We start from the raw sequence: 55871 nt of genomic DNA on the forward strand, positions 1-55871 counted from the left end.
CCGCTGAGGCAGCCCGCGCACCCCGGTGCCGAGGTCGTCGGCGATGTCCGGCAGCACGTTGGCGGCGTGCGCGCCGGTCCCCAGCAGCGCCCCGGCGGCCAGCGCCCAGGCCGCAGGCCAGGGCCGCCCGGGCAGCCCCAGGGTGACGAAGGCGGGCAGCAGCCCGAAGGCGAGGGCGTACGGCAGCCAGGAGAGCACCGTTCGCTTGACGCCCAGGTTGTACGCCCAGGCCGCGGCCACCCCCGCCAGGTGGGCGCCGCCCGCGAGCAGCCCGTTCGCCAGCGAGAGCGGCACGCAGAGCGCCAGCGCGCCGCCCGCCGCCAGGGCCACCGCGCGCGGGCGGGCGGCGCCGGTCACCAGCGGTTTGTCCGTCCGTCCGGTGGCCAGGTCGCGCCCGAGGTCGACCCGGTCGTTGCACCAGCCGACCGACAGCTGCCCGGTCAGCACGCTCAGCGCCACCAGCAGGCTGCCCGCCGCACCGCGCCCGCCTGCCGCGGCCAGCGCGGTCGCCACAGCGGTGACCGCGAAGGACGGCGCCGGGTGCGCGGCCGCCAGCAGCCCACTCGCCGGCCGGCCTCTCAGTTGCGCTTCGAAGCTGTGCACCCGACGATCCTAGGGCGCGTGAAATGCCGTACGCGCCCTCATTCCTGACGTTTCGTCCGATCCCCCCTACGCTGACCCGATGACGCGAATCGCCGCTGTGCACGGAGTGCTGCCGCCCCACCGGTACGCGCAGAGCGAGATCACCGACGCACTCGCGACCGTCTGCCTGCCGAGCGGCGGCGACGGCGGCGCCGACCGTACCGACCGCGCCGTGCTGGACCGGCTGCACCGCAGTGCCGCGGTCGGCACCCGCCACCTGGCGCTGCCGCTGGAGCGCTACGTCGAGCTGGGCGGCTTCGGCCAGGCCAACGACCTGTTCATCGAGCACGGGCTGCGCCTGGGCGAGCAGGCGGTGCGCGGCGCACTCGACCGGGCCGGGATCGCCCCGCACGAGGTGGACCTGGTGATCTCCACCTCCGTGACGGGCATTGCCGCGCCCTCGCTGGAGGCCCGGTTGGCCGGGCGGATCGGCCTGCGGCCCGACGTGAAGCGGGTGCCGGTCTTCGGCCTGGGCTGCGTGGCCGGCGCGGCGGGCCTGGCCCGGCTGCACGACTACCTGGAGGGCCACCCCGGGCAGGTCGCGGTGCTGCTCTCGGTCGAGCTGTGCTCGCTGACCCTGCAACGCGGCGACGCGCGTGCGGCGAACCTGGTGGCCGGCGCGCTGTTCGGGGACGGCGCCGGCGCGCTGGTCGCCGTCGGCCGCGACCACCCGCGCCACGGCGAGAACAGCGGGTACGCCGGGCCGACCGTCTCGGCCACCCGCAGCCGCCTCTACGCCGGCACCGAGCGCGCGCTCGGCTGGGACATCGGCGACACCGGCTTCCGGATCGTGCTCGGCGCCGAACTGCCGGAGCTGGTCCGGCTGCACGTCGGCGAGGAGGTGCGCTCCTTCCTCGCCGAACACGACCTGAAGCCGCCGGACGTCACCGGCTGGGTCTGCCACCCCGGGGGCCCCAAGGTGCTGGACGCGTTGCAGGAGACGCTCGGCCTGGACGCCGGGGCGCTGGGGCCGACCCGGAGCTCGCTGGCGCGGGTCGGCAACCTGTCCTCCGCCTCGGTCCTGCACATCCTGTCCGACATCCTCACGCCGGGCCCACCGCCGCCCGGAACACCCGGCCTGATGCTGGCGATGGGCCCGGGCTTCTGCTCCGAGCTCGTCCTGCTGCGCTGGTAGGCCGCCGCGATGACCGCGTACCTGCTGCTGATCGTCCTGGTCGCCCTCGAACGCCTGGCCGAACTGGTCGTCGCCCGCCGCAACGCCGCCTGGAGCCGTCGGCGCGGCGGTGTCGAGTACGGCCGCGGGCACTACCCCGTGATGGTCCTGCTGCACACCGCCCTGCTAGCGGGCTGCCTGGCCGAGGTCCGGCTCGCCGGCCGCCCGTTCCTGCCCGCGCTCGGCTGGCCGATGCTGGCCCTGGCGCTGGCCGCCCAGGCGCTGCGCTGGTGGTGCATCTCCGCGCTGGGACCGCGCTGGAACACCCGGGTCATCGTGGTGCCCGCGCTGCCGCTGGTGACGGCCGGTCCGTACCGGCTGCTCAGCCACCCCAACTACCTCGCCGTCCTGGTCGAGGGCGCGGCGCTGCCGCTGGTCCACACGGCCTGGCTCACCGCGACCTGCTTCACGCTGCTCAACCTGCCGCTGCTGGCCGTCCGGCTGCGCTGCGAGAACGCGGCCCTGCTGCACTGCGTGGCCGCGTGATCGACCTGCTGATCGTCGGGGGCGGCCCCGCCGGTCTCGCCACTGCGATCCACGCCGCCCGGGCCGGCCTGGCGGCGGTGGTGCTCGAACCGCGCCCCGCCCCGATCGACAAGGCCTGCGGCGAGGCGCTGATGCCCGCCGCGGTGCTCACCCTGGCCGAGCTCGGGGTCGCCGTCGAGGGCCACCCGCTGCGCGGCATCCGCTACCTGGACGGGCGCCGGTGCGCCGAGGCGCTGTTCCGGCGCGGGCCCGGCCTGGGCGTGCGGCGCACCGCGCTGCACCGGGCGCTGTCCGAGCGCGCGGCCTCGCTCGGCGTGCCCGTGCTGCCGGTCAAGGCCGGGCCGGTCCGGCAGGACGGCCGCAGCGTCAGCGCCGCCGGCCTGACCGCCCGCTACCTGGTGGCCGCCGACGGCCTGCACTCGCCGATCCGCCGCGCGCTGGCCCTGGACCGCCCCGACCCGCGCCCGCCCCGGTACGGCCTGCGCCGCCACTTCGCGCTGGCGCCCTGGACGGACCGCGTCGAGGTGCACTGGTCCGCCCGGTCCGAGGCCTACGTCACCCCGGTCGCCCCCGGGCTCACCGGCGTGGCCGTCCTCACCGGCGACCGCGCGCCCTTCCCCGAGCAGCTGGCCGCCTTCCCCGCCCTGGCCGAGCGCCTGCGCGCGGCCCCGGCCGGCCCGGTCCGCGGCGCCGGGCCGCTGCGCCAACCGGTCAGCGCCCGCGTCGCCGGGCGCGTCCTGCTGGTCGGCGACGCTGCCGGCTACCTCGACGCGCTCACCGGCGAGGGCATCTCGCTCGCCCTCACCACCGCCGGCCAGCTGGTGCGCTGCGTCCTCGCCGACCGTCCGAACGCATACGAACGAGCCTGGCGCCAGGCCTCCCGCCGCCACCGGCTGCTCACCGGCACCCTGCTCGCGATCCGCTCCCACCCGCAGGCGGCCCGCCAGATCGTCCCCACCGCCGCCCTGCTCCCGCCGCTCTTCGCCGCCCTGGTCAACCGCCTCGGCTGAGAGCCCGAGTGGGCGCCATCCCACCGGGTAGGCGAACAGAATGAGACCCGTGGACCCACCCCCCGCGGCCGGCCGCACCACCCTCTGGGTGCTGGCCCTGCTCACCGCGGCGGCACTCGCCATCGACGCGTACGTGCACGCCGACCTGGCCGCACGCTATGACCCGATCAGCTCCAACATCAGCCAGGGCGACCTCTTCCGGATCGAGGCCGGAGCCGCCTCACTGGGCGCCCTGCTACTCCTGCTGCGCCCCGCCTCCCGCCTCACCTGGGCCTTCGCCGTCCTCGTCCTCACCAGCGCACTGGGCGCGATCATGCTCTACCGCTACGTGAACGTCGGCACCCTGGGCCCGCTCCCCAACATGTACGAGCCCATCTGGTACCGCGAGAAGACCTTCGCCGCCGTAGTCGAAGCCATCGGCACCGCCACCGCCCTGACCGGCCTCACCCTCTCCGTCCTGCACCGCCACCGCCCCGCACTTCACCGCACCTGAGGGCCCCTGGGGGGAGCAGTCCGCCCGGCCCCAGCGCTCAGCTGTTCGGCGTCAGCGTGTAGCGGACGGTCATCGCCTGGATGAGCCCGTCGCGGAAGACGAAGGTGTCGACCCCGTCCTCGGCCCGGTTGGCGTCGGAGTCGGCGGCCCACTCCAGATAGAGGATGTCGCCCCCGAAGTTCTGGGTCTTCAGCTCCCACCGAGCCCTGGGGAGGTCCGCGAACAGCTGCGCGAACGCCTCCCGCACACCCTCCCGCCCGTGCTTCACCCCGGCTGCCGTGATGAAGACCGCGTCCTCGGCGAAGTTCTCCAGGATCCTGTCGAGATCCTCGGTGCGAAGCGCCTTCCCGTGGTCCTGGAAGGTCTCCTGCGGGGTGCGGGACGCGAGGTTCTCCATCGATGCTGCCCTTCCTGACCCGGGACCGGCCTCACACCGGCGCTGCGGCAACGATATCTGAGGCGATGTCAGCATGGGTGCGACGAAGTTCCGCACGCTCAGCTGCACCGCACGCATATCCAGAGGAGCCCCGCATGGACCATCAGGACGTCGACACGGCTGTCGCAGAGTTGCTGAAGGTGCTCGGCCCGCATACTGCCGAGGATTGGTCGGTACCGGCAGGTCCACTGGAGTGGAGTTGCCGGGAGACAGCGGCGCACATCGGGCACGACCTGCTGGCCTACGCAGGGCAAGTGGCCGCCCGTCCCGCTGACTCCTATCTCCCGTTCGACCTGAACGTCCGCCCCACTGCCTCGCCGGCTGAGGTACTGCAGACGGTCACCGCCTGCGGCCGGCTCCTCAGCTGCGTATTGGCCACAGCCGCGCCGACTTTGCGTGCCTGGCACTGGGGTCCCTGCGATCCCGAGGGTTTCGCAGCAATGGGGGTTGCCGAAACCTTGCTGCACACCTACGACATCACGAGGGGACTGGCCGTGGACTGGCTGCCGCCGGCTTCGCTGAGCGCGGCCGTACTCGACCGGCTGTTCCCCGACGCCCCGCCTGGAGACCCCGTCCAGGTCCTTCTCTGGTGCACCGGCCGCGGGGAGCTGGACGGTTTTCCCCGCCGAACCTCGTGGATGTGGAAAGCAGCGCGATCCGACTGATCGCACTCACTCGGCGAGACCGAGAAGTCGGCAGGGTCGACTTCTCCTGCGTGCGACGAGGTGCCCACGGAAGCCCGCTGCCCGCCGCGTCCCGGGGTGGCGGGCGGGGCGGGCAGCGGGTGGGGGAGCGGGGTCAGCTGATCGGCTTGTCCAGGACGGCCTTGGTGTGGCTGAAGGTGTCCATCGAGTACTCGCCGTGGTAGCGGCCCATGCCGCTCTCGCCGACGCCGCCGAAGGGGAGGTCGGGGATGGCGAGGTGGGAGACGGGGAGGCCGAAGGCGAGGGCGCCGGAGGAGGTCTCCTCGGTGAGGCGGTGCTTGGTGTGCTCGGACTCGGTGAAGGCGTAGAGCGCGAGCGGCTTGTCGCGGTCGTTGACGAAGGCGATGGCGGCGTCGAGGTCGGGGACCGCGATGATCGGCAGGATCGGGCCGAAGATCTCCGCCTTCATCACCGGGGCGTCGGGGGAGACGTCGGCGAGCACGGTCGGGGCGAGGTAGCGCGTCGCGCGGTCGTGGGCGCCGCCGGTGACGGTGCGGCCGTCGTCCAGCAGGGCGGCGAGGCGGTCGAAGTGCCGCTCGTTGACGATCCGGCCGTACGCCGGGCTGGCGGCCGGGTCGTCGCCGTACAGCGCGTGCACGGCGGCGGCCAGGTGCGGCTCCAGCGCGGTGGCGGTGTCGCCGATGGCGAGGACGTAGTCGGGGGCCACGCAGGTCTGGCCGGCGTTGAGGAACTTCCCGCGGACGATCCGCTGGGCGGTGGCGGCCAGGTCCACGCCGGGTTCGACCACCACCGGGCTCTTGCCGCCGAGTTCCAGGGTGACGGGGGTGAGGTGCTGCGCGGCGGCGGTCATCACGATCCGGCCGACCGTGCCGTTGCCGGTGTAGAAGATGTGGTCGAAGCGCTCGGCGAGCAGCGCGGTGGTCTCCGGGACCGCGCCCTCGACCACGCTGACGACCTCCGGGGCCAGGTAGCGCGGGAGCAGCTCGGCCATCGCGGCCGAGGTGGCCGGGGCCAGCTCGCTGGGCTTGACGACGGCGGTGTTTCCGGCCGCCAGCGCCCCCACCAGCGGGGCGAGGGCCAGCTGCAGCGGGTAGTTCCACGGCGCGATGACCAGCACCACGCCGAGCGGGTCGCGCACCACCCTGGCGGCGGCCGGCAGGAAGGCGTCCGGGACGGGGGCGGGCTTGGGGCGCAGCCACTCCTGGAGGTGCTGCACGGTGTGGTCGAGCTCGTTGAGGGTGAAGCCGATCTCGGTGCGGTACGCCTCGGCCGGGCTCTTGCCCAGGTCGGCGTGGAGGGCCTGCTGGAAGGTCTCGGCCTGCTCGGTGAGCAGCGACCGCAGGGCGGCCAGCTGCTGGAGCCGCCAGGCGAGCGGCTTGGTGCGGCCGGAGTCGAAGGTGGCGCGCAGATCAGCGACGGTGGTGGCGATGGGGGTGGTCATCAGGTGCTCCAGGAGGGTCGGTCGGTCAGACCTGCGCGGGGACGGCGTCGTCGGCGGGCGTGCTCGCCGCGACCGGGGCGGAGGCGCCGAGCGGGCGGTGGTGCTTGCTCAGACCCGCCAGGGCGACCACGACGGCGAGCAGCAGCGCTCCGGCGGCGATCACAAAGCTCAGCGTGAACTGGCTCTCCGCGGGCAGCGCCACGCCGAGCTTGGGGTAGCTGATCATCTTGGAGGCGAGCAGCGAGGTGACGACGGCGCTGGCGATCGAGCTGCCGACCGAGCGGGAGATGGAGTTGATGCCGTTGGCGATGCCGGTCTGGTGCAGCGGGACGCTGGCCGCGATGAGGGCGGGCATCGCCGCGTAGCCGAAGGAGATGGCGATGCCGGTGAGCATGCCCGCGATGATCACCGCGGGGCTGGAGCCGTGGCCCCACGCCAGCCAGGCGAAGCCGGCCACGCCGATCAGGGCGCCGATCGCCAGGACGAACCGGGCGCCGATCCGGTGCACCAGCCTGCCGCCGAGCGGGGCCGCGGCGAGCGAGATCAGCGCGCTGGGCAGCAGGTACTCGACCGAGGCGCGCAGCACGGAGGCGGTGAAGCCGTATCCGGCGAGCCGCTCCGGCACCTGGACCAGGTAGGAGATGCCGATGAACTGGGCGAACGAGGCGAAGCCGACGAAGAGTCCGGCCAGGTTGGTGAAGAGCACCTGGCGGTGGACGAACATCCGCATGTCCACCAGCGGGTTGGCGACGCGCAGTTCCACCAGCACCCAGACCGCGGCCGTCACGACCGCGCCGACCAGGCAGCCGATGATCCGGCCCGAGCTCCAGCCCCACTCGTGGCCCTGCGAGATGCCGAGCAGCAGCAGGACCAGGAAGACGGCCAGGGTGAGGGCGCCGAGCACGTCGATCCGTCCACCGGTGGGCGAGCCGCCGTGCGGGACCAGGACGGCGACGGCGGCCAGCGCGAGCAGGGTCAGCGCGGTGGAGAACCAGAAGACCAGGTGGTAGTTGGGGTTGCTGCCCTGGGTGAGCAGACCGGTGGCCACCAGCGAGAGGCCGCTGCCGAACGCGAGGGTGCCGCTGACCAGGGCCATCGCCCCGTGCAGCTTCTCGTGCGGGACCTCGTCGCGGATCACCGAGAGGGCGAGCGGGAAGATCGCGGTCGCGGAGCCCTGGAGCACCCGGGCGATGATCAGCAGGGTCAGTGAGGTGGTGGTGGCCGCGAGCACCGAGCCGACGACCATGACCCCCAGCACCGCGACGAGCGTGCGCTTCTTGCCGAACTGGTCGCCGACCCGGCCGAGCAGCGGGGTGAAGACGGCGGCGGAGAGCAGGGCCGCGGTGGTCACCCAGCTGACGCCGGCAGCGCCGGTGTGCAGTTCGCGCTGGAGCAGCGCGAGGATCGGGACGACCTGGGTCTGCGCCATGGCCACGACCATCGCGGCGAGTCCGAGCGCGAGGATCAGAGGGGTGCTGCCGCCTTCCTTGGTGCTGGATCTCGGCGCTGCGTGGGTCGGGGAGTGGCTCATGGCGGTCCTGCGGTCCTTCCGGGAGGGCCCTGCCGGGTGCGGCGTGGGCCTGAGGCTTGAGAGGGTAGAAGGTTGATGTCCTCAAGCAATGAAATGAAGGTAGTCCTCGATAGTTGATGATGTCAAGCAGTCGCCTACACTGGGGGCATGACCCCGACCACACCCGCCCCCGTCACTCCGTCGCCCGTCCAGCTGATGGACCAGCTCGCCCAGGCCGCGGCCGGCTACTACCGCGCCTTCGCCACCGTTGCCGCCGAGCGCGGGCTGACCCTCATGCAGGGCAAGATGCTCAGCCTGCTGCGCCGGCCGATGCCGATGCGGACCCTGGCCGACCTGCTGGCCTGCGACGCCTCCAACGTGACCGGCATCGTCGACCGGCTGGAGGCGCGCGGGCTGGCCCGCCGCGAGGTCGACCCCGCCGACCGGCGGATCAAGAACGTGGTGCTGACCGAGCAGGGCGAGGAGACCGTCCGGGCGATCCGCGCGGAGCTGATGTCCAGCCTCACCGGCCTGGAGCAGCTGGACGACGAGGAGCGGCGGACCTTCCAGGAACTGCTGGTGCGGGTCTTCCCCCTGGTCGGCTAAAAGCGTGGGGGCCCTGTCGCGGCGGCCGCCCGGCGGCTACCCTCGCTGCCATGACCGGGCTACTCACCAGTACCGCCAGCGTCACCCACCGCACCTGCCCGCTCTGCGAGGCGACCTGCGGTCTGACCGTCACGGCCACCCCGGCCGCGGACGGCGGCCCGCCCGCGATCGCGGTCCGCGGCGACAGCCAGGACCCGTTCAGTCGCGGCTACCTCTGCCCCAAGGGCGTCGCGCTCGGCCAACTGCACGACGACCCCGACCGGTTGCGCACCCCGCTGATCCGGCGCGGCAGCAGCTGGACCGAGGTCGGCTGGGACGAGGCCTTCGCCGAGGCGGGCCGGCTGCTGGCGCCGCTGGTCCGCGAGCACGGCCGGGACGCCGTCGCCGTCTACCTCGGCAACCCGACCGTCCACAACCACGCGGCCTCGCTCTACACCCGGGTGCTGGTCCAGGCGCTCGGCACCGGCTACCGGTTCAGTGCCAGCACGGTCGACCAGATGCCCAAGCAGGTCGCCTCCGGCCTGATGTACGGGACCGATCTGTCGATCGCCATCCCGGACGTCGACCGGACCGACTACCTGCTGATCCTGGGCGCCAACCCGCTGGTCTCCAACGGGAGTCTGCTCACCGCCCCCGACCTGCCCGGACGGCTGCGCGCGCTGCGCCGGCGTGGCGGACGGCTGGTGGTGGTCGACCCGCGCCGCACCCGGACCGCCGAGGCCGCCGACGAGCACCTCGCGATCCGCCCCGGCACCGATGCGCTGCTGCTGGCCGGCCTGGCCCACACCCTGCTGGCGGAGGGCCTCGCCGACCTCGGCCAGGCCGCCCCGCACGTCACCGGTCTGGCCGAACTGCGCGCCGCCCTGGAGCCGTTCACCCCCGAGGCGATCGCCGCGGCGACCCGGATCGAGGCCGCGACGGTCCGCCGGCTGGCCCGCGAGCTCGCCGCTGCCCCCAGCGCCGCCGTCTACGGCCGGATCGGCACCACCACCACGGCCTTCGGCACCGCCGCCAGCTGGCTGGTGGACGTCGTCAACACGCTGACCGGCAACCTGGACCGCCCCGGCGGGGTGCTGTGGCCCGAACCCGCCACCGGCTCGCCCAACACCACCGGCGAACCCGGCCGCGGCCGAGGTGTCCGGGTGCCCGGCTCGCGACGCACCCGGGTGCGCCAACTGGCCAGCGTCTTCGGTGAGTTCCCGGTCGGCGCGCTCGCCGAGGAGATCGACGTACCGGGCCCTGGCCGGCTGCGCGGCCTGATCACCTTCGCCGGGAACCCCGTCCTCTCCACCCCCAACAGCGCCCGACTCGGCGCCGCGCTGGCCTCGTTGGACGCGATGGTCAGCATCGACGCCTACCTCAACGAGACCACCCGGCACGCCCATGTGCTGCTGCCCGCCGCCTCACCGCTCGCCCGCAGCCACTACGACCTGGTCTTCACCGGCTTCGCGATCCGCAACACCGCCAAGTACTCGCCGCCCAGCCTCCCGCTCGGGGAGGGCGAGTTGGACGAGTCCGAGGTGCTGCTCCGGCTGGCCTGCACCGCGCTGGGCGGCGGCCTGAGCCCGGACGAGCTGGACGATCTCACGGCGGCCGAAACCGCCCGCCGGCTGGCCGCCGACCCCTCCTCGCCCGCGTACGGCGCCGACCCGGTCGAGCTGCTGGCCGCCGTCGCCCACCGTCGCCGCCAGGACCGGTTGCTCGACCTGCTGCTGCGCGGCGGCCCGTACGGCGACGGCTTCGGCGCCAAGCCGGAGGGCCTCAGCCTGGACGCGCTGCTGGCCGCCCCGCACGGCCTGGACCTCGGCCCACTGCGCCCCCGGCTGCCCGGCGTGCTGCGCACCCCGAGCGGCAGGGTGGAACTCGCCCCGCCCCAACTGCTCGCCGAGGCACGGCGGTTGGCCGACCACCTGGCCGAGCTCACGGCCACGCCGGCGGGTGGGCTGCTGCTGGTCGGCCGACGTCAGCTGCGCTCCAACAACTCCTGGATGCACAACGTCCAGTTGCTCGCGGGCGGCAGCAACCGCTGCACGCTCCAGCTCCACCCGGCCGACGCCGAGCGGCTCGGCATCACCGACGGCGCCCCGGTCACCGTGCGCTCCCGGGTCGGCGAGCTGCTCGCGAACGCCGAGGTCACCGACACCCTCGCCCCCGGGGTGGTCAGCCTGCCGCACGGCTGGGGCCACGACGGCCCCGGCACGCGTGCCGCGGTGGCCGCCCGCGAACCCGGCGTCAACAGCAACCTGCTGACCGACGAGCAGCCGCTGGACCCGCTGTCGGGCACCGCGGTGCTCAACGGCATCCCAGTAGAGGTGCTGCCCGCTCAGCGGGCCTAGCTTAGCTAGTACGCGCTGTCGTAGGTGTAGAAGCGGGTGTGGTCGAGCAGGGCGGCCGGTGCGATGTCGTTCCAGGGCTTCATGGTGTCGTTGAGGCCCACCACGTCCTGGGTGTGGTCGGCGGGAAGGTAGCCCTGGTCGGGGTGGCGGGTCTGCCAGGCGGCCCAGAGGCGGTCGATGAAGCAGTGGTGCAGCCAGAAGGCCGGGTCGTTGGGGGACATGCCGCTGCTCATGTTCCCGCCGATCCAGACGTGCACCCGGTTGTGCAGGTTGACGCCCCGCCAGCCCTCCAGGTTGTTGCGGAAGCCGTCGGAGGAGCTGTTCCACGGCGGCGTGTCGTAGTCGGACAGGGCCAGCACGCTGTCCACGTCCGCCCTGGTCGGCAGGTCGGCGACGCCGGCGCCGAGCGAGCGCAGCAGGTAGTTGCGGTTGTCCGGGCTGACGGTGATCGTCCACTTGCCCGCGCCGAAGGCGAACGGACCGGTGGTCACCTGGCCGTCGCTGCTGCGCCCGTCGCCGCCGAGGAAGTCCGCTCCCCAGATCGAGGCGTCCGCGGTGCGGTCCGTGGTCCAGTCCCAGTAGGGCAGCGTCACGGTGGGGTCGATCGCCTGCAGCGCCTGTTCGAACTGGAGCAGGAACCGGCGGTGCCAGGGGAGGAAGGACGGCGACCGGTGGCCGGTCCGCTCGCCGTCGTCGGTGTCGCTCATGATGAAGGAGTTGTGCGTGGAGACGAAGGTGTCGTAACCGCCCTGGCGCTTGAGTTCGAGCACGGCGTTGACGAACGCGCGCTTCTCCTGGGCCGTCAGGGTCGCCTGGTTCTTGCGCACTGCCATGGGTCCTCCGGTGAATGGTTGGTAAGGGTGAGAGGTCAGACGGAGATCGGGACGAGCGCGGCGCCGCGCAGCTCGTTGACGGCCGAACGGGCCAGTGCGCGCGGCGTGCTGAAGGTCCGGTAGTGGTCGATCACGCTGATCCAGGTGCCGTCGGCGTTGCGCATCATGTGCAGCTCCTGGCCGTCGATCAGCACCTGGTAGCCCGTCCCGGCGCCGCCGCCGTGGTGGTGGCCGCCGGCGGCCATCGGCATGCCCTGGATGCGGCGCTGCTGGAAGACCTCGTCGAAGCTGTCGTCGGCCTCCAGGCCTGCGGCCGCGGTGGGCGCGGCGCCGGGGCCGGTGAGGCCGAGGACGGCGGTCGCGGTGGCGGCGGTCAGGGCCACCGCGGCGCCCTGGAGCATCCGGCGACGGGTGAGATCGGTGCTGGTGGTGGTCCGTTCGGACATGGCTGTGCCCCCTGGTGTGTTGTGCGGAACCTGCTCCCCCGGTCGACCGATCGCCAACAGACGCTCCTGGCATGCGAGTTGGAGAACTCAGCGGCCGTGCGTGTTCGATCGGTCGTTCGGGTCCATTCCTATCAGGTGTGGTGAAGAAGTGAACGTGAGTGATCGGATGTGAGCGAAGTGACGGATGTTTCTGGCCAGCGACGGTTGAGAGCTGCATTGTTTGCCAACGTGAGAACTTCTGTGAAAGGGCTGCTCCAGGCCAAGAGGCGGTAAATGTTGTGCCATGGGCGCTCCGCAACCGCAAAGTCTGCGGTCTTGACGGGTTCCTTGTGACCGCCCTTACGCCCCGAGGATGGCGCGATGCGTGCGCGACAGCGGCTCTGACCGGCGCAGGCCGTTCGGCTCGCGCGCCAGGTACACGCCCCCTGAGCCGTTGTCAGTCCTGCCTGGTACTTATGAGGTGCCCGAACCGAGGGGAGAGCCGCCATGACGTACGGAGCACCGACCACCCATGTGGTCGACCTGACCGACCGCCAGGCGCTGCGGCAGTGGCGCCCGGCCGCCCCCGAGGTGCTGGCCGAGGCGCACCGCCTGAAGGAGGCCGCGCTGCTGGACTTCGGCCTGACCGAGTCCGCCGTCGCCTCCTGGCTCTACACCAAGTGCCACCACCAGCTGGCCACCACCGCCGTCGACACCGCCGCGGTGGTCGCCTCGGGGGACGGCAGCTGCCTGCTGCTCTACAACCCCGACTTCTTCCTCGCGATCGGCCTGGCCGGGGTCAAGTTCGTGCTCTTCCACGAGGCCCGGCACCTGATCCAGCGCCACCTGCTGGCCGATCCCGAGCTGCGCGCCGACCCGGTGTTCAAGCTGGCCGCCGAGGTGACCATCAACCACGTCGCGCTGACCAGGCTCGGCCAAGGCACTGAACTGCCGCAGCGCGAGGGCGAGCCGGTCGGCATCGATCCGCGCGAGATCCACCTGCTGTACCAGGCCGACCTGGCCGAGCAGGGCCTGGCGCCCGTCGACTACGCCGCCTTCGTGGACACCGACCAGAGCGTCTACGGCGAGCTGAAACGGATGAAGAACCCGCCGGTGCCGGCCGAGCGCTGCCTGCACCTGCACGGCGACGGTCTGCCCGCGGACCAGGAGACGATCGACCAGGTCGGCTCGTCCGTGCTGCTCAACGCCCTGCTCGCGGCCCGCCGGGGCCATCGCGGTGCCGAACAGGAGCTGCTCGACCTGATGCACCGCACCGAGGGCGCCTCCGACCGGACGGCCGCGCTCTGGGGCAGGCTCGGGGCCGGGCTGCTGCGCGGGCAGACCACCCGCACCGGGCGGGTCGACTGGTGGCAGCGCTGGCTGGTGGACGTGCTGGCGAGCAAGCTGAGCGAGGGCGAGCGGCTGGTCTACCCGAAGAAGCGCGGAGCGCTGCTCGCGGCTCTCGGCCATCCGCCGATGCTCTCGCGGCGCGGTCCGGTGCGGCAGAAGGTGCTGGTCATCGCCTACGACACCTCGGGGTCGATGCCGGACACGGTCATCGACTGGCTGACCGAACTGGTCGGCCGGATCGACGGTGTCGAAGCGCACTGGCTCTCCTTCGACGCCGTCGTGATGCCGTTCCGCCCCGGCGAGCGGGTCTACGGCGGGGGCGGTACCAGCTTCCAGGCGGTGGTCGACTACGTCGAGGGCCGTTCCGCGAGCGGCGAGGGCAAACGGTTCGAGGAGAGCCCGGACGCCGTCATCATGCTCACCGACGGCTACGCACCGCCCGTCACCCCGGCCGACCCGGATCGGTGGATCTGGCTGATCACCGACGGCGGCACCGACTGGCCCGACCACCACCACCCGCAGATGGCCTGCCACCGCGTCACCACAGGAGCAGCAGCATGACCAGCACCGCAGCCCCGGCCGCAGCCCCGGCCCGGCCCTGGCGGGCCACCGCGACCTACCCGGTCCCGCCCGAGGGCTGGACGGGTGGCTCGCGCCTGGAGTCGTTCATCGACGCGATGATCGCGCTGGGCCAGACCGGGCAGATCTTCGGCGAGCACGGCATCGGGAAGACCTCCACCTTCCACACGCACCTGGCCGCCGCCCACCCGGGCGTCCAGCTGGTCGTGGTCCCGGCCGCCAACCTCACCCCCGACGACCTGCTCGCCAACGCCCCCGTCCGGGACGAGGCGACCGGCGCGCTGGTGCTGCGCCAGCTGGTGATGAGCCAGTTGAAGCCCGGGCGCCCGTTCGTGCTGCTGATCGACGACTCGCTGCAGGCAGGCGACACCATCCAGTCCCAGCTGATGCAGATCGCCTGCAACTGGACGCTGGGCGAGTACGACCTGCGGGCGCTGGGCTGCGTCGGGGTCTTTCTCACCGACAACGAGTCGCTGGCCGAAACCAGCGCGCGGCGCAGCGACCTCGCCATCCTGGACCGGATGGTGACCATCAGGATCACCGCCAACGACACCGGCTGGCGCAAGGCGCTCGCCGCCCGCCACCCGGACTGGGACCTCAAGCCGGTCTTCGCGCTCTGGGCCGCGCTCACCCCGACCGTCCGCGAGCTGCTCTCCCCGCGCACCCTGGAGCACGTGCTCGCCAACGCGCGCGAGGAGTTCCCGCTGGTCTGGGGCCTGCCGCTGGTCAACGGCGAACGGCTGCGGCTGGCCGAGCCCGGTGCCTCCGGCGCCCCCGGACCGGACCGGACGCACGAGATCCTGGACCGGATCGCCGCCGCGATCGGCGTCCGCAACCCCACCCGGATCGCCGACCCGGTGCGCCGGGTGCTGCGGGCGGCGCTGGCCAACCGCTGGGCCGTCCTGCTCCAGGGCCCGCCCGGCTGCGGCAAGACCGAGCTGGTACGCCAGCTGACCCGGGAGGGCCTGGGCCGCGAGCCGCTCTACTTCTCGATGCCGGTCACCAACGTCGAGGACCTCTGCGCGCCGATCCCCACCCCCGACGGCGCCCTGGAGAACCTGCTCGCCGTCAACTTCACCGGCTCCGAGCCGAAGGCGATCATCTGGGACGAGTACAACCGCCCCAAGGACAGGGCGGCCTTCGCCAAGCTGATGGAGATCACCCAGGAGTGGTCGATCGCCGGACACCGGATCGAGGGTCTGCGCGCGCAGGTCGCGTTGCAGAACCCGCCCTACCACCTGGGCCGCAAGCTGCTGGTGTCCCGCAACAACATCGCCCAGGCCACCCGCTTCACCGCCTCGCTGGACGTCGACCCGGCCGACATCCCGGCCAACGAGTGGCTGATAGCCCGCTACGGACCGGTCGCCGAGACGGTCCTGGAGTGGTGGAAGAACGACCTGGACGAGGAGGGGCGCGGCTGGATCACCAAGCGCACCATGGAACGGCTGATCAAGCTGCACCAGCACGGCCTACCGTTGCAGATGGGCACCGTCTACCTGGGGGACGGCGAGTACGCCCCGGTCTCGCTCACCGCGCTGACCGACCGGCTGGCCGACCGCCCGGTGACCGGGCTACAGGAGATCGCCGCCGCCGTCGACGTCTGGGAGAGCAGGCTCCAGCGGGCCGCCGAGCTCTCCAGCGAGGGCGGGAACGACACCGACCTGGTCCACCAGGCCATCGCCAACGCCGAGTTGTCGCAGCTGCGCAAGCACCGCGAGGAGGTGAGCAGGCTGGTCCACCGGCTGCCGGCGAAGCTGCGCTCGACCTACCTGGTCGGCGCGACCGCGGAGCAGCAGCGCTTCTGGATCGAGCTCTTCGCCACGCTGCCGAAGGCGAAACGTGCCGCTGCGCGTCAGTGAGTGGGTCGCGGCGCCACCGGCGGCACCTCTGGTCCGCTTACCATGCCGCCTCGCGGTAGTCCTTGAGGAAGACCCCGGCCACCGGATCCCCCGCCTCGCCGCGGACGATCGGGTCGTAGACGCGGGCGGCGCCGTCGACGATGTCCAGCGGCGTGCGCACGCCGCGCGCGGCGATCCGCGCCTTCTTCGGCGCCGGGTTCTCGTCGGTGATCCAGCCGGTGTCGACGGCGCACATGTGCACGCCCTGCGCAGCGAGTTCGGCCGCGCTGGTGCGGGTGAGCATGTTGAGCGCGGCCTTGGCCATGTTGGTGTGCGGGTGCCCGGCCGTCTTGTTGCGCACGGCGAACCGGCCCTCGACGGCGGTGACGTTGACGATGTAGCGGTTCGGATGCGGGGCGGCCAGCAGCAGCGGCAGCAGCCGGTCGCAGAGCAGGGCCGGGGCCAGCGCGTTGACCAGCTGGGTCTCCAGCACCTCGGCCGGGTCCAGCGCGCCGAGCCGGACGGACCAGGAGTTTTCGGCGGCGGTGTCCGGCAGCAGCCCGGCCTCGTCCGGCTCCTCCGGTGCGTCCGCCACTGCGCTGAGCCGGCCGGACGGCCCACCGGGGGCCAGCTCGGCGGCCGGCCAGGCGGTCGTCAGCGCGGGCATCGGCCGGAAGCCGGGCGCGTGCGAGACGGCGCGGCTTCCGGCCGGGAGCGCGGCGTGCTCGCCGGCGGCCAGCAGGGCGTAGGAGCCGGGCGGTCGGCGCAGCGTCTGGGCGGCGTTGTTGACCAGGATGTCGAGCGGGCGCCCCTCGGCGCGCAGGCGCTCGCAGAGCCCGAGCACCTGGCGCGGATCACGCAGGTCGATGCCGACCACGGTGAGCCGGTCCAGCCACTTCTCGCTGCCGGGTGCGGCCTGGAAGCGGCGCACGGTGTCGTGCGGGAAGCGGCTGGTGACGATCAGTTCGACGCCGTCCCGGAGCATCATCAGCGCCAGCTGGAAGCCGATCTTGACCCGTCCGCCGGTGAGCAGTGCGCGGCGGCCCCGCAGGTCGGTGGAGAGCGCCCGGCGCGCGGTGTTGTCGCGCGCGCAGGGCGGGCAGAGCGCGTGGTAGAAGCCGTCGACCTGCCGGTAGAACGACTTGCAGACGTAGCAGCGGCGCGGGCGCAGGAACTCGCCCACCGGCTCCGGCGCCGAGGGCAGCGCCAGCGGCGCGTCCTCCCGACGGTCCGAGCCGCCGGTGGCGGTCGCCGCTATCAGCGCCGCGTCCGCGTCGGCGGCCGCGGCGCGGCGGTCCCTGCGGCGCTGGTGGCGGCCCTCGCGGACCAGCGCCTCGGCGACCCGCTCGGCCCGCAGCCGCACCGGATGGTCGGCCGGCAGCTCGCGCAGCCGGCCTACGGTACGTGAGTAGGCGGCGAGTTCCTCGTCCGTCACCTCGGCGTGCTGCACTGCCTCTCCCCGCGTCCGCCCTGCCTGGTGGTCCCGGCCGGATTCGAACCGGCGTACCCGACTTGCAAAGCCGGCGCGCCTGCCTCTGCGCTACGGGACCCTGGAAACCACGGATGCTAGCGGGTACCCCGGACCCCCACGGCGGCGGGTGCCTCGTCAGCTGATCGCGTGGATGGCCGTGCCGTCCGGGGCCAAGTCCTCGGCGAAGCGCCGCAGTACGGCGAAGTCCTCCGGCAGCAGGCCCAGTTTGGGGTCGACCCGGTGGAGGAGGGCGGGGCCCGGGTGGTGGTCGCGGACCCAGGCGCGGTCGGGCTCGCCGATCTCGTCGTCGACCCAGGCGAACGGCCGGCCTGCCGCCCACGCGACGATCTCGGGGGTCTTCCAGAACACCCCGCCCTCCGGCGTCGGGCGCGGTACGGACCAGGCGATGAACGGGAGTTCGGGCAGGCCGAGGACCGGGGACACGTACGCGTTGGCCTCCTCCTCCCAGGTGGTCGCCCACACCAGGTCGAAGGGCAGCGCCGCGAGGGCCGGCCCGTGGTCGGGGTTGAGCCACACGCGCAGCGGTCTCGGCCGGCTCTCGGGTATGTCCCAGGCGGCGAGGCGTCGTTGCTCGGCGGCCACCCAGCGCGGCGTCAGCAGGCGGTGGGTGCGGTATCCGGCGGGGCGGCGCTGCGGCTTCGCGGCATACGGGTTCAGCGGGCCGTCCACGTCCAGCAGGAGGAGGGGGCGCTGCGGCGGAGAGGGGGCGGTCATGTTCTGAAAGTACCGCGCATGATCCAGCTCTGGACGGCTCGCACCGGCACCCAGTATCCTGCACCAGTGACAGCAATTGCAAGCCATAGCCCACCAGTTGGAACGTTATCAGGTAACGACCCCTTTGCGCAAGCCCGTTGCGGCCATCTCTTCGAACCCCTGACGAAAGGCTCTCCCATGACGACCTCGCAGACGACCACCACCGCTGCTGCCGCGGGCACTTGGCGACTCGGTGACCTGACCGTCAACCGGATCGGCTTCGGGGCGATGCGGCTGACCGGCAGTGGCGCCTTCGACCGGGGCGTGCCGAGTGACCGCGACCGGGTGATCGGTGTGCTGCGCCGTGCCGTCGAACTGGGCGTCAACCACATCGACACGGCGGCCTTCTACTTCTCCTCGCTGCGCTCCGCCAACGAGTTGATCAACCGCGCGCTGGCGCCCTACCCGGACGACCTGGTCATCACCACCAAGGTCGGGCCCGGCCGCGACCCGTCCGGTGAGTGGCTCTGGGCCGCACCCGAGCAGCTGCGCGGCCAGGTCGAGGAGAACCTGCGCCAGCTGGGCCGCGACCACCTGGACGTGGTGAACCTGCGCCGGATCGGGGTCGAGCCGATCGCTGAGCACTTCGGCGCGCTGGCCGAGCTGCGCGAGGCCGGGCTGATCCGCCATCTGGGCCTGTCCAACGTCGGGCCCGAGCACCTGGCCGAGGCCCAGGCCATCGCGCCCGTGGTCTGCGTGCAGAACCGCTACAGCCTCGAGTCGCGCACGGCGGGCTCCGAGGAGCTGCTGCGGATCTGCGCGGAGCAGGGCATCGCGTTCGTCCCGTTCTTCGCCATCGCCGGAGACGGCCGCGAGGGCGGCGCGTCCGCCGCCCAGGCCGACGCGGTCCTCGCTGTCGCCCGCGCGCACGGCGCGACGCCCGCGCAGGTCCGGCTGGCGTGGACGTTGCACCGCGGCCCGCACGTGCTGGCCATCCCGGGCACCGGCAACCCCGACCACCTGGTCGACAACGTGGCGGCCGGCGCGCTGCGGCTCTCGGCGCAGGACCTGGCCCTCCTCGAACCACTCGGTGAGCCGGCCGCGCAGTAGTCGAGAGGGCAGCCCGGTCGGGAGCCAGTCAGGTGACGGCACCGTCCCAGCTCTGGCAGAACCGACCGGGTGCGCGGAAAATGGGCGCGAAGGGCCTGCCGGTGAGGTCTTCCGCCCGGACGGCCGGGGTGTCGTGCGAGTGAGGTGGGTCCCTGTGTCGAATCCCTCCGGTGATCGCGGGTCAGCCACGGGGATGCTCGCCCCTGGATCGGGCGCGGGGGAGAAGGGGCTCAAGACCGGTGCGCTGGGCCTGTTCTCCTCGGTGGCGATCGGGCTGGCCTCCACCGCACCGGCGTACAGCCTGGCGGCCACGCTCGGTCTGATCGTGGTGGGCGTGGGCCTGCAGGCCCCGATCATCACGATCCTGGCGTTCATCCCGATGCTGCTGATCGCCTTCGCCTACAAGGAGCTCAACGCCGCCGACCCCGACTGCGGGACCACCTTCACCTGGGCGGCGCGGGCGTTCGGCCCGCGCACCGGCTGGATGGGCGGCTGGGGCATCGTCATCGCCGACATCATCGTGATGGCGAACCTGGCGCAGATCGCCGGTATCTACGGCTTCCGGCTGATCGGCCTCGACTCGCTGGCCGGCAACAAGACCTGGACCACCCTGGCCGGGGTGGTGTGGATCATCGTGATGACGGCGATCTGCTACGTCGGCATCGAGATCTCGGCGGCCCTGCAGCGCTGGCTGCTCTGCGTCGAGGTTCTGATGCTGCTGCTGCTCTCCGTCACCGCCCTGGCCAAGGTCTACGGCGGCTCGCCGCCCGCCACCGCGATGCACATCTCGGGGTCCTGGTTCAACCCGTTCAACGTCGGCTCGGCCAGCGCGCTGACCAGTGGCATCCTGGCGGCCGTCTTCATCTACTGGGGCTGGGACACGGCGGTCTCCGTCAACGAGGAGACCGCCGACAGCGCGCGGACGCCGGGCCGGGCCGCGGTCATCTCCACCGTCCTGCTGCTGGTCATCTACGCCCTGGTCGCCACCTCGGCGCAGGCCTTCGCCGGTGTCGGCACCAAGGGGATCGGGTTGGCCAACGCCGACAACTCCGGCGACGTGCTCTCGGGCCTGGGCAGCGCGGTCTTCGGCGACAAGGGCCTGGGATGGTTCCTCACCAAGCTGCTGATCTTCATGGTGCTGACCTCGTCCGCCGCCTCCACCCAGACCACCATCCTGCCGACCGCCCGCACCACCTTCTCGATGGCCGCGCACAAGGCGATCCCCGAGCAGTTCGCCCGGGTGCACCGCCGCTTCCTCACCCCGACCTGGTCGACCGTGGTGATGGGTCTGGCCTCGATCGCGTTCTACGTGCTGCTGACGGTGATCAGCGGAAACGTGCTGGCCGACTCGATCGCCTCGGTGGGCCTCGGCATCGCCTTCTACTACGGCCTGACCGGCTTCGCCTGCGTCTGGTACTTCCGCCGCCAGCTCACCCGCAGCTTCCGGGACTTCATGATCAAGGGGCTGCTGCCGCTGCTCGGCGGGCTGATCCTGCTGTACTTCTTCTGCTACGCCGCCTTCGACGTGTACGCGAAGCCCGACTACGGCACGACCTCGGTGGACCTGCCGATCTTCGGGAGGACCGGCGGGGTGACGGTCATCGGTCTGGGCGCCCTGCTGCTCGGTGTGGTGCTGATGCTGGTCCAGTGGGCGGTGCAGGGCTCCTGGTTCCGCGACCCGGACGTCCCGGTCAGCGCCGCGGCCCGCGACGAGCCCTGACCCCTCCTCGCCGTGTCAGCGCTGTGTCAGTCGGATATCAGCGGCGACCGGCAGGATAGGTCCTGTGAACGGGACGGGAAACCGGACCGGGAACAGGGAGAGGTGCCCGGAGCGGTTTATCGGGGATCGGAGCCTTGGCTCTGATCGGGTCCCAGTGGCCCACGCAGGTTCGAATCCTGCCTTCTCCGCAAAAGATATTACCGTCGTATTCTGTGTGAAATAGTGCGTGCCGTATTTCTGTCGTGCGTATAGAGAAGTTCTAGTACGCTGGCCCAATGGACGCCGAGTCGGTTCTGCTTTCGATTTTCACCGCGGAGGGCAGGGAGAATCCCTATCCTCCGTTGGCCGAACTCCGACGGATCAATCCGGTATATGACAATCCGATGGTCGGGACGTCCTTTCTGACGAGATTCGCCGACTGTCAGGCGGTCCTGGCGAGCTCCGACTTCCTGGTGCCCGATCTGGAGTGGTGTGAGCGGGAGCTGCCGGAATGGCGGGAGCATCCGGCGGCGGATTTCTTCTACACGTCGATGCTCGGCAGCAACGGCGCGCGGCACGAGCGCTTGCGGCGGCTGGTCGCCGCGGCGTTCACCCCGCGCCGGGTGGCCGGGTTGCGGGCGACGGTGGAGAAGATCAGTGCGGAGCTGCTCGACGGGTTCGCCGACGCACTCGCGGGCGGGGGGACGGCCGACTTCCAGGATCTGGTCGGGTATCCGCTGCCGGTGGCGGTGGTCGGCGAGCTGATCGGGGTGCCGCGCGGGGACCAGGCGCAGTTCCGGGCGCTGGGTCAGGGGGCCAGCCGGCTGCTGGAGCCGGTGCGGACGGTGGAGGACTGGGCGCGGGCGGACCGGGCGGTGGCGGCGCTGCGCGAGTACTTCGCCGGGCTGCTGCGCGAGCGGCGGGTCTCTCCGGCCGACGATCTCGCCTCGGCCCTGCTGCTGATGCGCGACACCGACCAGGGCCGGCTGAGCGAGCGTGAGCTCGTGGACACGCTGATCCTGGTCTTCGTCGCCGGGTTCGAGACCGCGACCGGCATGCTCGGGCTGACGGTCTTCGCGCTGCTGACCCATCCCGACCAGGCCGCGCTGGTGCGGGAGGATCCCGGGCTCGCGCCCGCCGCCGTCGAGGAGTCGCTGCGCTGGGACGCCCCGGTGCTGATGACCGAGCGGATCGCCGCCCGGCCGGTGGAGGTCGGGGGCGTGGCGATCCCCGCCGGGGGGAGTGTGACCACCGTGCTCGGCGCGGCGAACCGCGACCCCGCGCGGCACCCCGAGCCGGATGCGTTCACCGTGCGGCGGCCGGACGTCAGGGTGCTGAGCTTCAGCGCGGGGGCGCACTACTGCCTCGGCGCGGCACTGGCCCGGGTGGAGGGCGCCGTCCTGATCGGCCAACTGCTGTCCCGCTTCCCGGGTCTCGGGCAGGCCGGGCAGCCGGTGCGGCGCGCCAGCATCGGCCTGCGCTCCTTCGACGTGCTTCCGCTGGCCCGCGCCGGGTGAGCGGGCGAGCCCCGACCGGCCCGCACCACCGTTCTTCGAAGGGATTGCCCGTGAACTTCCTGCACTGCGAACGGTCCGCGCTGGAGACCTTCATGCCCGGGCTGGACGCCGCGCTCGCCCGGTACCCGCTGGAGGAGTTGGAGCGGGCGCCCAGCCCGGCGATCCGCGAGTTCCGCGCGGCCGGCGGCCCCAAGCTGCTGGTGCCGGCGCAGAACGCCGGATCGGGTGCGACGGCGCTGCAGGCCGTCCGGGTGCAGCGCGCCGTCGGGGCGCGCTGCCCCTCGCTGGCGGTCGCCACCACCATGCACCACTTCTCGATCGCGGGTCTGGTGCAGGCCGCGACGTACGGCAGCGGCCTGGAGGGGCTGCTGCTGGAGGCGATCGCCAGGGACGGGATGCTGCTGGCCTCCGGCTTCGCCGAGGGCAACACCGGCCAGAACATCCTGCGTCCGCACATCACCGCCCAACGCCGCGGCGACCGCATCGTGTTGAACGGCAGCAAGATGCCCTGCAGCCTCTCGCGCTCGATGGACCTGCTGACCGCGTCCGTCGTGCTGAAGGACGAGGACGGGGTCGACCGCCTCGCCGTGGCCCTCGTCCCGGCTCGGACACCGGGCATCGAAGTGCGCCCGTTCTGGGGGACGCCGATCCTGGCCGGCGCGGAGAGCGACGAGGTGGTGCTGACCGAGGTCGAGATCGATCCGCAGATGCTGGTGCTCACCGACGTCACCGCCGACGGCGTGCCCGATGCGCTGAACGTGGCCGGGTTCCTCTGGTTCGAGCTGCTGTTGACGGCGGGCTACCTGGGGGTGGCCAGCGCGCTCGTCGAGCGGGTGCTCGCCCGGCCGGGCGGCGGGGGCGTCGATCCGACGCCGTTCACGGTGGACGTCGAGGCGGCAATGCTCGCCGTGGAGGGGGTCGCCCGCGCCATGGAGGGGGAGGAGTGGAGCGACAGGCTGCTGGTGGCCGCGCTGATGGCGAGGTACGCGGCGCAGGACGCCATCGCGCGCACCACCCGGACCTGCCTCGCGGCGCTCGGCGGCATGGCGTTCATCGGCTCGCCCGAGGGCAGCTACCTGGCCGCGGCCGCCGCCGGGCTCACCTTCCACCCGCCGTCCCGCAACCGGATGGCCGGTCCGCTGCGGGACTTCCTGGACGGCCGTCCGCTGCGGATCGGCTGAGCGGAGTGGAGCGTGAGGAGGTGAGCACCGTGATTCCCGGGTACCGCGTCGAGGTGCTGCCCAGCGTCGAGCTGCTGCCGGCCGGGCTGTGGGAGCGGCTGGCGCCCGGCGACGACCCCATGTGGTCCCGCGCGGTCTTCGTCGCGATGGAGCGCGGCCGGATCGGCCCGGACGGCTTCGCCTGTCTGGTGCTGTGGCGCGGCGCCGAGGCGCTGGCGGTGCTGCCGCTGTGCCTGTTCCGGCAGTTGCGGCTGGACGAGGTCGTCGGCCCGCGCGAGCGGCGGCTGCTGGCGCCGGTGCGCCGGCTGTTCCCGCGGCTGCTGCGGGTGCCGATGCTGTTCTGCGGGAACCTGCTGGGCCAGGGCCATCTGCCGACCGCGGAGCGGTTGTCGGAGCAGGAGTGCCGCGCGCTGGTGGCGGCGGTCCTCGACTTCGCGCGCCGCGAACGGCTGGGGACGGTGGTGTTCAAGGACTTCGCCCCGGCCGACCTCGACCCGCTGCGGGCGGCCCTGGCAGGCGCCGACTTCTTCTTCCTGCCGAGCCTGCCGGACACCGAACTCCGGCTGGGGCAGGCCTCGTTCGAGGAGTACCTGGCCGCGCTCCCGGCGAAGCCGCGGCGCAACGCCAGGAGCAAGATCCGCAGGTTCCAGGCACGGCCCGAGCTGCGGACGGAGGTGCTCGACGACTTCGGGCACCTGCTGCCGCAGATCCTCGGGCTGTACCGGCAGGTGATGGACCGCGCCGACCAGCGGCTGGACGTGCTCGACGCGACGTTCCTGGCCGCCGTGCACGGCGAGGTCGGCGCGCACCGGCGGCTCGTCGGGTGCTTCGAGAACGACCGGCTGGTCGCGTTCCTGCTCTGCTTCTTCGCCGGGCAGGGCGCCACCGGGGCGCGGATCGGCCTGGACTACCGGATCGCCCACGAGGCCCGGCTCTACCACAACGTGCACTACGCGGCGATCCGGCTCGCCATCGACTCGGGGTGCCGGCACATCCGCTTCGCCCAGACCGCGTACCAGCCCAAGCTCGAACTCGGCTGCGAGCTGGTCGAGCAGTGGCACGCGATGACGCATCTGCGCCCGCTGCCCCGCGCGCTGCTGCGGCGACTGCTCCCGTCGGCCCTGGCGGCGGCGCTGTCCGCCGCCCTGGGCCCGCATGCCGCGGGCTCACGATCTGCTGAGAAAGGGAACACTCGTGCCACGCGTTGAAGTGGATCTGCCCATCGCTGTCCCGCCCGACGCCGCCTGGGAGGCGGTGGTGGACGTCGAGAGCTACCAGCGGTGCATGGAGAGCGTCGACTCGGTCGTGATCACCGACCAGGCCGACGACCTGCACCGCACCACCGCGTGGTCGGTGCGCCTGAAGGGGTCGGTGCTGCGCTGGACCGAGGACGAGGTGATCGATCCGGTGGCCCGGCGCTTCGACTTCTGCCAGACCAGCGGCGACCTCGGCGAGTTCCTCGGCCACTGGGCGGTGGTGCCGGCGCCGGGCGGAGGCTGCGTCGTGTCGCTGCACGTCGACTTCGACATCGGCATCCCGCTGCTCGCGGAGATGCTCAACTCGGTCGCCGCGGACGCCCTGCGGGAGAACGCCGAGCAGATGCTGGCGGCGCTGGAGGAGCGGCTGACGGCCGTGCCGCAGGGGGTCGGCTCGTGAGCGCCGGCCTGCCGACGGCGGTGGACGACGCCGCCGAGGTCTTCGACCGGCTGCGCCGCCACCTCTCGCCGAAGCTCGCGCTGACCGGCAGCTTCGCCGGGCGCGGCGCGGTGGAGGTGTCCGGCGAGGGCTGCCGGGTGACGCTGTCCGACGGCCGTTCGGTGCTGGACTTCGGCTCGTACGCGGTCACGCTGCTCGGCCACCGCCACCCGGACGTGGTGGCAGCGGTCCACCGCCAGCTCGACACCATGCCCACCTCCACCCGCAGCCTGGCGAACCCGGTGGCCGCGCGGGCCGCCGCCTGCCTGGCCGGGTACCTGGGCGACGTGCTGCCGAAGGTCTACTTCGGACTCAACGGCGCCGACGTGGTGGAGGTGGCGGTCAAGCTGGCCCGGGTCGCCAGCGGGCGGTCCAGGGTGATCGCCGTCAGCGGCGGTTTCCACGGCAAGTCGCTCGGGGCCCTGGCCCTGACGCACAGTCCGCTGTACCGGGTGGGGCTGCGGGGCTGCGCCGTGGACGTGGTCCATGTGGACCCGCAGGACCCGGACGCCGTGCTGCGCGAGCTGGGGGCCGGTGATGTGGCCGCCCTCGTCTTCGAGCCGGTGCAGGGGGAGAACGGCGCCGTCGCGCTGCCGCTGGGCGTGCTGCGGCGCTGGAGCGAGGACGCCGCGCGGCACGGCGCGTTCGTGATCGCCGACGAGATCCAGTGCGGGCTGCGCCGGTGCGGGGAGCGCTCGGTCGCGCTGGCCGAGGGCCTGCCGGTCGACGCGGTGCTGCTCGGCAAACCGCTGGGCGGCGGGGTGGTGCCGCTGTCGGCGCTGGTCTGCTCCGAGCGCCTGTACGCCCCGCTGGACGCCGACCCGTTCCTGCACTCCGCCACCTTCGGCGGCCATCCGCTGAGCTGTGCGGCGCTGCCGGCCGCCCTCGGCGCGATCGAGGAACTGGCCGGGCAGGGAGGCGAGTTGAGTGATCAGCTGGGTGCCGGCCTGGAGCGGATCCGGCAGCGGCACCCCGGTGTGGTCAGCGAGCTGCGCGGCCGGGGGCTGCTGCGCGGGATCGACTTCGCCACACCGCGGGCGGCCGGCTCGGTCGTCCTCGAACTCGCCACCGCAGGGCTGCTGGTGTCGCCCTGCCTGGGTCGGCCGACCACCGTGCGGCTGCTGCCGCCGCTGGTTGCCACGGCGGCGGACGTCACGGAGGCGGTGGAGATCCTCGACGGCGCGATCGCGGTGGCCGAGCGGTCCGCCGGCGGCTCCCTACCCGGAAGGAACGGACATGCCCACACGTGAGGAACTGGCCCTGGTGGTCAGGACGGCCATCTCGGACGTGCTCGGCACCGAGGTCGACGAGGTCCACGAGCAGACCAGCCTGCTGGTCGACTACGGGATCGACAGCCTGGAACTGATGGAGATCGGCGCCCGGTTGGAGCGGGCCCTGGCGCTGCGGATCGCGGTGGAGGACCTGACCGGTGCCCGCAGTGTCGGCCACGCCATCGACCTGCTCGAAGCCCGTACGGCCGGGCAGTCGTGACCGGGCCGCAGGCCCGCGGACGCCATCCGTCCGGTGGTCGGCGCGTCGCGGTGACCGGCATCGGTGTGAAGGTGCCGGCGGGCCACGGGATCGAGGAGGCCTTCGAGACGGTGCTGAAGGCCAGGTCCACCGCCGGCCTCGTCGGCCGGCTGGTCGAGCAGGATCTGCCGGTTCATTTCGCCTGCCTGGTACCGCCGTTCGACCTCGACGCCTACCTCACCCGCCGCGAGGCGCGCCAGATCGACCGGACCACCGCCCTGCTGCTCTGCGCCGCCGCCGACGCGGTGGCCGAGGCGGCGCTGCCGCTCGATCTGGCGGCGGAGCGCGTGGGCGTGCAGATCGGCACGGGCATCGGCGGCCTGCCGAGCATGGAGGCGGTCACCCTGAGCCACGGCGATCGGCCCAGGGACATGCCCGTGCACACCGTGCCCCGGACCATGGCCAACTCGGCCGCCTGCCGACTGGCGATGCGCTACGGGTTCCAGGGCTCCTGCACGACGTACTCCGCGGCCTGCGCCAGCGGGACCACCGCGGTCGGCGAGGCAGCCCGCCGGATCAGGTACGGGGAGCTCGACGCGGCGGTGGCCGGCGGCGTCGACTCGGCCGTCACCACGGTGGTGATGGGCGCGTTCGCGCGGATGCGGGCGATGTCCGCCAGGAACGCCGAACCCGAGCTGGCCAGCCGCCCGTTCGACGCCGACCGGGACGGCTTCGTGATGGGCGAGGGAGCGGCCGCCCTGGTCCTGGAGCGCTGGGACCTGGCGCAGGCCCGCGGCGCCAGGATCTACGGCGAGGTGGCCGGCTACGCCGACACCTGCGACGCCTTCCACATCGTGGCCCCGCACGAGGACGGCGCGGTGGCCGCCCGCTGCATGCGCGGCGCCATCGCCGACGCCGGGCTCACCCCCGCCGACATCGGCCACATCAACGCCCACGGGACGTCGACGGTGCTCAACGACCGCGCCGAGGCCCGCGCGATCGACCGCTGCTTCGGCGGCCAGTCGCCGCCCGTCACCGCTGTCAAGGGGGTGACCGGCCACCTCATCGGCGGTTCCGGCGCCCTGGAGGCCGCGCTCGCCCTGCTCTGCGCCGCGCGGGGCGTGGTGCCGCCGATCGCCAACCTGGTCGCCAGCCCGGAGGCCGGCCTGGCGGACGTGGTGATCGGCACGGCGCGCAGCATCCCACCCGCCCACGTGCTCTCCAACTCCTTCGGGTTCGGCGGCCAGAACGCCTGCCTGGTGCTCACGCCGGAGCAGTGATCAGACCCGGGCAGTGAGCAGCAACGACTTCGAGCAGAAACGACGATGTCCATGCGAATCCTTCTCACCGGTGCGACCGGCGTGGTCGGGACCGAGGTCGCGCACCGGCTGCGGGCGGTCGGCCGGGAACGCCCGCACACCCTGACCCGGGTCGCCCGGCGGGCCGGTGACGACGCGCCGGTGTGCTGGAGGATCGGCGCCGAGCCCGCGCCGGCCGAGCTGGCCGGGCACTGGGACGTGATCGTGCACGCCGCCGCCACCACGCGCTGGACCCTGGGCCGCGCGGAGGCGGTGGAGGCGAACGTCGAGCCGCTGCGGGCCGTCCTGGCGCTGGCGGACCAGGACACCCACCTGGTCCAGGTCTCCACCGCCTACGTCGGCGGCCGGCGCAACCCCGAGGACCTGAAGGGCGCCGAGTTCGAGGGCTACCGCAACGGCTACGAGTGGTCCAAGGCCGTCTGCGAGGAGCTCGCGCGCGCCGAGCACCGCGGCCCGCTGACCGTGGTCCGGCCGCCGCTGATCGTCGGACGCCGGTACAGCGGCGAGATCCGCCGGTTCTCCGGCCCGTACACGCTGCTGCAGGCACTGGTCTCCGGGCTGGCCGCCGTGGTGGTCGGCGATCCGGGCGGCTACGCCGAGATCGGCCCCGTCGACGAGGTCGCCGCGCTGATCGCCGACGCCGCGCTGTCGCCGCCCCCCGACGCGCCGCGTACCGAGGTGCTCGCGGGCGGGCGGGGGAGCCTGACCCTGGGCACGCTGCTCGACGTCGTCTGCGAGACGCTCAACGAGTGCCGCGCGGCGCACGGCGTGGCGCCCATCCAGCGGCCGCCGATTGTGCCGGGGGAGAGCTGGGACCGCTTCTTCCTGCCGCTCGCCGACCAGTACCTCTCGCCCTTCCAGAGCCAGGCCGTGAAGCTGCTGGCGATGTTCCAGAGCTACACCAGCATGAGCGAGCCGTTCGAGCCGACCCGGACGGTCGAGGATCCCGCCGCGGTGATGGCGGCCTCCGTCCGGTACTGGGCCGCGGCCAAGCCGCGGCTGGCCCTGGCGCGCCCCGAGCCGTGGACGCTGCTGGCCAGGGCCGCCTGACGGGACGGCGAGACCCGGCCGGATGGCCTACCCCTGATCCGGGGCCGCGTCTCCGTGCAGGGCGAGAAGGGCCTCGTAGCGGCGCAGCACGTCCCGCCGGTCGGTCTCCTCGGGGACGGAGGCGTCGCACGAGCGCTGGATCATCGCCGCCTGGTCCAGCAGGACCTGGCGGCGGTCCGGGATCGAGGTCTGCTCCAGGATCTTGTAGAGCCCCTCCAGCTGGCGGATCATCACGGCCGGTTCGCCGAGCGAGGACTGGCGGATCTTCTCGAACGAGCGCTGGACCAGCCGGTCGTAGTCGGGCTGGTAGGCGATCACCCGGATGTGGCCGCGCGGATCGCGGTACACGCGCTGCGGGTGCCAGCCGGTGGTGATCCGGCACAGGCAGTCGCTCAGCCAGTCGATGCAGGTCAGGGCGGTGAAGGTGTCGTTGACCGCGGCGGACAGCGCGCGCAGGGCGATCTCCACCAGCTGGTCGACGCCGAAGGAGATGTCCTGGGCCAGCGTCCGGTACGGTCCGGTGACCTGGCCGTGGGCCAGCTGCTGCGCCACCGCGGAGGCCGCCGCGGCCGGCCAGACGACCGCCAGCGGCTGCCCCTGGACCAGGAAGTGCCCCGGCCGGTACGGGAGATGGAGCACGGCGTCGGACTCCGCGGCGATCCGGACCAGCCGTTCGTGGCGGATGTACTGGAGGTAGCCGCTGGCGGCGGTCGGGATCGCCGCCCCGGACTCGCCGATCCGGGCGAGCAGTTCGTCGCGGGTGGGACCGCTGTCCAGGCCCGGCGGCGCCGCGGGATCGGCGCCGCCCTGGTCCTCGATGGCCTGGGCGAGGTCGCCGGCGATGCTCGCGATGACCTGGGGGAGCTGGATCATCGTGGCGATGTGGTTGATGAAGTAGATCAGCATGGCCAGGTCGACCAGGGTCAGGCCCAGTGACGCGGTGATCGACAGGTGCGGGACGAAGTCGCCGTGCGGGCCGGGACTAATCGCCACCAGCACCAGCACGATGTAGAAGAAGGAGCCCACGAAGGTGCCCAGGGTCAGCTGGGTGCCGCGGTCGCGGATGAAGTTGCGCAGCATCCGGGGGCCGAACTGCGTGGAGGCCAGGGTCAGGGCGACGATGGTGATCGAGAAGACCAGACCGACCACCGTGATGATCGCCGCGGCCATCGTGGTCAGGATCTGCCGGGCCGCGTCGGCGGTCCCGCTCAGCACCCAGGTGGGCAGCGCGAACAGGCCGTCGTAGGCGTCCCGGTCCACCATCAGGGTCAGTGCGAACAGCCCGATGGCGGCCAGTGTTTCGAGCGCCGGCACCAGCCAGAGGTTGGTGCGCAGCGTCTCGCGCCGCCAGTCGGCCTCCAGGAACGCCCCGCCGCGCATCATCGCCGCCGCCCGGGCGCGGCGAGGTCGGGCGGGGCGGGGCTGAGTGCTCTGGTGTCCATATCGACCAGAATGTCGCAGGAGACAACCCTCAGCGCAGGGGCTCACCGGAGAGGCGTTGGGCCAGGTAGACCGGCAGGATCGCCAGCACGATGAGGACGGCGGCCACCACGTCCACCACCGGGCCCTGGTTGGGGCGGGAGAGGTTGTCGAAGATCCACAGGGGGAGGGTCTGGGTGCCGGGACCCGCGGTGAAGGTGGTCACCACGATCTCGTCGAAGGAGAGCGCGAAGGCCAGCAGCGCGCCGGCGAGCAGCGCGCTGCGCACGGCGGGCAGTGTGACGTACCAGAAGGTCTGGAAGGTGTGCGCCCCCAGGTCCGCTGACGCCTCCTCGGCCGACGGGGCGATCCGCCGCAGCCGGGCCGAGACGTTGTTGAAGACCACCACGATGCAGAAGGTGGCGTGTCCGACGACCACGGTGAACAGGCCGAAGCCCACGCCGAGCGGGGTCAGCACGGTGCGGAACGCGGCGTTGAGCGCGATGCCGGTGACGATGCCGGGCAGGGCGATCGGCAGGATCAGCAGGAAGGAGACCGACTGCCGGCCGAAGAACCGGTAGCGGGTCGCGGCGAAGGCCGCCATCGAGCCGAGGACCAGCGCCACCGCGGTCGCTCCGAGGCCGGCCTTCAGCGAGGTGGCGAGAGCCGCGCGCAGCCCGGTCTCCTGCCAGGCCGCCGACCACCAGCGGGTGCTGAAACCGGACGGGGGCCAGGCGAAGGAGCGCGAGGCGTTGAAGGAGTTCACCAGGACCAGCAGCAGCGGGGTGTAGATCGCGGTCAGTCCCAGCGCCGTCGCCAGGCGCAGCAGGACCCGGGCGCTGCGGGAGAGGTACATCGGGGCCTCACAGATTGTCCAGCGCGCCGGTGCGGCGCACGGCGAGCAGGTAGCCGACGATCAGCAGCACCGGCACGCAGGACACCGCCGCCGCCAGGGGCAGGTTGAGCGTCACGTTGGACGCGATGACGTTGCCGAGCATGGAGGTGGTGCCGCCGACGATCTGCACGGTCAGGTAGTCGCCCAGGCTCAGCGAGAAGGTGAAGACCGACCCGGCGATGAGCGCGGGCCTGGCCAGCGGCAGCACCACGCTGCGGAAGGTCCGCCACGGTCCGGCGCCGAGGTCCGCCGAGGCGTCGAGCAGGCTGTCGGGCAGCTGCCCGAACGCGGTGCAGAGCGGCAGCACCATGTAGGGCAGCCACAGGTAGGCGAGCACCATGACCACCGCCGGCACGCCGAAACCGGGGGAGTGCCCGCCGAAGGGCGCGGTGATCCAGTCCAGGATTCCGCCGTGGCTGAGCATCACCCACCAGGCGTACGCCTTCACCAGGTAGCCGGCCCACAGCGGGGTCAGCACCGCCACCAGCAGCAGCCGCCGGCTGCTGGGCCCTGCCACCCGCGCGATGTGGAAGGCCATCGGGAGGGCGATCACCGCGTCGATCAGGGTCACCGACACGGCGATGCCCAGGGTGCGCAGGGCGACCGTGCGGTACTGGGGATCGGTCAGCACCGCAAGGAAGTTGGCCGTGGTCCAGCGGTACTCGATGCTCGAGGTGAACTCGTTGGTGGTCCAGAACGCCGACAGCAGCAGGACGGCGAGCGATCCCAGGTAGGCCAGCGCCAGCCAGGTCATCGGCGCCGACAGCAGCGCCGCCAGCCGCAGGCCGGGGTGCCGGTGCAGCACCCCGGCCAGCCTGCGGACGGGAGTTCGGGCCGCAGCGGGGGCGGACATCAGCTCTTGATCTCGTTCCAGGCGGTGACCCACTGGGCGTACGTGGTGCAGTCGCCCCGGCCGCTGCCGTCGGCGCACTGCGCGGTGGGCGTGGTCCAGTAGTAGACGTTCTTCCACCAACTCTCGTCGGTGGCGTGGTAGTCGGTGCAGAAGTTCGGGTTGTCGGTGATCTGTCCGCAGGCCTTGGAGTTGGCCGGGGCCTCGCCGAAGTACTCGGCCACCTGGGCGTTGACGGCGGGCGAGACGATGTAGTTCATCCACTGGTACGCGCAGTCGGGGTGCTGGGCGTGGGCCGAGATCATCCAGGTGTCGGACCAGCCGGTGGAGCCCTCGGTGGGCAGGATCGCCTGCGTCTTCACCTTGCCGTCGCCGGCGACGGCCTGCTGGATCACCTCCCAGGTGGTGCCGATCAGGTCGTCGCCGGAGTCGAACGCGGCCTGCTCCTTGGTGTAGTCGCTCCAGTAGGAGCCGATCTGCTTCTTCTGGACCTTCAACAGTGCTACTGCGGCGTCGAGTTGGGGCTTGGTGAGAGCGTAGGGATTCTTGATGCCGAGGTCGGGCTCTGTCCGCATCAGGTAGAGCGCGGCGTCGGCGATGTAGATCGGGCTGTCGTAGGCGGTGACGTGCCCTGCGTAGGGGGAGTCGGCCGCGAAGACCGAGCCCCAGGAGGTCGGGGCGGGGGTGACCTTGTCGGTGTTGTACATCAGCAGGTTGGCGCCGCGCCCGTGCGGGATGCCGTAGGGCACGCCGTTGACCGAGTTCCAGGGCTGGTTCTTCAGACCCGGGTAGATGTCGGCGTAGTTGGGAACCAGCGCGGTGTTGACCGGTGCGACGTCGCCGCCGGCGATCAGGCGCAGGGTCGCGTCGCCGGAGGCCGAGACGGTGTCGTACTGGCCGGTCTTCATCAGCGCGACCATCTCGTCGGAGGTGCCCGCCACCTTGAGGTTCACCTTGCAGCCGGTCTGCTGGGTGAACGGGGTGACCCAGTCGACGGTCTTGCTGTCCTGCCCGTACTCGACGTAGCCGGCCCAGGCGACGATGTTGACGGTGCCCTCGCCCGCGCCCAGCGACTTCTGCGCGCTGATCTTCGGCGGGGCGAAGCCGCCGCTCGCGCTGCTGCCACCGGCGTTCGAGCTGCACGCGGCGGCCAGCAGCAGGGCGGTGGCGGCCGTCAGGGCGCGCAGGGGGTGACGGATGCTCATGAACGTCCTTAACTAAGCTCAGGTGTCGATCCGGACGGTGTGTTCTCGCTGCCAGGCCAGCAGGACCGCCGAGCCCCGGTGCCGCGCGAGGTCGGCGCCGGACTCCGCCAGGTTCTGCCGCGCGGCCACCAGGTGGCCGCCCGCCTCCAGGTCCACCAGGAACCGGGTCTGCGCACCGGCGTAGACGACCTCGCGGATCGTGCCGGTGACGATGTACTCGCCCGGCCCGGCCGGGTCGTCGGGGTGCGCGATGCGGATCTTCTCCGGCCGCACGGAGTAGGTGCCGGCCTCGCCGAACACCTGGGCGGCGGGCTCGCCCTGGAGCAGGTTGGAGGTGCCGACGAAGCTCGCCACGAACGCGGTGGCCGGGTGCTCGTAGACCTCGGCGGGGGTGCCGATCTGCTCGATCCGCCCGGCGTTGAAGACCGCGATCCGGTCGCTCAGGGTGAGCGCCTCGTCCTGGTCGTGGGTGACCAGCAGGAAGGTGATGCCGGCCTCGCGCTGGATCTGCTTGAGCTCGATCTGCATCTCCTGGCGGAGCTTCAGGTCGAGGGCGCCGAGCGGCTCGTCGAGCAGCAGCACCGACGGGCGGTTGACCAGTGCGCGGGCCAGCGCCACGCGTTGGCGCTGCCCGCCGGACAGCTGGGCGGGCCGCCGGTCACCGAAGGAGTGCAGTCGCACCGTCGCCAGTGCCTCGGCGGCCCGCTCGGCCCGCTCCGCCCTGGGCACCCGCTTCACCTTCAGGCCGTACTCGATGTTCTGGCGCACCGACAGATGCGGAAAGAGGGCGTAATCCTGGAACACCGTGTTGACGTCGCGGTCGAACGGCGCCAGACGGGTGACATCGACGCCGCCGAGCAGTACCCGGCCGCTGCTCGGCGACTCGAAGCCGGCGATCATGCGCAGCACGGTGGTCTTGCCCGAACCGGAGGGTCCGAGCATCGAGAAGAACTCGCCGGGCCTGACCTCCAGATCGACGCCATCCACCGCGCGCACCGGCCCGAACGCCTTGCTGACCCCGGCCAGCGCGACGGCGCCGGGGGCGGGCGGGCCGGCGCCGCGGGCGCGCGGATCGCGGGGCGGAGCACTCTGCGGGGACGGGCTCGGGCCGGTCCCGGGGGAGGGGCTGGGCGTCACAGAGACGACTCTGGCACGGCACGCTGCCAGCCGAAGCCCTCCTCGTCACCCGAGTTGAGCGTGTTCGAGTTCGTGTTCGTGTCCATGGGGATGCCTCCGGGGTAGCCGTGCGGTGTGGTGGTGACCTGTATACCGCCGGGGTCGGGGACGGGGTCAGCACCTGCCGCTGGCAGGTGGCGGACATGGCAGGGACAGTCCGTCGCGGCGCCGGGAGGCCGGTTCAGGCCAGCGGCGGGGGAGTGCAGGAACTGACCACTTCTCACCCGCTCGGGCCCGCCGCAGAGTTGGAGCCGTCAGCAGCCCGCTGGCACCGGCCACCACCCGAAGGAGACTGGAACATGTCTGCATTCGAGGAGCTCGAGAACCTGGTCACGACGATGGCTGCGGCCGAGCCGGAGGACATCGACGGCGACGACGGCGTCGGCGACGTGGCGTGGAAGGTCTCCTACTCGACCTACTACAACTCCTAGCAGTCCGGGCAGGGGCACTCGTCGCACTGTGCGGGGAGTGCCCCTGCGTCGTCCCCAGCCACTGCCGTCGTCCCCGTCGTCCCCGTCGTCCCGAGGAGCTCGACCATGAACTTCGTCATTCCGGACGAGAAGGTCCAGCAGGGAATCAAGGTCCTGCTGGACGACTACGTCCTGATCGAGAGCACCGACACCTTCGTCATCACCTACACCCCGGACAGCCGCGACCCGGCGGCCTGGCTGGCGATCGCGCTCAGGCACCGGGGCTTCGAGGCCCCGATCGTCCCGATGCGCAAGCTCCAGGACCCGGAGTTCGCCGGGCGTTTCGAGGCCGTGCTCCCCGATCCGGAAACGCTGCCGGGCCGCCTGGTCGTCCTCACGCTGGAGCGCGACACCATGTCGCACTTCAACGTCTTCGAGGCCGCGATGAAGAGGTACGGCGGCGAGCGCACGATGATCCTGCGGATCATCAGCGCCTCCACCGCGTTCTTCACCAAGTCCCTCAACCTCGCGCCCGCGGAGCTGACCCGGTTCAACGCGACGCTGCTGGAACGGGTGAAGCCGGCCCGCAAGGTGCGGATCACCAGCCGCGGCGGCACCGACCTGACGATCGAGCTCGATGCGCAGAAGTACCACTGGATCAGCAACCGGGGGGTGTGGCGTCCTGGCGGCTTCACGATCCTGCCGGCCGGCGAGATCGCGACCTTCCCGGTCACGGTGGACGGCGTGCTGGTCGCGGACGGGGCGTTCAACGCCAACATCATCACGCCGCTCAACGCCAGCCTGGCCGCCAACCCGGTCCGGGTGGAGATCGAGAACGGAAGTGCGGTCAGCCTCAGTTGCGCCGACCCGAAGCTCAACGAGATGTTCCAGCTCTGCATGAACAGCCCCTACGGGCGCAACGTCGGAGAGTTCGGCCTCGGCACCAACCGCGGGATCGACGAGTTCATCACCGCCAACTCGCACATCAACGAACGGCGTTGCGGCGTCCACCTGGGCTTCGGGCAGCACAACCAGCGGCTGAGCCGGGTCCCGTACGTCGCCGACGTGCACCTGGACCTGATCACCGCCGGCGCGCTGGTGTGGGTGGACGACGACCCGGAGCCGATCGACCTGGAGAGCTTCGCCGCCACCGACGTGGAGCACCCCGCCGACGCGCTGGACGAGGACATCACCGGCGACTGCTGCGGCCTGGGCTACGGACAACTCGAGGGCCTGGCCTGCGAGACCGTCGCCCCGGAGAGGATCAGGCGATGACGGCCGACCCCTCGGCATCGGCCGAGGAGCTCGCCCGGCGCGGCTACGTGATCCTGCGCGGCATCCTCGACGCCGGCGAGGTGGCCCGGGCCCGGGACCTGTGCGCCGGCTACCTCGCGGGGTCCGGCTCGCAGGAGATGCTGACCAGCGCCTTCCTGGCGGACGAGTTCCTGGCCGGCATCGTGCTGCGCGAGCGCGTGGTGAGCGCCGTCAGGGAACTCCTGGGCGAGGAGCACCCCGTGCTCTACCCGAACTGCACCGCGCGCAAGAACGTCTACGTCCCCTGGCACGTGGACGCGACCTTCGTCGGACCGACCGCCGGGTACGTGTGGGAGCCCGGGTTCGCGCACGTCCAGTGCGGGCTCTACTTGCAGGACAACGACCCGGTGGCCGGGGGCGGCATCGACGCGGTGCGCGCCTCGCACCTGATGTCCTTCGACGGATACGGCACCACCGAACCGGAGTTCGACATCGCGGCGCGGACGGTCGGCGAGTCCGACCTGCGCGAACGGGTCGACACCCGGGCCGGCGACGTGGTGGTGTGGAACGCCCGCCTGATGCACACCAGCACGCCGGTCCTGCGGGAAGCGGGCCGGGAGAAGTTCGGTGTCTTCTTCAGCTACGCCCGCCCGCACGTGCGCGACAACCACCGGTTCCTGAGCCAGATCGCGGTGGACTCGATGCGCACGATGAACGGTGTCTCCCGGCTCATCCCGCGGCTGGCCGAGATCGCCCGGATGCGCTACCCGGAGAGCTTCCCGGCCTGGTTCGCCAAGGAGGCCGCCGACGCGGCCGTCCAGATCGCCACCTTGTAAAGGACGGACGAGTTGACATCGACGACTCTGGTCGGCGGGGACGAGCAGGCCGCGCAGTCCCCGACGTTCCCCGACCGCAGGTTCCGGGCGCTGTGGGTCGCGACCGGGCTGTCCCAGGCGGGTTCGGCGGTCAGCAACGTCACGATCCCGGTGTGCGCGGCGGTCACGCTGGGCGCCTCGGCCCTGGAGATGACCTGGCTGGCGATGATCGAGCTGCTCCCGTCGCTGCTGATCAGGATCCCCGCGGCGGCGTGGTCCGACGGGCTGCGCCGCCCGCGTGCGCCGATGATGGCGGCCTGCAACCTGGTGCAGGCGGTGATCATGGGGCTGATCCCGCTGCTGTGGTGGTCGGGGGTGCTGACCATCGGGCTGCTGCTGGTGCTGGCCGCCGCGGCCTCGTTCGCGCTCGGCGTGTACTCCGCGCTGGCCGGTCCGCTGATGGTGCAGATCGTTCCCAAGGCGCACCTGGTGGAGGCCAACGGGAAGATGTCCGCGACCCGCAGCGTCGCGGACATCAGCGGACCCGCGCTCGGCGGGGCGCTGCTCGCCCGGATCGCGGCGCCCTCGGTGGTGCTGGTCGACTCGCTCTCCTTCCTGGCCTCCGCCGCCCTGCTCGTCAGGGTCCGGGCCGGGAAGGCGCCGGAGAGCTCGGAAAAGCCCGAGCGTCCCGAGAAGCGGGAGAAGCAGAGACTCGGCTTCGCCGCGAACCTGCGGCTGGCCGTCGCGATGGCGCGGCAGTCCGGCGTCCGGGCCATGGTCGCGGTCGCGTTCGTCAACGGGCTCACGCAGCCGGTGCTGGTGCTCTTCCTCGTGCGGTCGGTCCACATGCGGCCGCCGCTGATCGGTACCCTGCTGGCCTTCGGCGCCGTCGGCGGCGTGGCGGGGGGCATGCTGGTCGGCCGGGCGCAGAAGGCGCTCGGGCCGGGCCGGACGCTCGCGGTGGGGACCGCCGCCAGCCTGCTGTCGCTCGCGCTGCTCCCGTTCGCGTCCGCCGGGCCGAGTGCGATGGCCGGGCTGGTGCTGCTGGAACTCGCGGGGAGCTTCGGTGGGACGCTGCTGATCGCCACGGTCTTCGGCGGGCTCCAGGCCGCGGCGCCGCGCGAGCGGATCGCGCAGGTGATGGCCATGGCCTGGGTGCAGTTGCAGGCGGCCGGCCTGATCGGGGTGCCGGTCGGCGGGGCGCTGGCCATCGCCTTCGGGACGCGGTGGGCGATGGTCGCCGCGTTCGCCGTCCTGGCCGCCGCCCTCGGTCCGCAGCTGGTCCGCTGGGCCCTGACCCGGTGGGCCCCGGACCCGCCGATCGCAGTGTGACCGGGGCCCACCGCGATCCGCGGGTCCGTGGACGGGTCGTCCCATGTATCTGACCAAGACCACGGTGGACACGGGCGGTGTCGGCGCCGCGCCGCACTCCGCGGAGCAGCTGCACCGGCAGCTGCTGCGCAGCACGGCGGGCACCGACAGCCTCCAGCACGCGCGCATCGTGGTCCACGAGGACTGCGTGGTGTTCTGCCTCTACGTGCAGGCCCGCGATCTGCTGGAGGCGGCGCGGGTGGCCGAGCAGTTGTGCTGCCGGACGATGGCCAGCGCCTGCCGCGGTTGGGCCGTCCGCTCCACCGAGGTGGGCCCCTGAGCGCGCCGGGGGCGTTGCTTACTCCAGGTCGTCCGGCGTGATCCAGGCGCGCGAGACGGCCTGGGCTCCGGCCTGGAACCGGCTGCGCGCGCCGAGCCTGGTGTGCAGGTCCGCCGCGACCCGGCGGGCCGTGCGGACCGAGACGCCCAGGTGGCGGGCGATGGCCTCGTCGGTCAGACCCGCCGCCAGCAGCCTGAGCACCTGCCGCTCCTGGCTCGACAGCCCGTCGTCGTCGCGCCGGCGGGACGCGCCGAGCGCCGTCGCGGACCGCCAGACCGAGTTGAACAGGGCGGTCAGTGCCGTGATGACGCCGACGCTGGAGATCACGATCGCCGCGCTGCCGCCCTCGGCCGCCTCGAGCGGCACGACGGCCACCCGGCGGTCCACGATGAGCATCCGCAGCGGCAGCGACGCGGTGGTGCGCACCTCGCTGCCGAGCCCGCCGAGCCACTGGGCGTACTCCAGGGTCGGCCGGTGGTTGCGCACGCTGTCCTGGTAGACCGTGCGCACCCGCACCCCGCGTTCGATCGCCTCGGCGTCCAGCAGCCGGCTGGCCTTGAGGTTCTCCTCGGACTGGGCGCCGCCGGGCATGAAGGAGCTGGCCTCCCACTCGCAGCTGCGCGCGAGTTCGCCCAGCCGGTCGCGGATCGCGTCGATGCCGGACAGCCGCTCGATGTCCGGGTCCGCTTCCGGCTCCGCGCCGGTGTCGGTCGTCCGGCTCTCGGCGCGTTCGGCCAGCAGGATGGACAGCGCGGCCGTGCCCTCCTCGATCTGCTGGTGCCGACGGGCCATCTCGGCCTGCTGGCGGGCCACCAGCGCCGAGAGGCCGACCTCGGGACGCACGGCCTTCGGCGCGGGCCGGCCCGGGAACACCTGGAGCAGGGAGATGCCGGTGAGCTCGTCGAGCGCGACCCGGATCTGGTCGTGGTCGACGTCGAGCCTGCGGGCGAGGATGTCGAGGTCCTCGTCCGGGTGTTGGAGCATCGCCAGATAGACAGACTCGGCGAGGCTGCTCAGCCCAAGCCCTTCGAACATTGACCACTCCCTCTGTCGCGGTCGGGTGACTGACTTCGGCGCACGTCTTCTCCCGCTCGCCACCACGCAGGAGTCACATCCGGCAACTGTCGTTCACAGAGTGGCACTTGATGCGCTACCCCACAAGACGTCGGCACCCCGGCGTCGCCGGGGTGCGGCCGGCCACCGCCTGCCGCTGCTGGGAACCGGAACTACCGCGCAGTGTAGTGGAGTTGCGACAGGGCGCTACTCCCTGAGCGGCTACGGCAGTTCGGCCTCGCGGCGGGCGACGAGGTGGAAGAGGCGCGCGAACTGCCGGTAGGGGTCCCGCAGTCCGGCCTGCCACTCCAGTTCGCAGAGGTCCGCGAACTCCTCCGGCGACGGCTCACCGGACCGGTGGTCGGAGAAGACCCGCACGCCGTGCCACTCCACCGGCGGGACCCCGAGCGCGGCCAGCCGCCGGCCCAGGTCCAGCGGGGTGTCGGGGCGGGTGGGCAGGTAGCGGCCGCCCTGCTCCCGGGACTCCAGCAGCGTCGCCAGCGCGCCGCGCCAGTCGCCCTGCAGTCCGTCGCGCAGCGCCAGCGAGTCGCGGTTGACGGTGAGCACCGAGACCAGGCCGCCGGGGGCGACCAGGCGCGCCAGCACGTCCAGCAGGGGGTCCGGATCGTCCAGGTAGAGCAGGACGCTGTGGCAGCAGACGAGGTCGAACCCCGTCCCGACCAGCTCCACGGCCTGTTCCCCCAGCCCCTGGACCAGGCTGACCCGGCGGCCGACCTCGGGCTCCTCCGCCGCGAGCAGGTCCGCGGCGGCCCCGAGCAGCGTCTCGTCACCGTCCACCACGGTCACCGAGTGCCCGGCCCGCGCCAGCAGGACCGCCTGGCGTCCGAAGCCGCCGCCGATGTCCACGACCCGGCACGGACGCCCGGGCAGGCGCCGGACCAGCGCGCGGGTGACGAGCTGGAACCGGACCTCGCCGCGGATGCTCCGGGCGTGGTCGAGGTAGGCGCCGGCTCGCGCGTCGGCGCCGTGCCTCCAGGAGTTCTCGCCCGGCTGTGCGGCGGCGTTCGTCATCGGCGTCGGTCCCTTCCCGGATCCCGTCGGGCTTCGGCTGCTGCCGAGCCCCCCTTTCTAACGCGGCGCCGGTCTCCCGTCCCAGGGCGCCGCGGTGGCCGAAAGCTGCACCGGCCCGAACCGGCCGCCTCGCGCCCATCCGGCCGGTTCCGCCCGCCCGGGCGGGTGACCGCAAGTGACCACTTCCGAGCGGGCCCTCCCGTCGCGTATCCCTGGGACATGGCACTGTTGGCGCACTCCGCTTCCTCGGGCCCGACCCGCCGCGTCGAGCGCGCAACGCTCGGCAACGGGCTGCGACTGGTGCTCAGCCCCGACCGGCACGCCCTTGTCGCGGCCGTCGCGGTCGTCTACGGCGTGGGCACGCGCACCGAGCCCGAGGGCCGCTCGGGCTTCGCCCACCTCTTCGAACACCTGATGTTCCAGGGGTCGGTGAGCCTGCGCAAGGCCGCCTACACCCGGCACGTGGAGCGCTCCGGCGGCACCTTCCGCGGCTCCACGCACCTCGACTTCACGCTGTACGGCGAGGTCGCCCCCGCCAACGCCCTGCACCGGATGCTCTACCTGGAGTCCGACCGGATGCACGGCCTGCGGCTCACCGAGGCGAACCTGGCCAACCAGGTCTCGGTGGTCGAGGAGGAGATCCGGGCCACCGTGCTCAGCCGGCCGTACGGCGGTCTGCCCTGGCCGCGCCTGCCGTCGCTGATGTTCGAGACCTTCCCCAACACCCATGACGGCCGGGGCTCGTTCGCCGACCTGGAGCGGGCGACCCTGGCGGAGGCCGCGGGGTTCTTCGACCGCTACTACGCCGCCGGCAACGCCGTCCTGTGCGTCTGCGGCGACTTCGAGCCCGATCGCGCGCTACGGGCGATCGAGCGCTGCTTCGGCGACATCCCGCCCCGCCCGGCGCCTGCCCCCGCCGACCTCGGCGAACCCGAGCGCGCCGGTGAACGCCGCGCCTGCTACCGCGATCCGGTGGCGCCGCTGCCGGCGCTCGCCTGGGGCTGGCGGGTGCCGGACCCGATCGGCGACCTCGCCGGGTTCCTGCCCTATCTGCTGGTGGCCGGCCTGCTGGCCGGTACGGACGGCTCCCGCCTGGTCCGCCGCCTGGTGTTCGAGGACCGGACGGCGACCTCGGTGACCGGGCGCGTCGGCTTCCTCGCCGACCCGTTCACCGTGCGCGACCCGTCGGCCCTGGTGTTCCAGGCCCGGCTGCCGGCCGGCGCGGACGCCTGGCGGATCCTGGACGCCGTCGGCGAGGAGATCGAGCGCCTCGCCGCGGTCGGCCCCGAACCGGCCGAACTCGACGGCGTCGCAGCCCGCCTGATCGTCGAGCAGCTGGACCGGACGGACTCGGTGCTGGGCCGCGCCGAGCGGCTGGCCGTCTTCGAGCTGCAACGCGGCGACCCGTTCCTGCTCGGCGAGCTGCCCCGCCTGCTGGGCTCGGTCAGCGCCGGCGACGTACGCGAGGCCGCCGCCCGGCTCACCCCGGACCGGCGCTCGGGCATCGAGGTCGTGCCAAGGGCCGAGCGCCGGTGACCCGGCGACCCGCGCGGCGGATGCCCGCGCTCGGCCCCTTCCGGCCCGTGCTCGTCCCCGAACACGTCGAGCTGACGCTGCCCAGCGGTCTCACCGTCCTGGCCGTCCGCCGGCACGGCGAGCCGCTGGCCGAGCTCAGGCTGCGGATACCGCTCGCGGGCGCGGACCCCGCGCCCGCCCGACTGCTGGCGCGCACCCTGTTCGCGGGCACCGCGTCCGTTCAGCAGCTGGGTGGCAGTCTCGGCGCCGACGTGAACCGGGACCGGCTGCGGATCAGCGGCCGAGCGCCGGTCGGCGCCCTCGACCGGCTGCTGGCGACGCTGGCCCGGCTGCTCGCGGCGGGCGCCTACCCGCCGTCCGAAGTCCGCGTTGCCCGCGCCGGGTTGGCCGACCAGCTGCGCGTCGCCCGGTCGCTCCCGGCCCAGCTGGCCGCAGCGGCGCTGGCCCGGCGGATCTATCCAGGCCACCCCTACGGCCGGCCGTCGCCGGAGCCCGAGGAGGTCGCCGCGGTGGCCTCGGAGGATCTGCGAGCCCTGCACGCACGGCTGGTGCGGCCCGCCGGCTGCACGCTGGTCCTGGTCGGCGACCTCGATCCGCAGGCCGCCGCCGGGACCGCGGCCCGCTGCCTGGCGGGCTGGACCGGGACGGCCCCCGAGCACGTGCTGCCCCCGGTCCCGCCGCTGCGCCCCGGCGCGCTGCTGCTGGTCGACCGGCCCGGGAGCGCGCAGTCCTCGCTGCGCATCGCCCTCCCGGCCGTCCCGCGCGGCCATCGGGACAACGCGGCGCTGCGGCTGGCCAACCTCGTCTTCGGCGGCTACTTCTGCTCGCGCTGGACCGCCAACCTGCGCGAGGACAAGGGCTACAGCTACGGCCCCCTCTCGGTCATCGAGGACCGGCCGGCCGGTGCGCGACTGATCGCCTCGGCCGACGTGGCCACCGAGCACACGGCGCCGGCGCTCGTCGAGACCCTGCACGAACTCGGCAGGATCGCCTGCCTGCCACCGGACCGGGCCGAGGTCCAGCGCGCACGCGACTACACGCTCGGCTCGCTCGTGGTCCTCGGCATGTCCACCCACCGCGACCTCGCCGACCTCGCCGCCGGCCTGGTCGACGGCGGACTGCCCCTCACCTACCTGGCCGACTACGCCCGACAACTCGCCGCAGCGACCGTGGACGACGTCCACCGCGCCGCCGCCGACTACCTCGCCCCCTCTGGAGCCGTCCCCGTCCTGCTCGCCGACGCGGCACGGGTGTCCCGCGCCGTCGCCGCACTGGCACCGGTCACGGTCCAACCGGCCTGAGCGGGATCAGCGCAGCAGGTCCGCCTCCCGCACGCGGTGGAGGTGGATGAGGACGTCGTAGGACCGGCCGATCGCGAGGGTGTCGAGCGGGCAGGGGTACTCAGTGCCGATCTGGCGGGTCGGGCGGGCGGTGTCCAGCCAGGCGCGGGCCGCTGCCGGGGCGTTGCGGGTGTCCAGGACGTAGTCGGGGTGGCGGAGTTGGCCGAGGGTGTACTCGTTGGTGCCGGGAGCGGGCGCGTCGACCGTGAACTTCTTCCACGGGCCGTCGAGGCTCTTGTCCTGCGACAGGAAGGAGCCCTGGCCGAAGGTGGTTCCGATCGCGAGGTAGCCCTTGCCGAGCGTCTCGCGCAGGAACGCGCCCTGCACCTTCGGGTACATCTCGGGCTCGGCGGTCACATAGGCCACATGCCCGTCGTGGGCGGACAGCAGCATCCGGTCACCGGTGTGTCGCTGCCACCAGGTGATGTTGTCGGCCATCAGCTGGTCGCGGTAGAGCTCCGCAGCCGTCACCGCCCTGGGGTCGCCGAAGTCGAAGGCGAGGAACGCGGCGGTCTGGGCGATGGACCGGGCGTGCTGCACCGTCCACTCGAACTCCTCGCCGCCCGCACCCCGTTGGGATTCCAGAAGCTCCAGGGCCTGCTGGGCGCGGGCTGCCAGCTGCCGGCGCTGCGTCAGCGGTCCGCCCATGTAGGCGATGGCGTCGTCGAGGGGGCGCAGGCCGGTGTAGAGCTCGGTGAAGCGCGCCAGCAGCTGCGGGTGGAGCCGGCCGACGTAGCCCGTCACCCGCTCGAAGAAGTCGTCGCCCACCCTGGGAGCACCGACGTCGTCGCCCATGAAGTGGACCCGGTGGCCGGGACGGCTGCGGTTGTGGTCGCGCATCCACTCGATCAGATGCAGGAACTCCTCGCGTCCGAACGGCGATCCGCCCAGGGCCTGCTGGACGACCTGGCGGGCGTCCCCTCGGCCGCTCTGGACGTACTCGTCGAGCAGCAGTCCCGACGGCCAGCCGATCTCCAGGGCGAAGGTGGTGAAGCCCTTCTCCTCGACGAGATACCGGAAGACCCGCTCCTTCAGGGTGAACAGCTCGTGCGACCCGTGCGTGGCCTCGCCCAGGCCCACCACCGCGGCGTCGCCGATCATCGCCCCCAGCGGGCGCAGGTCGGCCGGGTCCGGGCCCGGTTCCGTCGACCGCAGCGGGTGGGCGGCCTGTTCGAGGGCGCGGACCGGGTCCTTCCCGGCTGCGTAGGCCGGCGTGGGAACCAGCAGCGCCCCCACGGCGGCCGCGGCCGCTGCCAGCAGCGGGCGCCGCCCCATCGTCGTCTTCTCGGTCATGCGGGCCACAAGCCCCTCCTGGGTCGGGGAAGTTGCCGGAGATCCCGGCCTGCTCCCAGCCCATCACCCGGCCGACGCCGATCCGTGCGAGCGCAGGACGAGATCGCACAGGGGACCGGGGTCCCCCACGGCACGGAGACCAGGACCCTGGTCCCTGGTCCCCGCTTCCGGGTCGCCGGCCGAAAACGGTGCAGGGCCCGGCGGGGAACGCCGGGCCCTGCACCGTCGGGGGACTGCCGGGGGATCAGTCCGCGACGGAGATACGGGTCTTGTGGTTCTTCGGGGTCTCGGCCTCGTCCAGCAGGGCGATGGCGAGGTCGGCGTAGGAGAGGTGGCTGGTGCCGTCCTCCTTCGTCAGCAGCTGGTCGCCGCCGACGCGGTAGGTGCCGGTGCGCGGGCCCTCGTCGAGAACCATCGGCGGGGTGACCACGAGCCAGTCGAGGTCGGTGGTCGCCGAGCGGAAGACGTCGAGGCCGGCGGCGTGGCCCTTCGAGAACTCCAGGAAGCCCTCGGGGAACTCCGGGCCGTCCATGATCCGCTGGCCCGGCGCGAACTCCAGGTTGGAGACCAGGCCGATGATCAGGGCGCGGGTGACGCCGGCGGCCGGCAGGCTCTCCAGCAGGGCGTGCGCGGCACCGACGAAGAACGGCTCGGGCGCCGAGGCCATGTCGTAGACCGCGCTGATCGCGATGTCGTGGCCCGCGGCCACGGCGGCGACGCTGTGCACGTTGGTGACGTCGCCGGCGACGAGCTGGACCCGCTCGCCCGCCAGGTCGTCGTACTTGGCAGGGTCGCGGACGACGGCGGTGACCTCGTGGCCCCGGGAAATCGCCTCCTGGATCACCGCACGGCCGGCCTTGCCACCCGCACCAAAAACAACAACCTTGCTCATCGGATGCCTTCCTTCGTGGACGAGGTGCAGATAATCACCCCGAAAAGGAAGGTATCCAGGGGGGCGCGGGGGAGCAATGGCGAATGACCCCAGACATTTCTAGGGGGCGGGCTCCGGACGGCCTCAGACGGCGTCGGAGCCGGTCTTGCCGGCCAGGCCCGGATCCCCCGGAGGCGGGATCAGGGCCAGCTGGCGCACCAGGTAGCCGGCCTGCAGGCGGGTCCGGGCGTCGATGTCCTGCATGAGCTCGGAGATCCGGCGTTGGCAGGTGCGCGGTGAGATGCCGAGCTGCCGGGCGATCGACTTGTCGTCGTGACCGCTGACCAGCATGCGCAGCAGCGTCTGGGTGAGCGAATCCGATATGGAGCGGATTTCCTCGCGGTCGAATCGCGGCTTGAACGGTTCCGCAGTCATCCAGGCCCATTCGAAAGCCTGCACGATGAAGTGGGTGATATCCGGATCGCGGATCAGGACGGCACCCTTCGGGTTGTCCGGCAGCGAGATCACCGCCGTTCTCCGGTCGTAGATGATCGCGCGCATGAAGCCGTTTCCGGTGGTGCGGACCTCGGCGCCGTTGCCGGTGATCTGCTCCACGTACGTGCGGGTGGGCTGGTCGAACCGGGCGGTGTGCTGGTAGAGCGTGCGCATCCGCACCCCGCGCCCGAGCACCTCGCTGTCGCGCCGGGCGGCCTCCTCCAGGATCGTCGCGTTCCGGGCGCCGCCGGGCTGCGAGGTGATCACCTCCTGCTGGCACTCCTGCGCCAGGCGGCCCAGGATGCCGCGCACCGCGTCCAGATCCTCCACCCGCTCGTAGCCGGCCTCACTGCGCTCATCAGCGCCGTTGGCCTGGTAGAGGGGCACCAGGCTCTGCAGGTGCTGGCGGACCTGCTCCACCTCGTGCTGGCGGGCGCGCAGTTCCTCGTCGTAGGGAGCCAGCAGCTGGAGGGAGGCGGACTGCGGGCTGACGGCCACGTAGTGCCCGGCCGAGCCCTGGGCCGGAAGCAGCAGTCGCAGGCTGACCAGATCGAGTATCGCGTCAGCGACCAGGTTTGGAGTCAGTTCGAGGTCGTTTGCGCAGGTCGCGCCGTCGATCCAGGAGCGGCGGATGGCGTATGCGTAGACGCGATGGCCGATCGAGCCCTCCTGAAGCACCCCCGAGATGTCCGCTATCTCCCTGTTGAACATACTTGCAGCCCCCTCAGCTTTCAGCCAGTCGCGATCTGGATCCTATGGCAGCCGCGGAATCCCTCCGAATGCTTGCGATCATTCTCAACGACGGCAATTCCGCACCGAGCGGAGTCGCCGGGAACAATGAGTGTTCACTTTCGGGACATATACGGGGGAACGTATGAAGAGTGTCCGTCTTGCGACAAACGCCGTCTTGGCTGCTTTCGTCCTCAGTGTCGCGGTGCTCAGCGCCGTCGGCGCAGGACCCGCCACCACCGGCCACTCCGCGCTGGCCGACGGCCTGGCGCCCGTCGCCACCGTCGCGGCCGCGGTCTCCCCGCTGGGGAGTGACCAGGGTTGGGGCTGATGGCACCTCAGATGCGCTCGACCTTCGAGGGGAAGATCCTGCGCGACGTGCTCGCCGACGCCGACGCGGGGTCGGGTCGGACCGTCCTGCTGAGCGGTCCACTGGCCGCCGGCAAGACCCGACTGCTCGACGAGTTCGCCGAGTTCGCCGCCGGGCAGGGGGCGCGCGTACTGCGCGCCAGCTGCCCGCCGGCCGGGCTCACCCTGGCCGGTGTCCGACGCCAGCTGCTCGGCCCGCTCGACACCGCGGGTGACGAGAACGGCGGGAACGGCGTCGAGCAGGAGATCACGCGGACCGCGCAGGCGATCGTGCGGCTGTCGGCCGCCGCAACCGTCGTGGTCTGCGTGGACGACCTGCGGCACGCCGACCTGGCGACCGCCCGCCTGCTCACCGAGCTGGCGACCACCGGCGCCGCCTCACCGGTGCTGGTGGTCGCCACCGACCGGGTCAGCTCGCCCTCCCGGACGCACCTGCTGCTGAACGAACTCGGCGGCCGGTCCTCCTTCCGGAAGGTCTCACTGACCGGTCTGTCGATCGATCAGCTCCAGGAGTCGGCCGTCGCCGAGTTCGGCATCCGGCCGACCGACGACACCGCCAGCTGGATGCTCCGGCTCTCCAACGGCAACCCGCTGATCACCACTGCCCTGCTGCGCGACCTGACCGCGCAGCAGGGCAGTGGCCCGGCCGGTTGGAGCGCCTCGACCACCGTGGGCCCGGCCTACGCGCAGGCCGTCCTGGACTGCCTGCGCCGGCTCGACCCGGAGGTCCGCGAGATCGCCGAGGCCATCGCCGTGGTCGGGGACTGCGACCAGCCGCGGCTGATCGCCGAACTCACCCGCGAGGAGTCCGCGGCCGTCGAGGAGGCACGCTACGAGCTGGTGGCCGCAGGCCTGTTGGCCGACAGCGGCTTCCGCCACCCGGTGGTGCGGGAGGCGGTGCTCGGCGACATACCGCGCCGGCGCCGGGCGCTGCTGAGCCGGCGGACCGCCTCCGCCCTGCACAAGGACGGGGTACCGGCCGAGCAGGCCGCGCAGTGGCTGGAGTCCTTCCAGCACGGCGAGGTGCCGGCCCAACTGCCCCAGCGGTTCTCCGGCGAGGAGTTCCGGGTCTCCGGCCGCCGGTTGGAGACCCTGTGGGACGCCCGCGACCTGCTGGGCACCATCGAGGAGGACATCCGCGACCTCGCCTCCCGCGAGAACCTGCGGATGACCGACCTGGAGTCCGGGAAGCTGCTGGTCGCCTGCGAGTTCCCGGGTCTGCTGCGGCAGGCGGTGGACCAGCGCGTCCCGCGGCCAAGGATCGACACCGGCTCGGTGCCGGGCGCGCGCTACGCCGCGGCCTGGTCGCTGGCCGGAATCCTGACCGGCCGCACCGAGGCCGCGCAGAGCCTGCGGCTGGCCGAACAGGCCCTGGAACGCAGCATCTTCACGGACGAGACGGCCCCCGCCGTCCTCGCCGCGATCACCGCGCACCTGCTCAGCGAGGAGCCGGCCAAGGCCCGCGCCTGGTGCGACCGCTTCCTGCTGGAGGCCCGGGACCGCTACGCCGTGCCGTGGCAGGCCCTGCTGACAGCGCTGCGCGCGGAGAGCGCGCTGCGCGAGGGCGACCACGCGGGCGCGATCGCCGACGCCAACCGGGCGTTGCGGCTGCTGCCCGCGCAGCTCTGGGGCGTGCGGATCGGCGGCCCGCTGGGCACCCTGCTGCTCGCGCACACGCTGGCCGGCAGCTCGGCGAAGGCGGCCGTACTGCTGCGCCGCCGGGTGCCCGAGTCGATGTTCGAGACCCGCTACGGGCTCGGCTACCTCTACGCACGCGGTCACCACCACCTCGCGGCCGGGGACCACCTGCCGGCGCTGGCCGATTTCCTGCGCTGCGGACGGGTGCTGGCCGACTGGGGGCTGGACGACGACCGGCGCACGCCCTGGCAGCTGTCGGTCGCGGCGACGTACATGGCGACCGGCGACTACAGCAAGGCGGTGGAGCGCATCGTCCAGGTGCTGGACCACGGCCGCCACGCCGTCGCCGGAACCACCGACGCCGACAGCCGGTTCGACCGGCACGAGGCGGTGTTCGAGCAGCTGCGGGCGGCCACCGGCAGCGCCGGGCTGCCCACCGTGCTCGCCACCCTGCTCCGCGAGGGTCCGGCGCGCGGCGGCGAGCCCGCCGATGTGCCGCGCTACAAGATCTACGACCGCAACACCGTCTGCCTCCAGCAGCTCAGCCCCTCGGAACGGCGGGTCGCCCTGCTGGCGGCCAAGGGCGAGTCCAACCAGAAGATCGCCCGGGAGCTGTCGGTGACGGTGAGCACCGTCGAGCAGCACCTGACCCGGACCTACCGGAAGCTGCAGCTGGCGGACCGTCAAGAGCTGCGCACACGCCTGGGCTGAGCCCGGCCCCGGACAACCACTGACCCGCGCAGAGCAGCGCACAAAGGATGGGGAGCACGATGGATTTCGGACTGAAGGACAAGGTCGTCGTCGTCACCGGCGCCACCGGCGGCATCGGCCGCGCGGCGGCGGTGGCCTTCGCGGCGGAGGGCGCGCGGGTGGTGGCCACCTACCACGCCAACCCCAAGGGGGCGCAGGAGACCGTCCGCCGTGCCGCGGGCGGCGAGGTGATCGCCGAGCAGCTCGACCAGGCCGACCCGGCCTCCGTCACCCGCCTGGTGAAGGCCGTCAAGGAGCGCTGGGGCGGCATCGACGTCCTGGTCAACAACGCGGTCGCGATGCCCGCCTTCCCCGCCCCCGGCCAGCTCTTCGAGACCGAGCCGCCGGAGAACTTCGCGCACTCCCTGCAGGCCAACCTGCTGGGCCCCTACCTGCTCAGCCAGGCCGTGGTGGGCTCGATGCGCGCCAAGAAGTGGGGCCGCATCGTCCACGTCTCCTCCACCTTCGCCGAGGACGGCTTCCCCGGCCGGGTCGCCTACGCCAGCGCCAAGGCCGGCCTGCACGGGCTGACCCGGGTGATGTCCCGCGAGCTCGGCCGGGCCGGCATCCTCACCAACGCGGTGCTGCCCGGCTTCACCCCGGGCGAGAAGCCGATGTCGCCGGGCCTGCTCAACTACGCCGCCGAGGCGGCGGCCACCAAGCGGGTCACCACCCCCGAGGACGTCGCCAACACGATCGTCTTCCTCGGCTCGCAGGCCAACACCAACGTCACCGGTGAACTCGTGCGGGTCGACGGCCACTTCCTCACGCCGGCGCCCTGACACCGGCGCTGACCCGGTACACCCCAGAACGGAGACCTCCCATGGCGGAGACGAACGAGAGCGGCGCGCCCGGCGCCGAGGACGCACTGCCCGAACTGCCGATGACCCGCACCTGCCCCTACCAGCCGCCGGCCGAGTACGAGGACCTGCGGGCCCGCGGACCGGTCACCCGGGTACGCCAGTTCGACGGCCGCCCGGTCTGGGCGGTGACCGGGCACGCCGAGACCCGCGAACTCATGTCGAACCCGGCGATGTCGGTCAACCGGTTCCACCCGAACTTCCCGATGCCGATCCCGGCCCTCACCCAGCTGCAGACCCCGCGCTCGGCCGCCATCGGCGCGCTGATCAGGACCGACCCGCCGGAGCACACCAAGCAGCGGCGCGACATCCTGCCCAGCTTCACGCTCAAGAAGATCGCCGGCATCAAGCCGGAGATCGAGCAGACCGCCGCGAGCCTGCTCACCGACATGATCGCCAACGGCGACAGCGCCGAGCTGCTGGACGCCTACGTCAAGCCGCTGGTCGCCACCGTGCTCTCGCAGCTGCTCGGCATCCCCTACGAGGACCGCAACTACTTCGAGGACCTCACCTACCGCCGCTTCGACCCCGCGCAGGTCGTCGACGCGATGAGCGACCTGACCGACTACCTCGCCAAGCTGCTGGTCGCCAAGGAGACCGAGCCCGGCGAGGGGCTGCTGGACGACCTGGTCGTCCAGGTCAAGGACGGCACCCTGGAGCGCGACGAACTGGTCCGCTACGCGCTGGTCCTGGTCATCGCCGGCCAGGAGACCACGGCCAACACCATCGCGCTGGGCGTGCTGACGCTGCTGGAGCACCCCGAGCAGCTGGAGGAGCTCAGGGCCGAGCCGGAGCTGTGGCGCAACGCCGTCGAGGAGCTGCTGCGCTTCCTCTCGCTCACCGGCGGCCTGTCCCGGGTCGCCACCGAGGACATCACGATCGGCGACGCCCAGATCCGCGCGGACGACGGGATCATCTTCCTCAACCCGGCGGCCAACCGCGACGAGGCCCAGTTCGAGCGCCCCAACGAGCTCGACATCCACCGCAACGTCCGCAACCACCTCAGCTTCGGCTTCGGCATCCACCAGTGCATCGGCCAGAACCTGGCCCGGGTGGAGCTCGACGTGGCGCTGCGCACGCTCTTCGAGAAGGTGCCCGACCTGCGGCTGGCCGTCCCGATGCAGGAGATCCCGGTCAAGCAGGGCCTGGTCTTCGGTCTCGCCGAGCTGCCGGTCGAGTGGTGACGGTCGATCCGATGAGCATCCGAATCACGGCGGACACCGCCGTCTGCATCGGCGCGGGCCAGTGCGTGCTGTCCGCGCCCGCCCTCTTCGACCAGGACGACGCCGGAACCGTGGTGCTGCTGAACGGGCAGCCGGCCGCGGACAGTCTGGAAGCGGTGCGCGAAGCGGCCTACCTGTGCCCCTCGCGGGCCATCACCTACACCGAGACGAGCCAGCCGTGACGAACACCGTGACCGACGTCCGCGCCGAGGCGCCCGCTCGGGGACGCGACATGCGCTGGTGGGGGCTGGTGGTCATCTCGCTGGCCCAGCTGATGGTCTGGCTGGACGCCACCATCGTGGCCGTGGCGCTGCCCTCCGCGCAGAAGGCCGTGGGCCTGACCGACGTCTCCCGGCAGTGGACCGTCACCGCCTACGCGCTCACCTTCGGCGGCCTGCTGCTGCTCGGCGGGCGGCTGGGCGACGTCCTGGGGCGCAAGCGCTCGCTGATGATCGGCATCACCGGCTTCGCCCTCGCCTCCGTGGTCGGCGGCGCGGCGACCACCCCGGCGATGCTGATCGGGGCCCGCGCGGCGCAGGGCGTCTTCGCCGCCCTGATCGCCCCCAACACGCTGTCGCTGATCAGCGCCACCTTCACCGACGCGGCCGAACGGGCCAAGGCGTTCGGCGTCTTCACCGCCATCTCGATGTCGGGCGGTGCCACCGGCCTGATCCTCGGCGGCGCGCTCACCGACTACGTCGACTGGCGCTGGTGCTTCTACATCAACATCGTCTTCGCCGTCGTCGTGGTGGTCGGCGGATACCTGGCGCTGCCCGACCCGCCGCGCCAGAGCGGCACCCGGCTCGACGTCCCCGGCGCCGTACTGGCCACCGGCGGCATGCTCGCGCTGATCTACGGGCTGGGCGAGGGCGGCGCGCGCGGGTGGACCTCCCCGGTCATCCTCGCCTCGCTGGCGGCCGCGGTGGTCCTGCTCGGCTCCTTCCTGGTCGCCCAGCACCGCTCGGCGCAGCCGCTGCTGCCGCTGCGCGTGCTCGCCAACCGGAACAGCGGCGGCGCGTTCCTCGCGATGGCCGTCTCCGCGTTCTGCATGCTCGGCATGTTCCTCGGCATGACCTACCAACTCCAGTCCGTCATGGGGTACTCGCCGCTCAAGGCGGGCCTGGCCTTCCTGGCCTACATCGTCACCGCCGCCGGCTACTCGACCAAGGTCGCCAGCAAGCTGCTGCTGCGGGTGCGGCCCGGCGTGATGATCGCGGCTGGACTGGGCATCTCGGCGCTCGGCCTGCTCTACCTGACCCAACTCACCCCCAGCAGCAGCTACTTGACCGGAGTCTTCCCCGCGCTCTTCCTGTTCGGACTGGGTGTCGGCAACGTGGCGGTCCCGGTCTTCCAGACCGCGATGTCGGCCACCGAGGCCAGGGACGCCGGGATCGTCTCCGCGGTGGTCAGCACCTCGCAGCAGCTGGGCGGTTCGATCGGCACGGCCCTGCTCAACACCATCTCGACCAGCGCGGCCGCGACCTACCTGGCCGCGCACGTGGGCCGCACCGGCGCGACGCAGGCGGCGGGCGTGCACGGCCTCGCGGTGGCCTGCGCCTGCGGAGCGGTGGTCGCGCTGGCCGGCGCGGTGGCGGCGGGCACGCTGATCACCGTCGGTCCCAAGAAGTAGCACCACCGCCAGACCTTTTCTGGGGTTCTTTAGGGGCCTTGTCGCCGAATATTCCAGGCGAAGCCTCCTAGCATCGTCATTGTTCTTTCCTGCCCATTTCCCAGGGGGATTCAGCATGTCCGTCTACGCCAGAAGAAGCGTGATCGCGGGGGCCGGTGCGGCGGTCGCGGCGCTTGCCGTGCCGAATACGGCGGTCGCCGCCGGAAGCGCCGCTCCGAACACCGCGAGCGCTTTCTCCGCCGGCGGTACGCCCACTCCGCCGGCGGTCACCATCGCGGCGTCGGACCCGCGTTATGTGGACCTTCAGCAGGGGAACTGGAACAAGCTCTACCAGGCGGCTCCGGAATCCTTCCGGATCGTCCGGAACACCGGCCAGGTGGTCTCCGCCGTCGCCGAGGCCGTGGCGGCCGGCAAGCAGATCGGCGTCCGTTCCGGTGGGCACGGCCTGGCCGGGCTGGTCGAGGACCCGAGCGTCCAGATGATCATCGACTTCTCCGAGATGCGCGAGGTCGGCTTCGACCCCTGCTACAACGCGTTCAGCATCGAGCCGGGCGCCACGCTGGGCCAGATCTACCGCAACCTCGACCTGGGCTGGGGGGTCACCCTCCCCGGCGGCATCTGCCCCGCGGTCGGGGCCGGCGGGCACATCATCGGCGGCGGCGTCGGTGCGCTCTCCCGGCAGTTCGGCCTGGTGGCCGACCACCTGTACGCGGTCGAGGTGGTGACCGTCGCGGCCGGCGGGCAGGTCCAGGTCATCCGGGCCACCCGCGAGACCAGCGACCCGAACCGGGACCTGTGGTGGGCCCTGGCCGGCGGTGGCGGCGGCAACTTCGGCATCGTCACAAAGTTCTGGATGCGCTCGCCGGGCGCCACCTCCAGCACTCCGTCCGCCGTGCTGCCGACCCGTCCCGGCGCGCTGATGACCGGCCGCGCCATCTGGAACTGGGCCGACATGGACCAGGTCTCGTTCGTCCAGGTGCTGAAGAACTTCGGCACCTGGCACGAGCAGAACAGCGCCCCGGGCCAGCCCGGCAACGGGCTCTACGCCTCGCTGATCGCTCCCCGCAAGGAGGCCGGGCACGTCCTCGTCTCCGCCCAGGTCGACCCCACCGTCGCGGGCAACCAGCAGCTGCTGACCAACTTCCTGACCGCGCTCACCACCAACGTCACCCCGTCGGCGATGATCGTCAACACCGGTACCCAGCCGTGGGAGTACACCACGGTCACCACCGAGGACACCGCCGTCGCGGTCGGCGTCACCGGCCCGCCGCGCTCGCGCACCAAGGGCGCGCTGCTCAACAAGCGCTACACCGACGACCAGGCCGCCACCATCTACGGCTACCTGACCTCGTCCACCTACTCGTACCCGTCGTCGAGCTTCACCCTCGGCTCCTTCGGCGGCCAGGTCAACGCCGTCTCGTCGAACACCATCGCCTCGGCGCACCGCACGGCCGTGATGCTGGGCTCGGTCTTCAGCTGCTGGAGCAACCCGGCCGACGACGCCATGCACCAGACCTGGAACCGGCAGTTCTACCACGACCTGCACGGCAGCACCGGCGGTGTCCCGGTCCCGAACGACCAGTACGACGGCTGCTTCGTCAACTGGCCCGACACCGACCTGCTGGACCCGGCCTGGAACTCCTCCGGCGTCCCGTACTCGACGCTCTACTACAAGGACAACTACGCGCGGCTCCAGCAGGTCAAGGCGACCTACGACCCGGGCAACGTCTTCCACCACAAGCTGTCCGTGCAGCTGCCGAGTTGAGGCGGGAACCGATGGCCCTCCTCAACGACTCGGTGGTCCTGATCACCGGCGGGGCCGGCGGCATCGGCGCGGCGGCGGTCCGCAGGTTCGCCGCGCGCGGCAACCAGGTGGTCATCGCCGACCTGGACCGCGACCGCGGCGAGGCGCTCGCCGCCGAGACGGGCGCGTACTTCGTCCGGACCGACGTGCGCGATCTCGCGGAGAACGAGGCCGCGGTCGCCGCCGCCGTGGAGCGGTTCGGCCGGCTCGACGTCGTCCACCTGAACGCCGGCACCATCGCGAGCACCTCGATCGGGGAGTCCTTCGCGCCGGACCGCTACCGGCACCTGATGGGCGTCAACCTGGACTCGGTGGTCTACGGCGTGCAGGCCGCGCACGGTCCGCTGAAGGCCGCGGGCGGCGGACGAATCGTCGTCACCGCCAGCGCCACCGGGATGCGGCCCTCGTACGAGGTCTTCTACGCCGCCAGCAAGCACGCGGTCGTCGGCCTGGTGCGCTCGCTGGGGCCGCTGCTGGAGGCCGAGGGCATCCGCATCAACGCGCTCTGCCCCGGCCTGGTCGA

52 protein-coding genes and 2 tRNA genes (2 of these 54 running past the window's edge) are annotated in these 55871 nt (G+C 72.3%); 35 read left to right on the top strand and 19 right to left on the bottom strand.

What is annotated here, in order from left to right:
* Window positions 1–603: the 5' portion of a UbiA family prenyltransferase gene (locus P3T37_RS02060; RefSeq protein ID WP_280721613.1), read on the bottom strand. It extends 240 nt beyond the left edge of the window; only the first 603 of its 843 coding nucleotides appear in the window; it begins with the start codon at window positions 601–603; the stop codon falls past the left edge of the window.
* 79 nt (window positions 604–682) lie between these two features.
* Between P3T37_RS02060 and P3T37_RS02065 the strand changes: the two genes are divergently transcribed.
* From P3T37_RS02065 to P3T37_RS02080, 4 genes are read left to right on the top strand one after another with little or no spacing between them, the layout of a single operon-like run.
* Window positions 683–1777, top strand: a complete 1095-nt coding sequence (locus P3T37_RS02065; RefSeq protein WP_280721614.1) for a 3-oxoacyl-[acyl-carrier-protein] synthase III C-terminal domain-containing protein — start codon at window positions 683–685, stop codon at window positions 1775–1777.
* Between the two features lie 9 nt (window positions 1778–1786).
* The gene (locus P3T37_RS02070) at window positions 1787–2302 is read left to right on the top strand and encodes an isoprenylcysteine carboxylmethyltransferase family protein (protein WP_280721615.1); all 516 of its coding nucleotides are present in this window, start codon (window positions 1787–1789) and stop codon (window positions 2300–2302) included.
* Complete coding sequence (locus P3T37_RS02075) at window positions 2299–3312, top strand: NAD(P)/FAD-dependent oxidoreductase (protein ID WP_280721616.1); 1014 nt, start codon at window positions 2299–2301, stop codon at window positions 3310–3312. The genes P3T37_RS02070 and P3T37_RS02075 overlap by 4 nt, the downstream gene beginning before the upstream one ends.
* 49 nt (window positions 3313–3361) lie before the next feature.
* Window positions 3362–3805 carry a hypothetical protein gene (locus P3T37_RS02080; protein ID WP_280721617.1) on the top strand — a complete coding sequence of 148 codons (444 nt, stop codon included), beginning with the start codon at window positions 3362–3364 and terminating at the stop codon, window positions 3803–3805.
* A gap of 37 nt (window positions 3806–3842) precedes the next feature.
* Here P3T37_RS02080 and P3T37_RS02085 read toward each other — a convergent pair whose 3' ends face one another.
* Complete coding sequence (locus P3T37_RS02085) at window positions 3843–4202, bottom strand: nuclear transport factor 2 family protein (RefSeq protein WP_280721618.1); 360 nt, start codon at window positions 4200–4202, stop codon at window positions 3843–3845.
* A gap of 134 nt (window positions 4203–4336) precedes the next feature.
* Between P3T37_RS02085 and P3T37_RS02090 the strand changes: the two genes are divergently transcribed.
* Window positions 4337–4906 (top strand): maleylpyruvate isomerase N-terminal domain-containing protein, encoded by a 570-nt coding sequence (locus tag P3T37_RS02090; RefSeq protein WP_280721619.1) that lies wholly within the window; start codon window positions 4337–4339, stop codon window positions 4904–4906.
* Window positions 4907–5039: 133 nt separating this feature from the next.
* On the opposite strand, the gene P3T37_RS02095 is transcribed toward P3T37_RS02090, so the two are convergent.
* Window positions 5040–6347 carry an aldehyde dehydrogenase family protein gene (locus tag P3T37_RS02095; RefSeq protein WP_280721620.1) on the bottom strand — a complete coding sequence of 436 codons (1308 nt, stop codon included), beginning with the start codon at window positions 6345–6347 and terminating at the stop codon, window positions 5040–5042.
* Window positions 6348–6372: 25 nt separating this feature from the next.
* On the bottom strand, window positions 6373–7878 hold the full coding sequence (locus tag P3T37_RS02100) for an MFS transporter (RefSeq protein WP_280721621.1): 1506 nt from the start codon (window positions 7876–7878) through the stop codon (window positions 6373–6375).
* Window positions 7879–8025: 147 nt separating this feature from the next.
* Between P3T37_RS02100 and P3T37_RS02105 the strand changes: the two genes are divergently transcribed.
* Window positions 8026–8463 (top strand): MarR family transcriptional regulator, encoded by a 438-nt coding sequence (locus P3T37_RS02105; RefSeq protein WP_280721622.1) that lies wholly within the window; start codon window positions 8026–8028, stop codon window positions 8461–8463.
* 50 nt (window positions 8464–8513) lie between these two features.
* On the top strand, window positions 8514–10799 hold the full coding sequence (locus P3T37_RS02110) for a molybdopterin-dependent oxidoreductase (RefSeq protein ID WP_280721623.1): 2286 nt from the start codon (window positions 8514–8516) through the stop codon (window positions 10797–10799).
* 5 nt (window positions 10800–10804) lie between these two features.
* Here the strand turns inward: P3T37_RS02110 and P3T37_RS02115 are convergent, their stop codons facing one another.
* Together P3T37_RS02115 and P3T37_RS02120 are read right to left on the bottom strand one after the other, a co-directional pair.
* Window positions 10805–11632 (bottom strand): tyrosinase family protein, encoded by an 828-nt coding sequence (locus tag P3T37_RS02115; RefSeq protein ID WP_280721624.1) that lies wholly within the window; start codon window positions 11630–11632, stop codon window positions 10805–10807.
* Between the two features lie 35 nt (window positions 11633–11667).
* The gene (locus tag P3T37_RS02120) at window positions 11668–12078 is read right to left on the bottom strand and encodes a tyrosinase cofactor (RefSeq protein ID WP_280721625.1); all 411 of its coding nucleotides are present in this window, start codon (window positions 12076–12078) and stop codon (window positions 11668–11670) included.
* 486 nt (window positions 12079–12564) lie between these two features.
* Here P3T37_RS02120 and P3T37_RS02125 point away from each other — a divergent pair, with 486 nt between their 5' ends.
* Together P3T37_RS02125 and P3T37_RS02130 are read left to right on the top strand one after the other, a co-directional pair.
* Complete coding sequence (locus P3T37_RS02125; RefSeq protein WP_280721626.1) at window positions 12565–13968, top strand: hypothetical protein; 1404 nt, start codon at window positions 12565–12567, stop codon at window positions 13966–13968.
* Window positions 13965–15845: an AAA family ATPase gene (locus tag P3T37_RS02130; protein WP_280721627.1), complete on the top strand. Its 1881-nt coding sequence runs from the start codon at window positions 13965–13967 to the stop codon at window positions 15843–15845. The genes P3T37_RS02125 and P3T37_RS02130 overlap by 4 nt, the downstream gene beginning before the upstream one ends.
* 37 nt (window positions 15846–15882) lie before the next feature.
* On the opposite strand, the gene P3T37_RS02135 is transcribed toward P3T37_RS02130, so the two are convergent.
* The 3 genes from P3T37_RS02135 to P3T37_RS02145 form a co-directional block, all read right to left on the bottom strand.
* Window positions 15883–17274: an SDR family NAD(P)-dependent oxidoreductase gene (locus P3T37_RS02135; protein WP_280721628.1), complete on the bottom strand. Its 1392-nt coding sequence runs from the start codon at window positions 17272–17274 to the stop codon at window positions 15883–15885.
* A gap of 25 nt (window positions 17275–17299) precedes the next feature.
* A tRNA-Ala gene (locus P3T37_RS02140) sits at window positions 17300–17374 on the bottom strand.
* Window positions 17375–17430: 56 nt separating this feature from the next.
* Window positions 17431–18030: a hypothetical protein gene (locus tag P3T37_RS02145; protein WP_280721629.1), complete on the bottom strand. Its 600-nt coding sequence runs from the start codon at window positions 18028–18030 to the stop codon at window positions 17431–17433.
* Window positions 18031–18207: 177 nt separating this feature from the next.
* Between P3T37_RS02145 and P3T37_RS02150 the strand changes: the two genes are divergently transcribed.
* From P3T37_RS02150 to P3T37_RS02200, 11 genes are all read left to right on the top strand, one after another.
* Window positions 18208–19119, top strand: coding sequence for an oxidoreductase (locus tag P3T37_RS02150; RefSeq protein WP_280721630.1), 912 nt, complete (start codon window positions 18208–18210; stop codon window positions 19117–19119).
* Between the two features lie 193 nt (window positions 19120–19312).
* Window positions 19313–20839 (top strand): APC family permease, encoded by a 1527-nt coding sequence (locus P3T37_RS02155; RefSeq protein ID WP_280721631.1) that lies wholly within the window; start codon window positions 19313–19315, stop codon window positions 20837–20839.
* Window positions 20840–20935: 96 nt separating this feature from the next.
* Window positions 20936–21027, top strand: a tRNA-OTHER gene (locus tag P3T37_RS02160).
* Window positions 21028–21222: 195 nt separating this feature from the next.
* Complete coding sequence (locus tag P3T37_RS02165) at window positions 21223–22335, top strand: cytochrome P450 (RefSeq protein WP_280721632.1); 1113 nt, start codon at window positions 21223–21225, stop codon at window positions 22333–22335.
* Window positions 22336–22385: 50 nt separating this feature from the next.
* Window positions 22386–23516 carry an acyl-CoA dehydrogenase family protein gene (locus P3T37_RS02170; protein ID WP_280721633.1) on the top strand — a complete coding sequence of 377 codons (1131 nt, stop codon included), beginning with the start codon at window positions 22386–22388 and terminating at the stop codon, window positions 23514–23516.
* Between the two features lie 20 nt (window positions 23517–23536).
* Window positions 23537–24724 (top strand): GNAT family N-acetyltransferase, encoded by a 1188-nt coding sequence (locus P3T37_RS02175; protein WP_280721634.1) that lies wholly within the window; start codon window positions 23537–23539, stop codon window positions 24722–24724.
* Complete coding sequence (locus P3T37_RS02180) at window positions 24711–25172, top strand: SRPBCC family protein (RefSeq protein ID WP_280721635.1); 462 nt, start codon at window positions 24711–24713, stop codon at window positions 25170–25172. Before P3T37_RS02175 ends, P3T37_RS02180 begins: the two co-directional genes overlap by 14 nt.
* Window positions 25169–26461, top strand: coding sequence for an aspartate aminotransferase family protein (locus tag P3T37_RS02185; RefSeq protein WP_280721636.1), 1293 nt, complete (start codon window positions 25169–25171; stop codon window positions 26459–26461). Before P3T37_RS02180 ends, P3T37_RS02185 begins: the two co-directional genes overlap by 4 nt.
* Window positions 26448–26702, top strand: a complete 255-nt coding sequence (locus tag P3T37_RS02190) for an acyl carrier protein (RefSeq protein ID WP_280721637.1) — start codon at window positions 26448–26450, stop codon at window positions 26700–26702. The genes P3T37_RS02185 and P3T37_RS02190 overlap by 14 nt, the downstream gene beginning before the upstream one ends.
* Complete coding sequence (locus P3T37_RS02195; protein WP_280721638.1) at window positions 26699–27961, top strand: beta-ketoacyl-[acyl-carrier-protein] synthase family protein; 1263 nt, start codon at window positions 26699–26701, stop codon at window positions 27959–27961. Before P3T37_RS02190 ends, P3T37_RS02195 begins: the two co-directional genes overlap by 4 nt.
* Window positions 27962–28006: 45 nt before the next feature.
* Complete coding sequence (locus tag P3T37_RS02200) at window positions 28007–29050, top strand: SDR family oxidoreductase (protein ID WP_280721639.1); 1044 nt, start codon at window positions 28007–28009, stop codon at window positions 29048–29050.
* Window positions 29051–29077: 27 nt separating this feature from the next.
* Here P3T37_RS02200 and P3T37_RS02205 read toward each other — a convergent pair whose 3' ends face one another.
* The 5 genes from P3T37_RS02205 to P3T37_RS02225 form a co-directional block, all read right to left on the bottom strand.
* Complete coding sequence (locus P3T37_RS02205) at window positions 29078–30433, bottom strand: DUF2254 domain-containing protein (protein WP_280721640.1); 1356 nt, start codon at window positions 30431–30433, stop codon at window positions 29078–29080.
* An 88-nt stretch (window positions 30434–30521) separates the two neighbouring features.
* On the bottom strand, window positions 30522–31325 hold the full coding sequence (locus tag P3T37_RS02210) for an ABC transporter permease (protein WP_280721641.1): 804 nt from the start codon (window positions 31323–31325) through the stop codon (window positions 30522–30524).
* Window positions 31326–31332: 7 nt separating this feature from the next.
* Entirely contained in the window at window positions 31333–32217 is an 885-nt protein-coding gene (locus tag P3T37_RS02215; protein WP_280721642.1) for an ABC transporter permease, read from the bottom strand.
* Complete coding sequence (locus P3T37_RS02220; protein ID WP_280721643.1) at window positions 32217–33419, bottom strand: ABC transporter substrate-binding protein; 1203 nt, start codon at window positions 33417–33419, stop codon at window positions 32217–32219. The genes P3T37_RS02215 and P3T37_RS02220 overlap by 1 nt, the downstream gene beginning before the upstream one ends.
* Before the next feature lie 18 nt (window positions 33420–33437).
* A complete protein-coding gene (locus P3T37_RS02225) occupies window positions 33438–34445 on the bottom strand; it encodes an ABC transporter ATP-binding protein (protein WP_348533206.1) in 1008 nt (335 codons plus the stop codon).
* A gap of 449 nt (window positions 34446–34894) precedes the next feature.
* On the opposite strand from P3T37_RS02225, the gene P3T37_RS02230 reads away from it, so the two are divergent.
* The 5 genes from P3T37_RS02230 (at window position 34895) to P3T37_RS02250 (ending at window position 38725) form a co-directional block, all read left to right on the top strand.
* Window positions 34895–35026 (top strand): hypothetical protein, encoded by a 132-nt coding sequence (locus tag P3T37_RS02230; RefSeq protein WP_280721644.1) that lies wholly within the window; start codon window positions 34895–34897, stop codon window positions 35024–35026.
* Window positions 35027–35131: 105 nt separating this feature from the next.
* Window positions 35132–36280, top strand: coding sequence for a hypothetical protein (locus tag P3T37_RS02235; RefSeq protein WP_280721645.1), 1149 nt, complete (start codon window positions 35132–35134; stop codon window positions 36278–36280).
* Window positions 36277–37095: a phytanoyl-CoA dioxygenase family protein gene (locus P3T37_RS02240; protein ID WP_280721646.1), complete on the top strand. Its 819-nt coding sequence runs from the start codon at window positions 36277–36279 to the stop codon at window positions 37093–37095. Before P3T37_RS02235 ends, P3T37_RS02240 begins: the two co-directional genes overlap by 4 nt.
* A gap of 12 nt (window positions 37096–37107) precedes the next feature.
* Window positions 37108–38406: an MFS transporter gene (locus P3T37_RS02245; RefSeq protein ID WP_280721647.1), complete on the top strand. Its 1299-nt coding sequence runs from the start codon at window positions 37108–37110 to the stop codon at window positions 38404–38406.
* 43 nt (window positions 38407–38449) lie between these two features.
* Window positions 38450–38725: a hypothetical protein gene (locus P3T37_RS02250; protein WP_280721648.1), complete on the top strand. Its 276-nt coding sequence runs from the start codon at window positions 38450–38452 to the stop codon at window positions 38723–38725.
* 18 nt (window positions 38726–38743) lie between these two features.
* On the opposite strand, the gene P3T37_RS02255 is transcribed toward P3T37_RS02250, so the two are convergent.
* Window positions 38744–39760, bottom strand: coding sequence for a LuxR family transcriptional regulator (locus P3T37_RS02255; protein ID WP_280721649.1), 1017 nt, complete (start codon window positions 39758–39760; stop codon window positions 38744–38746).
* A gap of 240 nt (window positions 39761–40000) precedes the next feature.
* On the bottom strand, window positions 40001–40810 hold the full coding sequence (locus tag P3T37_RS02260; protein WP_280721650.1) for a methyltransferase: 810 nt from the start codon (window positions 40808–40810) through the stop codon (window positions 40001–40003).
* Between the two features lie 219 nt (window positions 40811–41029).
* On the opposite strand from P3T37_RS02260, the gene P3T37_RS02265 reads away from it, so the two are divergent.
* Both P3T37_RS02265 and P3T37_RS02270 read left to right on the top strand, forming a co-directional pair.
* Window positions 41030–42346 (top strand): pitrilysin family protein, encoded by a 1317-nt coding sequence (locus tag P3T37_RS02265; RefSeq protein ID WP_280721651.1) that lies wholly within the window; start codon window positions 41030–41032, stop codon window positions 42344–42346.
* Window positions 42343–43647 (top strand): pitrilysin family protein, encoded by a 1305-nt coding sequence (locus tag P3T37_RS02270; RefSeq protein WP_280721652.1) that lies wholly within the window; start codon window positions 42343–42345, stop codon window positions 43645–43647. Before P3T37_RS02265 ends, P3T37_RS02270 begins: the two co-directional genes overlap by 4 nt.
* A 6-nt stretch (window positions 43648–43653) precedes the next feature.
* On the opposite strand, the gene P3T37_RS02275 is transcribed toward P3T37_RS02270, so the two are convergent.
* The 3 genes from P3T37_RS02275 to P3T37_RS02285 all read right to left on the bottom strand — a co-directional run bounded on the left by P3T37_RS02275 (window position 43654) and on the right by P3T37_RS02285 (window position 47056).
* Window positions 43654–44979, bottom strand: a complete 1326-nt coding sequence (locus P3T37_RS02275) for an erythromycin esterase family protein (protein WP_280721653.1) — start codon at window positions 44977–44979, stop codon at window positions 43654–43656.
* A 244-nt stretch (window positions 44980–45223) separates the two neighbouring features.
* The gene (locus tag P3T37_RS02280) at window positions 45224–45871 is read right to left on the bottom strand and encodes an NAD(P)H-binding protein (RefSeq protein ID WP_280721654.1); all 648 of its coding nucleotides are present in this window, start codon (window positions 45869–45871) and stop codon (window positions 45224–45226) included.
* Between the two features lie 123 nt (window positions 45872–45994).
* Complete coding sequence (locus P3T37_RS02285) at window positions 45995–47056, bottom strand: helix-turn-helix transcriptional regulator (RefSeq protein ID WP_280721655.1); 1062 nt, start codon at window positions 47054–47056, stop codon at window positions 45995–45997.
* Between the two features lie 196 nt (window positions 47057–47252).
* Between P3T37_RS02285 and P3T37_RS02290 the strand changes: the two genes are divergently transcribed.
* From P3T37_RS02290 to P3T37_RS02325, 8 genes are all read left to right on the top strand, one after another.
* A complete protein-coding gene (locus P3T37_RS02290) occupies window positions 47253–47405 on the top strand; it encodes a hypothetical protein (RefSeq protein WP_280721656.1) in 153 nt (50 codons plus the stop codon).
* Complete coding sequence (locus tag P3T37_RS02295) at window positions 47405–49792, top strand: AAA family ATPase (RefSeq protein ID WP_280721657.1); 2388 nt, start codon at window positions 47405–47407, stop codon at window positions 49790–49792. Before P3T37_RS02290 ends, P3T37_RS02295 begins: the two co-directional genes overlap by 1 nt.
* Before the next feature lie 59 nt (window positions 49793–49851).
* The gene (locus P3T37_RS02300; protein ID WP_280721658.1) at window positions 49852–50613 is read left to right on the top strand and encodes an SDR family oxidoreductase; all 762 of its coding nucleotides are present in this window, start codon (window positions 49852–49854) and stop codon (window positions 50611–50613) included.
* 41 nt (window positions 50614–50654) lie between these two features.
* Window positions 50655–51875 carry a cytochrome P450 gene (locus tag P3T37_RS02305; RefSeq protein ID WP_280721659.1) on the top strand — a complete coding sequence of 407 codons (1221 nt, stop codon included), beginning with the start codon at window positions 50655–50657 and terminating at the stop codon, window positions 51873–51875.
* A gap of 17 nt (window positions 51876–51892) precedes the next feature.
* The gene (locus tag P3T37_RS02310) at window positions 51893–52096 is read left to right on the top strand and encodes a (4Fe-4S)-binding protein (RefSeq protein WP_280721694.1); all 204 of its coding nucleotides are present in this window, start codon (window positions 51893–51895) and stop codon (window positions 52094–52096) included.
* Complete coding sequence (locus P3T37_RS02315) at window positions 52093–53544, top strand: MFS transporter (protein WP_280721660.1); 1452 nt, start codon at window positions 52093–52095, stop codon at window positions 53542–53544. The genes P3T37_RS02310 and P3T37_RS02315 overlap by 4 nt, the downstream gene beginning before the upstream one ends.
* Before the next feature lie 115 nt (window positions 53545–53659).
* Window positions 53660–55309 carry an FAD-binding protein gene (locus P3T37_RS02320; protein ID WP_280721661.1) on the top strand — a complete coding sequence of 550 codons (1650 nt, stop codon included), beginning with the start codon at window positions 53660–53662 and terminating at the stop codon, window positions 55307–55309.
* An 11-nt stretch (window positions 55310–55320) separates the two neighbouring features.
* A protein-coding gene (locus P3T37_RS02325; protein WP_280721662.1) for an SDR family NAD(P)-dependent oxidoreductase crosses the window boundary here: on the top strand, window positions 55321–55871 show its 5' portion. The gene runs 253 nt beyond the window's last position; 551 of the gene's 804 nt are visible here — the first part of the coding sequence; its start codon is at window positions 55321–55323; its stop codon lies beyond the right edge, outside the window.

Source organism: Kitasatospora sp. MAA4 (assembly GCF_029893355.1).
In the GTDB taxonomy this organism is placed as follows: domain Bacteria; phylum Actinomycetota; class Actinomycetes; order Streptomycetales; family Streptomycetaceae; genus Kitasatospora.

Coding starts and splice junctions, on each gene's coding strand:
- P3T37_RS02155 (WP_280721631.1), top strand. CDS start 19,313: ATGCTCGCCCCTGGATCGGGCGCGGGGGAGAAGGGGCTCAAGACCGGT.
- P3T37_RS02295 (WP_280721657.1), top strand. CDS start 47,405: ATGGCACCTCAGATGCGCTCGACCTTCGAGGGGAAGATCCTGCGCGAC.
- P3T37_RS02200 (WP_280721639.1), top strand. CDS start 28,007: ATGTCCATGCGAATCCTTCTCACCGGTGCGACCGGCGTGGTCGGGACC.
- P3T37_RS02190 (WP_280721637.1), top strand. CDS start 26,448: ATGCCCACACGTGAGGAACTGGCCCTGGTGGTCAGGACGGCCATCTCG.
- P3T37_RS02110 (WP_280721623.1), top strand. CDS start 8,514: ATGACCGGGCTACTCACCAGTACCGCCAGCGTCACCCACCGCACCTGC.
- P3T37_RS02165 (WP_280721632.1), top strand. CDS start 21,223: ATGGTCGGGACGTCCTTTCTGACGAGATTCGCCGACTGTCAGGCGGTC.
- P3T37_RS02145 (WP_280721629.1), bottom strand. CDS start 18,030: ATGACCGCCCCCTCTCCGCCGCAGCGCCCCCTCCTCCTGCTGGACGTG.
- P3T37_RS02120 (WP_280721625.1), bottom strand. CDS start 12,078: ATGTCCGAACGGACCACCACCAGCACCGATCTCACCCGTCGCCGGATG.
- P3T37_RS02305 (WP_280721659.1), top strand. CDS start 50,655: ATGGCGGAGACGAACGAGAGCGGCGCGCCCGGCGCCGAGGACGCACTG.
- P3T37_RS02065 (WP_280721614.1), top strand. CDS start 683: ATGACGCGAATCGCCGCTGTGCACGGAGTGCTGCCGCCCCACCGGTAC.
- P3T37_RS02070 (WP_280721615.1), top strand. CDS start 1,787: ATGACCGCGTACCTGCTGCTGATCGTCCTGGTCGCCCTCGAACGCCTG.
- P3T37_RS02275 (WP_280721653.1), bottom strand. CDS start 44,979: ATGACCGAGAAGACGACGATGGGGCGGCGCCCGCTGCTGGCAGCGGCC.
- P3T37_RS02205 (WP_280721640.1), bottom strand. CDS start 30,433: ATGATGCGCGGCGGGGCGTTCCTGGAGGCCGACTGGCGGCGCGAGACG.
- P3T37_RS02130 (WP_280721627.1), top strand. CDS start 13,965: ATGACCAGCACCGCAGCCCCGGCCGCAGCCCCGGCCCGGCCCTGGCGG.
- P3T37_RS02235 (WP_280721645.1), top strand. CDS start 35,132: ATGAACTTCGTCATTCCGGACGAGAAGGTCCAGCAGGGAATCAAGGTC.
- P3T37_RS02250 (WP_280721648.1), top strand. CDS start 38,450: ATGTATCTGACCAAGACCACGGTGGACACGGGCGGTGTCGGCGCCGCG.
- P3T37_RS02300 (WP_280721658.1), top strand. CDS start 49,852: ATGGATTTCGGACTGAAGGACAAGGTCGTCGTCGTCACCGGCGCCACC.
- P3T37_RS02090 (WP_280721619.1), top strand. CDS start 4,337: ATGGACCATCAGGACGTCGACACGGCTGTCGCAGAGTTGCTGAAGGTG.
- P3T37_RS02105 (WP_280721622.1), top strand. CDS start 8,026: ATGACCCCGACCACACCCGCCCCCGTCACTCCGTCGCCCGTCCAGCTG.
- P3T37_RS02085 (WP_280721618.1), bottom strand. CDS start 4,202: ATGGAGAACCTCGCGTCCCGCACCCCGCAGGAGACCTTCCAGGACCAC.
- P3T37_RS02100 (WP_280721621.1), bottom strand. CDS start 7,878: ATGAGCCACTCCCCGACCCACGCAGCGCCGAGATCCAGCACCAAGGAA.
- P3T37_RS02210 (WP_280721641.1), bottom strand. CDS start 31,325: ATGTACCTCTCCCGCAGCGCCCGGGTCCTGCTGCGCCTGGCGACGGCG.
- P3T37_RS02255 (WP_280721649.1), bottom strand. CDS start 39,760: ATGTTCGAAGGGCTTGGGCTGAGCAGCCTCGCCGAGTCTGTCTATCTG.
- P3T37_RS02125 (WP_280721626.1), top strand. CDS start 12,565: ATGACGTACGGAGCACCGACCACCCATGTGGTCGACCTGACCGACCGC.
- P3T37_RS02240 (WP_280721646.1), top strand. CDS start 36,277: ATGACGGCCGACCCCTCGGCATCGGCCGAGGAGCTCGCCCGGCGCGGC.
- P3T37_RS02220 (WP_280721643.1), bottom strand. CDS start 33,419: ATGAGCATCCGTCACCCCCTGCGCGCCCTGACGGCCGCCACCGCCCTG.
- P3T37_RS02230 (WP_280721644.1), top strand. CDS start 34,895: ATGTCTGCATTCGAGGAGCTCGAGAACCTGGTCACGACGATGGCTGCG.
- P3T37_RS02280 (WP_280721654.1), bottom strand. CDS start 45,871: ATGAGCAAGGTTGTTGTTTTTGGTGCGGGTGGCAAGGCCGGCCGTGCG.
- P3T37_RS02260 (WP_280721650.1), bottom strand. CDS start 40,810: ATGACGAACGCCGCCGCACAGCCGGGCGAGAACTCCTGGAGGCACGGC.
- P3T37_RS02320 (WP_280721661.1), top strand. CDS start 53,660: ATGTCCGTCTACGCCAGAAGAAGCGTGATCGCGGGGGCCGGTGCGGCG.
- P3T37_RS02115 (WP_280721624.1), bottom strand. CDS start 11,632: ATGGCAGTGCGCAAGAACCAGGCGACCCTGACGGCCCAGGAGAAGCGC.
- P3T37_RS02215 (WP_280721642.1), bottom strand. CDS start 32,217: ATGTCCGCCCCCGCTGCGGCCCGAACTCCCGTCCGCAGGCTGGCCGGG.
- P3T37_RS02095 (WP_280721620.1), bottom strand. CDS start 6,347: ATGACCACCCCCATCGCCACCACCGTCGCTGATCTGCGCGCCACCTTC.
- P3T37_RS02150 (WP_280721630.1), top strand. CDS start 18,208: ATGACGACCTCGCAGACGACCACCACCGCTGCTGCCGCGGGCACTTGG.
- P3T37_RS02265 (WP_280721651.1), top strand. CDS start 41,030: ATGGCACTGTTGGCGCACTCCGCTTCCTCGGGCCCGACCCGCCGCGTC.
- P3T37_RS02285 (WP_280721655.1), bottom strand. CDS start 47,056: ATGTTCAACAGGGAGATAGCGGACATCTCGGGGGTGCTTCAGGAGGGC.